Here is a 57,671-nt window from a genome sequence, read left to right as displayed (position 1 = left end):
AATTATTCCATAGCCGCGGGTCTTATCTTTTCGAACAAATTCTATTTCAAGTTCGGCTCTGTTCCTGAGTTTATCATACTGCTTACTCTGGAGATTCATCATGCCAATCTGAAATTCGTCGACAACCAATTTTGCCGATTCGGGCGTAAAATAATCTGAAAGCGGCATCTTCAAATGCTCTTCAACAGTATAGCCAAGGAAATTATAAACAGAAGGTGAAATATAATCAAAGGTGAAATCGGGATTCATGGTCCACAGTATATCGTCCGTAGTTTCGACAATAAATTGATATTTTGACTTGCTTTCTTTGAGTTCTTCTTCAGCTTGTTTACGGGCGGTGATATCGACAGAAGTCACAAGGCACAGTTCTTCATTATTGGCGATAATGCCGCTAAGATGTGCGTAGATAGGCGACTTTCCGTCAGCCAATAATAAAATTTCGCAAGCTTGCTTTGTTTTACTCAGAAATATTTCTTTCAGGAACTGATTGAAAACCGGCTTTGATTCTTCTGAAATAAAACGGCTAAAAAAGGAGTCGATTAAAAGTGGCCGTTCCTCGCCAAGCATGAGAGCACCGCTAAGGTTCAAACCAATTATTTTACTTTTTTCTGACAGGGTAAAATAGCCTGTTGGCGCAAAATCATACAAGTCAATTGCATCCTGAGCTACCAGTTGAGCCTGCAACAGCTCAATATTTTGAATTTCAAGTTCTATCTGCTTCACCTCCAATTCATGAGTGAGCTTCAAAACTTCTGCGGCAGTGTAATGCGAGAGTTCGCTCGCCGGCTTCATTTTTAGTGCCTCTTCAGCTTTTTGGCGAAGGGTTTGGGCTTCCGGTTGTTCGTCTTTTTTCATCGAAATTATTTCTGAATCAGAAGCTAAAGATATACTTTTTCGGATAAATCTGCAATCAAAACAAATATTCTGAGACAAAAAATAATTTGCAGGTAGTTACTGTATAACAGTGGAAAAGCTTAATCTTTCACAAAGCGTGTTGAATAATTTCTTTCTCCGTCAAAAACATTTACGATATACAAACCCTGCGACAATGATGAAACAGTTATTTCCGCCACAGCAGAAAAAATGTTGTTCTTAATGAGCAGGCGACCGGTGTTATCATAAATAGAAACACGACAGGCTGCATTGGTTGCATTGCCCGGAACTCTGACATGCAGAACATCCTGTACAGGATTCGGATACAGCGATATTTCTTTCGAATCATCAGTTTTTGCTACCGCTCCGCTGTTGTTATCACCCCACTGCATGCCATGTCCGAAACTGGCTACCCATATTTTTCCTGCACTGTTTGGGTCAAAGAATACCCTTTCGGGCGAACCGAAATCATAGCTGCCTACCTGAGTAAACACAGGTGTGGCAGCAGGTGCATTGGAGCTGAACCAAAGCCCGCTACCGGCAGTTGTCACATACAGTTCATTGCTATTGGCGGGATTGAATGTGCAGGAACTGACATCGACGCCCTGTAATATCCTTGTCCAGCTTAATCCGGCATTTGTAGTTTTGTACAATCCGCCCAAATCGTTTGGTGCACCACCCCATCCGCTGTACACACCGCAATACCATGTATTCTGGGGATCGGCGTAATCAGTAACAACATCATGACACCAGTAATACATACCAGGATCTGATTTGTCAGTCCAGGATGTCGCAACCGGATCATACACAAACACACCGGAACTTGCAGTAAATGCACCTGCAGGATTCCGTCGTCCTGAAAAAGAGCAGAGTAATTTCCCATCGGGTAACACCGTTATAGCAGCGGGATGACCTTCGGTGCGCGGAGGCGGCAACAAATGTGTCCAAGTTGAAGAAGCACCGGCACTGAGGTTGTTTGTTACCCAAATGCCTCCCAAACCCTGGGTATTGTTTACCACGGCAGCATACATTCGTTCACTGTTACCGGGATCAGTTGCGAGCCAGTAAACGGGATGCAAGAAATCGTGTAACAACGCCCATGTTGCGCCCGTATCGGAAGAAAAAATGATTTTGCCGCTTACACCTGATGCGTCAATGATATTGTCCTGAAGGCGGTAGCTTTTATAAAGGTCATGAACAGACGAAGTGGCCGCATACAATATCGTGCCGGCATTGTTCTTTTTCAGGCAGTACATGGTGTTTGTAAGCGGACCCGTGTAATCAAAACCCCAACTCTGACCGCCGTCCTTACTGCGCATCCCGTAAATATCCGTATACGCTGCAAAAATGTTGTTTTGACCCGTCCAATCGATGTACCAGCAAGCCGTATTTTCCATTCCCACACTATGATAATACTGGTACTTTGGCGTGGCGGCTCCTGCCGGATGCTGATCAGCGGTTGCAACATATGCCTGTGTCCAGGTTGTACCGCCATCGTGTGTAATCGTTGGGTTGCTGTAATCAGTAAGTATCACTGTGTTTTTATCGGCAGCTGACACGGCTATCCCGAACAGACATTCAGACCAGCTCCATTGATGGTCGCCACCCGAACCGCACCAACCGGTAATAATATTCTGATTATTGGCTGTGTTAAAGACGTGATTCCATTGCTGACCACCATCTGTTGTTTTCATTACGTTTGGCGAAGCTGCAGAAGTACTGCCGCCAAGGTAGGCTGTACTGATGTCATTTTCGGCCATAGCAACAAACATCAGATAATCAGAACCAAGAGTTATGTTCGTCATGCGCGAAGTCCAAGTTCCGGAGTTATTATCCATTGAATAAACGCCTGCGAGAAAGCCCCAGTAATCACTTCCGGGCAATCCGGCATAAACATTTCCTACATCGGAAGTAACGCAGAAAAAGCGAAGTGTTCCGCCCTGTTTTGCTGCTGCGAATGAACCTATCCGTTCATTGGCCGGAAGTCCGGTTGTGGCAAGCACACTAAAAGTTGTTCCCCCATTGAGCGATTCAATAATACCATCGTTGGTTCCGATATAGATATTTAGCCCGTCGAAAAACACACCGCTAACCAACACGCCCGCACCGGAACTCACGCAATTGTGAATGTTTGTAAACGTTGCGCCACCATCTGCCGAAAAATACACGATGCCATAATAAGACATAATAACGCGCAACGGATTATTGTAGTCTGCCCAGATACTGAAGGTTTCCGAGCTGCCATCAGGATTTCCGCTAAGGGTATTCCAGGTAATGCCACCATCAGTACTTTTCACCGGAAGTACCTGATTGTTCGAATAATTAATACAATAGCGTATGCTGGGATTATTCGTGAAACGAACCGCGCTGTTGTGGGATGATTGCAGTTCACGAAAATCAACAATGCTGTATGACATCCCGTTATCAGTGGTATGAAACAGGTCGCTCATGTCGCATGCGACATAAAAATCATTTGCATCCGAAGGATTGACAGAAGGCGCAAACAAGGCGCCACCGCCTCCGATGCCTGTTGTATGCCAAAGTTGAGGCACTTGTCCGGAAACAACGGCTACCGCCATTACCAAATTAAAGAAAACAATAAATTTTCTCATGATGGGCAGAATTTTAGGAAATAATAATCGAAAAATAACCTTATGCTTACTTCACACTCACAACTTCAATATCAAAGATAAGCGGTGAATAGGGTGCAATAATACCATTGTAAGTTTCGCCATAACCCAGTTTAGACGGGATTATAAAAGTGGCTTTGCCACCGGCATTCATGTATGCGAGGCCTATCTCCCAGCCCGGTATCACTTCGCCCGCGCCCATATGTACTTCTATGGGTCCGCCCGATGGAATGGAGGAATCAAATACTTTTCCATTCATCAATGTGCCGGTATAATTAACTTTTACAATTTTGCCTGAAGTAACTTTAGCTCCGCTTCCTTTTTTTGTTTCAATGTAGTAAAGACCATATTTATCGGGCTTCACCGAAATATTATTTTTCTTCAAATAATCATCAATTTCACTTTTTTCGTTGGCGCTCATTGAAGTACCATATTTATCTTTTGAAGTAACGCTCAGCAATTCCAGTTCAAAAATGAGCGGAGTACAGGGTGGAATATAGTCTTTGATTCCTTTGTCGCCGTATGCGAGTTTTGAAGGAACAATTAATTTTACTTTGCCTCCTGCTTTCATCTTCAGCAGTGCTTCCTCAATAGCAGGGATTTCAAAATTCTGCCCAAGCTCGAAAAATATTGGTTTTCCGCTTTCGTCGCGCGATGAAAAAACTTTATCACCATTAAGCTTTGTTGCTGCATAATGTACCTCAACAATTTTTCCTTTTTCGGGCGCCATACCGCTGCCAGTCTTGATATTAATGAAGTACAAACCCGATTCAGACGGAGCTGTTTTGATATTATTTTTTGTAATATATTGCGTTAAATCGGCTTCTTCCACTTTTCTCAATTCTGCTGTAGCGGCTTCTTCTTTCTGTTTCTGGATGGCCATTTCCTTTTCAAATTCGGCTTTTGGCTGTACATTCAGAAGTTTAACATCGAAATATATCATCGCACCGGAGTCAATATTATTAAGATTGCCAAAGCGTTTCAGGCTGTCGCCGGGAACAATAAACGTTGCGCTATCGCCTACTCCCATCATCGCCAGACCCTCAAAAATATCACCTTTAAATGTTGCCGAATCAAGCGGAAAGCGGAATGCTTCCGGCAAGCTGCGCGAATCAAACAAAATACTATCCTTAACCCGGTACACCATATTTACGGTAATAATATCGCCGATAGAAGGTTTTTGGGCATCTTTGTTCCTGACATGAAATTTATAATATAAGCCATCGTCGGTTTGCTTGAAACCCGGATATTTGGAATTGCAGGACACAAATAATCCTGCCATTATAATAAAAAGTGCGCTGAGTCTGAGTTTTGATATCATATTTAGGCAATTAGTAATAAGTAACGTATTAAATATTGAACAATTTTTTATGACTAACGTATGTCCAGCAATTCAACATCATAAATAAGTGTGGCCCGTTTGGGGATATTCTCGTCATCGCCTGCCAGGCCATAGGCTAAGTGCGACGGGATAATCAGCATGGCCTTATCTCCTTTATGCATGAGTTTCAATCCTTCTTCCAATCCATTTTCTGCTTCCGATTTTCCCAGAACAAACTCTTTCAAACCATTTTTATCCGAGTTATATACTTCCACGCCGTTGACCAACTTAACGCCATATTTAATGCGAACAATCTGCTTGTCAACGGGTGACTCTGTGCTGTTTTTTGCAGGCGCGTATATCATATATCTCAAACCGGTAGACGTTTTTATCATGTTCCACTGATGCCGTGAAATAAAATCATCAATCTGCCTGTCCTCTTTTTCAACCATAGATTTATTCACATTCAGCATCTGATCTTTCACCTTTTGCGGATCCGGATCTTTCTGTTTTGGTTTCACGGTATTGTTTCCGCAAGAGGCGCATAAAAACATGCACATTGAGAAAACAAACAGCACAGAAAGATTTCTTTGTAAGAATCTAAACTTCATGATGAGCGGGCATAAGTTCTTTACTATAGGAGGCAAGCAGGGAAACGAATTTTTTAACGGCTTCGCCGAGCGGAAGATAAACATTAGCTCCGGAAGCATTTTTATGACCGCCGCCGTTGAAATGCAGTCGGGCAAAGTCATTCACATTAAATGTTCCTTTTGACCGGAATGAAATTTTAACAAAGTCATCTCTTTCGGTAATGAGTGCCGCTAACTTCACATTTTTAATGGAAAGCGCATAATTAACGACACCTTCGGTATCACCTATTTTATGATTGAAACGTTCAAGATCAGCTTTCGATAAAACAATATAAGAAGTTGAATAATTGCTTATTACAGTAAGTTTTTCGTTCAGGCAAAAGCCTAATAGTTTGATGCGGCTTTCAGACCATGTATCATAAACCAGCCGGTGAATATGCTCGGCATCTATTCCGAGCCGCATGAGGTTCGCGACCACAGAAAACGTATGCTCATAATTGCAGGCATAGCTGAATGAGCCGGTATCGGTAACAATTCCAACAAACAGTGCTTCGGCAATATTTTTATCGAGCAGATTTTCATCACCCATATTCACTATAAAATCATACACGAGTTCCGATGTAGAAGAAGTGGCAGCATTCGACAATTCAAAATCACAAAAATGAACCACATCGAGGTGATGATCAATGAGAATTTTGATGCCTTTGGCCTGTTCCAGCGTCTTAGTCATTGCCTGAACGCGGTCGGGCGCATTAAAATCAAGACAAAATACAAGGTCGGCATCGAGCAAAAAGCGCTCTGCATTTTTCACGTCATTATCAAAAATAAGAATGTCGCCGGCGGCAGGCATCCATTTGAGAAATTCAGGGAAATCATCAGGAACCACAGTGCGTGCATCATGACCTTTGTGTTTCAGATAATGAGTCATCGCCAGGGATGAGCCAATGGCATCGCCGTCGGGATTTGAATGCGTAACAACCGCAATTCGGCAGGGCATTTTAAGAAGTTCTGATAAACGGGAAAAATCTGTAGGTTCCAAGCTAGAAGTATTATGAGTCCAAAATTATTAAAATAATAATAAAAAAGCCTTATTCATTTCCAATATTATTACTTTTACTTGTTTTAAAACTATAAATGCCATGACGGGTAGCAAAACTTTTACCATAATAAAACCTGTAGCGTTCGCAAAGAATAACGCGGGCAGGATACTTGCACGAATTACCGATGCCGGATTCCGGCTGTCGGCTTTAAAAACAACGATGCTCACAAAGGAGCAGGCACAACGATTTTATATAGTCCACAAGGATCGTCCATTTTACGATAATCTGGTTGCGTTTATGACATCAGGTCCTATTGTGGTAGCGATTATTGAAAAACAAAATGCAGTTGAAGATTACCGCAAACTGATAGGTAAGACCAATCCGGCTGAAGCAGCCGAAGGCACCATACGTCATGATTTTGGCACCAGTATGACTGCAAACGCCGTTCATGGTTCAGACAGTGATGAAAATGCCGAGATTGAATGTAATTTCTTTTTCCCGGCAGGCGAACGTTACTAAGAGCCGGCACCGACTCTTTAAATTCTATACGATTGTATTACTCACCAATACTGGGCAGGATAGTGTTATGCTCTTCTAATTCCTGAATACGAAGGTAGAGATCTCGAAATCGAAATTTTATCGTGTATAGCGTGCATTTTTTGTATTTTTACTTCTGCGAATACAAATTAGTGCTGACATTTATGAAAAAACGCTTCCTCACTTTCCTACTTTTCATTGGAATTTTAAGTGCGCATAGCCAAAACCAATGGATTACACTTTCAAAAAACGACCGTTCACAAAATCATGAAAACAGTGTGACGCGCATTGTTAAAAACCATGACAAAAAAGGCGTGAATGTTGAATACCGCTTCAGCGGAATGTTAGAAGCCGAAAAAAATGCAAGCGGCACGGTGTTCGATATTTTGCATGTACAGGGATTTAATAAAATGAAAAGTGTTGGAAAGCCTGCACTTCCTGAACATTGCGACCTTGTGCTTATCCCGAAAGGAAGTACGGCAAAAATCCATATCCGTCGGGCGAATGCAACAACATTCAATGACCTTCTTGTTTATCCCGCTTTAAAACCAGCCACTGACCGCGAAGGCGATCCTGAACCTGCGTTTGAAATAGACAGTACTTTTTACAACAGCAACACTATATGGCCCGATGCGCCGGTAAAAATCCTGACAACATTAAATTACAGAGGCTATGAACTTGCCGTCATTGCTGTGTATCCGGTTCAATACAATCCAAAATCGCGCACTGCGAATCTGTTTTCTGTAATTGATTATGATGTTGAATTCATCGGAAATGGAAGTTTTCCTGCAACAGCAGAAGAAATGGAACCTTACCTAGGAATGGTGAAGGGCAGTATTCTGAATGGCGAATCATTGCGAAATTTTCCTGCTAAAGGAACAAGCAAAAATTTAAAAAGCATTTCGGGTCCGTCGGTTGACTATATAATAATTACGCATGATAATTATCTGGCTGCCGCCGATTCATTGGCCAAATGGAAAGCGCAATTAGGTTATACCGTTGAGATTGTTTCGCGCGCATCGTGGACAAGTTCACAGGTAAAATCTGAAATTCAGCAGCGCTATGCAAACTGGAATCCAAAACCGGGATACTTCGTGATTATTGGCGATCATGATTTAGTTCCCGGCGAAATTCATCAGGATCCGACAAATGGTGAGGATTTTGCTACAGATTTGTATTACGCTTGCATGGGCGGAACCGGCGATTATGTGGCCGATATGGCTTTTGGCCGAATTTCGGTTTCAAGCGCTTTGCAGGCAAATATGGTAGTTCAAAAAATTATTCAGTATGAAAAAAATCCGCCATTGCAAAGCGGGTTTTATTCTCATGGCACCAATTGCGCACAATTTCAGGACGACGATGCCAACAGTTATGAAGACCGCCGTTTTGCGCTTACGGCTGAAGAAGTAAGGAATTATATGGTAAACCAGCAATCATTCAGTATTGACAGGGTTTATGCAACTGATAACAGCGTTACACCGTTGTACTGGAATAATGACTTATTTGCAGCAGGCGAGCCGGTTCCCTCCTATCTGCGTAAGCCAACATTTGCATGGACGGGCAGCAGAACCGATATTACATCGGCTATCAATTCAGCCGACGGCAGGCTGTTTCTGCTTCACCGCGATCATGGTTACGTTGGTGGCAGCGGCTGGGCAACGCCCGAATATGTATTGAGTGATATCAATAACCTGACAAACGGAGCGAATCTTCCGGTCGTATTCAGCATTAACTGCCATACCGGCGAATATCAGCTTCCAGAATGTTTTTCGGAGAAATTTCTGCGCAAAGCCAATGGTGGTGCCGTGGGTGTATTTGGCGCTGCTTACTACAGCTACAGCGGTCCTAACGACGGTCTTACACTTGGCTTTTTTGACGCCATCTGGCCCAACCCCGGCATTATCCCAAACTTTACAGGATATGGCGACAATCCGGTTGGCAGCATCACGGCTCATCCTGCCATCTATACTATGGGAGATGTGCTGAATCAAGGGCTGCTCCGCATGGTTCAGACCTGGGGCGACGATTCATACACTCATGAGCTGTTTCACTATTTCGGCGATCCTGCCATGCAGATGTGGACAGGAGTACCGGTAACAATTACAGCATCTCATACTTCATTATTGCAATGCAGTGACAGCGTACTTCAGATTTTTTCCAGCACTTGTCCTGCCGGACTTGCAACCCTTGTTGTTGACGGAAATCTTGTTGCCGAAACAACACTGGCCGGCGGCACCGGCACCTTGCACTTCGCACCACTGGCCGGCACTGAGGTTATCCTGACGATTTCAAAACACAATTACAGACCGTACATTGCAAGAATACCTATGGATTTAAATTGTGTCAGCGCAGCTTTTACAAAATCGTATAACAACAATTGCGTCGGCGAGAATATCGTTTTTACGAATGAAAGCGCAGGAACTATTGTTTCGTGGGACTGGAATTTCGGAGCGGGCGCAACACCTGCAACGGCCAGTACTGTAGGACCGCACAATGTAACCTATACCACTCCGGGCATGAAGTACATTACACTTGCAGCTACAGGAACGGTAATGACGTCCTATGTAACAGACAGTATTTTTATTGAAAGTCCTTGCACTTATGTGATGCAGCCAAACAGCGGAATGACCATCAATAACTGTGGCGGGCAACTATTTGATAACGGCGGCACTTCAGTATATTCGGTGAACAGCAACGATACAGCCACCATAACCGCGGCCGGAGCCACTTCACTCACTTTATATTTCAATGATTTTGACATTGAAGCCGGTGACAATGGTACCTGTAATTACGACCGCCTGGAAGTGTTTGACGGGCCGAATACATCTTCCGCTTCATTGGGCGTTTATTGCAATCTTGCAGGCCACACGCCACCGGCATCGCTTACCACCAGCGGCGGCAGCTTCACTGTAAAACTGTATTCCGATGGTTATGTAACCGGCAGGGGCTTTGTGATACAATGGGTATGCAGCGCACCAAACGCCGCTCCATCAGCCAACTTCAGTGCCGATGTTACCAATACCTGTAGCGGAAACGTTCAATTTACAGACCTTTCAAGCAATAACCCTACTTACCGTCGATGGGATTTCGGTGATGGCGACACTTCTAATCTTCAAAACCCATTGCATAATTATCAGGCCAACGGCATATTCTCTGTTACGCTGACTGCTTCGAATACTTACGGAAACAACACTATCGTAAAGCAATCATACATAAATGTGAACATGCCTGCTGCTCCTGCAGCGAATGATGCTTATATATGCAATTCAGGCTCTGCAACACTTTCGGCAAACGGACAGGATACTATTCAATGGTTCAGCATGCCGTCGGGCGGCACAGTGCTGCATTCAGGACCTGTATTTACCAGCCCGGTGCTCTCTGCAAATACGACTTATTATGTAGGTTCTAAAGTTCAGACAAATTATTTCACACAACCCCACGACAGCGCACTAGGTGCAGGCGCTTATTATACAGGCACAAGCAATCATTATCTTATTTTCAATGCACTTCAGGATATTAAAATTGTTTCTGTAAAAATTTATGCATACAACTCCGGCAACCGAACAATCAGACTTATGAATAGTGCGGGAACCGTATTGCTTGATACAATTGCGAACCTGCAAGCCGGCACAAACCGAGTTTATCTCAACTGGAATGTTGCCACCGGCAATGCATACCGCCTCGGCGCGCAGGGCACCAATAATTATCTTTATCGTAACAGTGCAGGTGCAGTCTATCCGTATACTATTCCGGGATATATTTCAATTACCGGAAATTCTTACACCAATACGGGCTATTACTATTACTTCTATGACTGGGAAATTGAGGGAGACATCTGTTACAGTCCGCGGCTGCCCGTTAACGTGTATGTTTCAGGTGCAGCGCCCGTAGCGGGTTTTACGGTTTCAATGCCTGCACAAACCGCTGTATTTACAAATACCACAACCAACGGTGTTACCTATTCATGGAATTTTGGAGATGGCGGCACATCCAATGCTGAAAACCCCGTTCACACATACACAGCAGACGGAACTTATTACGTGACACTTGCAGTTAACAACGGATGTGGCAGCGATATTTTCACCGACACCTTGTATGTTTACGGCACCGGCATCAATGAAAACAATTTCACAACAACATTGTCTGTTTTTCCGAATCCTGCAAATAATTTACTGAATATCGGATTCATGAATTCAGGTAATAGTACCGTTAACATCGGGCTTTATGACGCAACCGGAAGAATGATTCGCTATTTAGAATGCGGCAAACAAGGCTATTTTCATGAAACCATTGATTTGGGAGGCATTGCAGAAGGAATTTATTTATTGAGGCTGCACGACGGCAATCAAGCAATCATCAAAAAAGTGATTGTAACTTGGTAATCATATTCATGTGAATCAAGTGCTAGGTTTTCTCTGTGTAACTCAGTGTCAGTTTTATATTTCACAGAGGTGCACAGAGAAGGCACAGAGTTATATTTTCAAGTCTTGATTGTAATTATTAATTGTTAATTATTCATTGTTCATTGTGCAGCATTCCAAGCTCTGTCATGCACTCAACAATAGTCTGAAAGGTACGTTCAATATCCTGATCAAGCCCCACTGAAAAGCGTATCATACCGGGCGACATGCCCATGGATTTCTGTGTATCTTCGGGCACTTCAGAGGAAGTGCTTTTTCCGGAGTTGCTGAACAGGGTTTTGAAATAGCCCAGGCTGACTGCCAGATAACCCACACCGCGTTTTTCCATGAGTTCCATCAAAGCGTAAGCATTCTCCACCGTCTTCACATCAATGGTCATCATACCGCCATAGCCGTATGCTTTGTTCATCATTGCCGTGTGAACATTATGCCCGGCATGTTTTGTAAGCCCGGGATAGCCAATTGCAACATTGAGTTTGTCCAGTCTTTCAGCAAGGTACTGAGCATTGTAACTGTGTTGTTTCATTCGGATATGCAGCGTGTGCAGATTCTTGAGGATTGACGATGAGCGCAGCGGATCGAGCACCGGACCAATCAGCATGGCAGTGCCATTGTTTACATCGCACAATGAATTTATAAACTCCTGTGATCCGCAGACAGCGCCCGCTACACAGTCATTCTTGCCGTTAATGAATTTAGTGAGACTATGAACTACAACGTGGGCGCCCAGTTTGGCGGGTGAAATTATCATTGGCGTAAACGTATTGTCGACCACCAATTGAATATTGTGAGCGTTTGCAATTTTAGCCAATGCAGGAATGTCAGACACCTGAAGCATTGGATTGGTAACGGTTTCGGTATAGATAATTTTTGTTTCCTTCTTCACAGCACGTTGCACCTGCCCGATATCGGTAATATCAACAAATGTTACCGATATATTGAACTTGGGAAGGTAGTTCTTCAGAAAAGCAAATGTACCGCCATAAACGGTAGTGCTTGAGACAATATGGTCGCCGGCAGAGCATAACTGCAAAATGGCCGTCGTTATGGCACCCATTCCCGATGATGTTACCCAGGCGGCTTCGGTACCTTCCATTGCGGCAAGCGCATCGGCAAGGTATTTATTGCTGGGATTCCAGTGACGCGAATATAAATAGCAACCTTGTGTCTGACCGTCGAACGTATCGGCCATCGTTTTTGCCTGAAGAAATGTATACGTGGCAGAGTCGGTAATTGACGGATTTACGTCGCCAAACTCGCCGAACTGCAGCAAATCCTGCACACGTACCGCAGGATCAGCGGATTTTTCGTGTTCTAATTTTTCCTTCGTCATGGTAATTGTTTTTTGGTGAATCAAATGTATCATATAGCGCAATAATGACCAAGAAAATTATAAATGTGTGCGAAATTTCCATAAATATTCTTAAATTTGAAACTGAATATGCCTCATTTTTCGAAATGTGTAACAAAAAACCTGATTTTCATGCCAACTGACTTACATATTGATGGTCTTGATCGTAAAATCCTCGGATTACTCACTGCCAACGCGCGATTGCCTTTTATGGAGATAGCCCGAAAATGCAAAGTTTCAGGCGCTGCCATTCACCAACGGGTGAAGTCGATGTGGGATGCCGGCATTTTCAACGGTTCACAATATATACTTGAGCCGAAAGCACTCGGATACGAAACATGTGCATTTATTGGCATACAGGTACATTTGCTGACCACAAAATCGCATCAGGAAGTTTTCAGTAAAATCAGCCGCATCCCTGAAATAGTAGAATGCCACCACATCTCAGGAAAATATTCGCTGTTGATTAAAGTGTATGCAAAAGACAATGAGCATCTGAAAAATCTTATTATTGAAAAGATTCAAAGCATCCCGGAAGTAACATTTACCGAGACGTTCATCTCACTACAGGAAGGATTTATCAGACAAATACCCGTTGAGTAATATGAATATTTTGAAAATGAAATTACTGAGAAATACAGTTATTATATCATTGTTGCTTAGCCTGATCATTATTGGCACATCACTTCATGCGCAGACATTCAACAGGCCGTTACCGCCGGGTGTATTTCCGTACGAATTTGTCCGGAACGACAGCAGCGCCTTCGGATATTACTTGCTGGCACCCTATAAACTCAATGCACAAAATACGCCGGGGTATATCCACGGTTTTCCGCTTTTGCTTGACGAAAACGGGTACGTGCTCTGGTATCGTACCGTTGATTCGGGTAACGCTTCCAATCTGGCATTCCACGATCAGCAGCAGCTCTATACCTTTATTACAACCTATTCCCAGACATTCTCGGAATGTGTGGTCATGAATTCAGTGTTTGAGCCTATTGATACCTTTACTGTTACAAATGGGGTGCTTCCCGATGCGCATGAGTTTACCATTCTGGCTAACGGAAATTATGCACTTGCAGGAAGAAAAGACAGCGTGATGGATTTGAGTGCTTATACTTTTGCAGGAATACAGGGCAGTGCCATCACCCATGTTCGGGGATTTGTTTTGCAGGAATTTAATGCACAGCATCAATTGGTATTTCAGTGGAACAGTAACGATCATATTTTCCCCACCGAAAGTTTTCCGGCATTTTATGGTTATAATGCTGCCGACTTTGATTATTGTCACGGCAATGCCATATCCGACGACGATGACGGCAACCTGTTGATATCGTTCAGGCATTTGAATGCTGTGTATAAAATTAATCATACTACTGGAGCCATTATTTGGCGCTTAGGCGGAAAATCAAGTGATTTCACGTTTCCGAACGATTATAGATTCAGCGGGCAACATGATATCCAAAAAATCGCAAACGGTAATTATACTGTTTTTGATAACGGCAATAGTCATACGCCCAAGCGTTCCCGCGGCATTGAATATCATCTTGACACTGCTGTCATGACAGCAACAAGAGTATGGACCTATCTGAATACTCCTGTGGTTTATTCATCGGCTATGGGCAGCCACCAAACCACCGCCGACCGTAATCATCTGCTGAGTTATGGTCTGGTATTCAGACCTGACCCAAGCATACAACTGGTTGATGATGTCGGAAATCTCCTTACCGAAATCAACCTTGCAGATTCTGTGCAAACCTACCGAGCACGCCTTGCAATGCCCGCTCAGCCAATACCAAGACCGGCAGTAAGCTGTTCCACCAATCTTACGGATGTTTTTCTCAGTGCTCCGGGTGGGTATCAGAAATATGTCTGGTCAACGGGTGATACGACTGCAACAATACAAATAACTCAAACCGGCGTATATCAGGTATGGGTAAACTATGGTTGCGGCATGGTGGGTTCCCTCCCATTTTTTGTTGATGATATAACGAATGTATGCGGTGCTGCAGCAATTCCCGAGAATCCATTTCCTGCGATTAATGAAAAATATCATTTTTTTGACCTTCTTGGCAGACAAGTACTTCCGAAGAGAGACGGTATTTATTTGCAGCAAGACTACAGTGGGAAGACAAAATTGAGATATATTCGAAGTGTTGAATTCAGTAGGTAACAATTTATGAATTTCAATCGACAGCAAGCATTTAACTTCCAATTACCAATACAGTAATATTATGAATGAATTACCCAATGAGAAAAAAGAATCAATCGACAGCATCCGTTTTATTATCAGGCATTACCGCATTTTTTTAATTACAGTGCTGGGATCGGCTATTATGGCAGCTGTGGTAACATTTTTTATTCCTAAAGAATATCTTGCGTATGCGATTGTGTTTCCGGCTGCAAGCAATTCGCTGGAGACCACCGTTGACAGCCCGATGTTCGGTTATGATGTTGAAGCCGACCGGTTGATTCAGGTATTGCAGTCCAAAGAAATGTTTGACAGTATCGTGAAAAAATACAACCTTATAAATTATTATGAACTTGATATCACCGATGAAAGCTGGCCCGACAAACTACGCGAGTATTACAGCAAGGATGTGATTTACAAGCGCAATATTTCTATGTCGGTCGAGATTTCGGCACAGACTAAAGACCCGGAGTTATCAGCAAATATTGTAAACAGCATACTTGGAAATGTAAACAGCATCCGCGAAAAATTGATGAAGAAGAACCTGATTGCGGCGAAAGATTTTTATCAGAAGGAGTATAATCAGAAAAATGCGCTTGTGGATTCACTGGTTGCCAGGATTTCGGCTATGCGTGATGAAGTAAAAGATCCCGAAATCAGCATCATTTCAAACCAAACCCTGAATATGAATATCAACAGCCTGAAAACATATAAGAACAGTACTGTATTGGAACAGGCAATCAACCGTTATTACTTTGAACTGAACCAGCTTAATGAAATTGGCAAAAAATATGAAAAGGCCGCTTCGGCAGCATCAAGGCCGGTTACAGAGGTTTACGTTCTTGACAAAGCAACGGTATCACATAAAAAAGTGTACCCATCTTATACCATGAATATTATTATTACTGCTTGTATTGCCTTCATACTGACATGGATTGTTCTTTTTCTTGCAGAGAGAACCGCTTCGCACAAAAAAGAATTGTAAACATGAATATCATTGCAGCATCCATAAAAAAGTATTGGCTCTATATTGTTATCTGTCTGCTGGTTGGCTGCATCAACCTTTGCTATTTGCTTGGTTACAAAGTACCTGCATTTTTCACGCTCGAAATTCTGGCGGGCGTGCTGTTGCTGTACCTGCTTTTCTTTAAGAAAAAACTCCTTTTTTACGCCCTTATCTTTCTTATTCCGGTATCCGTACCCATTGGTATTGGTGGCGGCAGCAACCTTTCGTTTCCATCAGAGTTTATTGTATTTCTGCTCGGAATTTTTATTATGGGAAGGGCTTTTACCGGTACTTCAATCAGTCGTGATTTGTTATTTCACCCTATCACCATCATTCTATGTGCCGACTTATGCTGGATGCTGATTTGCAGTTTTTACAGCACCATTCCTTTGTATTCCTACAAGCGGGCTTTTATACGACTCATTTACCTTGCCGTATTTTATTTTTTCGCAGCAGAACTTTTTAAAAATAAAAAGAACATTCCGCTGGCATTTATTATTTATGGAATTGGTATGATTATCCCGGTAATATCAAGTATTGCATTCCATGCACGCTATAATTTTATTCCGGCCGCTGCTTATAAAATGACCGTTCCATTTTTTAACGACCATACGATTTATGGTGCAGTACTGGCTTTTCTCGCTCCGGTGCTTGTTATAATTGCCGCATACCAAACGCGCAATGGCAAAGGAAAAACACTGAAAATATTGCTTTGGTCTCTTACCGCTGTCATCATTGTGGGGCTTATACTTTCGTTTTCAAGGGCGGCATGGCTGAGCATTTTGATAACGCTGATTTTTGCAGCATTAATCTGGTTCAGAACAAAGTTCTCAACATTTTTAATCGGAACGAGTTTGCTTGCATTGATTATATTTCTGAATTTTGATTCACTCACAGAAATGGCCCGACGCAATGATTCTAAGAGTAATGCGCGCGACCTGAGTGAGCACGTGGAGTCCGTTTCAAATATACAGACAGATGCTTCCAACATGGAACGCATCAACCGCTGGAAATGCGCACTTCGAATGTTTGCCGACAGACCGATAGTCGGTTTCGGTCCCGGAACCTATCAGTACAATTACGGCTTATATCAGGTGCGTTCTGAAATGACACGCATCAGCACAGTGACCGGTAATCGGGGGCATGCGCATTCCGAATATCTCACATACCTGTCTGAAATGGGATTTTTTGGCTTTATTATTTTTCTGGCGCAGCTGTTCTTCGCAGTGTATACCGGAATGAAAATTATTTATAAAAGCCGCGACCGCTATACTCAAGCACTGGCGACCGGCTTGCTGCTTGCGCTTTTCACAATTTATATACACAGTATCTTCAACGCTTTTCTGGATATTGACAAAATGGCGATGCTTGCCTTTGGAGCACTCGCAGGTCTTGTTATACTTGATATTTCGTATAAAAAGGAGCTTTCAGCAACTACCGTTGATTATGACATCAGCCCAAATAATGAAAGGTTATGAACAAACAGCGGGATAATAAAACCGGCAAGAAACGGGCATTCGCGGCATTGCTTTTTGCACTAAGGATGTTTGCTCCCGCTGTTTCCGGCTTCATTATTTCGATTCTTGTTGTACATTATTTCTCAAAAGAGTTGTGGGGCAGCGTTGCTAATATCAGCCTATGGGTTTTCCTGTTCACCGGAATCGCTTCCTGGGGTTCAAAAGATTATTTATTACGACAATTCAGCCTGGAGCCATCAAGGATTACACACGTTTATTCGGACTCTTTGCTTACGCGCGCAATATTGCTTCCATTGCTTTCGGCTATGCTCTATTTTCTGACAGGCAGAGATATAATGCTCTGGTTATACTGCACAGCGTGGCTTGCAGCGCGCTTCGTCTATACATCTTTTGAACCCATCGTTATATTTGACAAGAAATTCGGAATGATGGCAATGACGGAACTGACCGGTGCGTGTATTGTTGCAGCCTATCTGTTGCTTACGCCCACAGCTCCTGTAACAGAGGATATCATTATTGTTCTGATGCTTGCCGATATTCTTAAAGCAGTTTTTGTATCGCTGTTTTTCTATAGAAGTCTTTCATTCTCACATTCCGTAATCAATACCAAACACATCATTGCGGCGCTTCCCTTCTTCCTTATCGGGATGGCCGGTCTGCTGCATTCACGCCTTGAACAACTCATCGTGAACACCTTTCTTTCCGACACCGAGAAAGCCTATTGTCAGGTATATATGAACCTGCTTCTGGCATCTATGGCTGTTCCCTCTTTGCTCATAACACCTGTTACAAAGAGCCTGTATCGCGCAAGCGCCGGCACATTCAAAAAAATTAGAATATGGCTGCTGCGTTTCGGAATTTTTGCCGCACCATTATCAGGAATAGCTGTGTGGTGCATCGTAAAATTTGTTTATCAATTCAACAGCGGCTTGAGCATACTCGTTGCCGGGATTTTATTTTGCATTCCTGTGTACTTTTATTTTCCGGCAATGTACGAGGCATATAAAAATGGCAGACAAACCCTGATCATGATTGTGATAGCTTCTTGTCTGGTTGCAGGAAGTATTTCCGGATTCCTCATTATTCGTGAATGGGGCATTACGGGCGCCATATATAATGCAGCATTTACACAATGGTTGATGCTGCTGATATTACTCATCAATTCAAAGCGTTCTGTCGTCAGTGATGATGATGTAAACGTTTATGAATTTCACCCGACAGAGCCGGATCTATGAGCAGAACAAACGGCATACTGTATTTTAATCCGCGGGCTACGAACTCAAAACCGCGTATTCCGAACAGCCTGCTGTCGCTGCTTTCAGTTGTATCCATCATACCTCAGGATATGTTTGTTGACGGGAATCTGGAACAAGATCCGTGGAATAAAATTGAACAAATATTGCAGAAAGGCGAAACCCGTTATTTCTGTTGTACCGTAATGCCCGGTCCTCAGCTAAAACAGGCAGTGCCCCTTTGCCGTCGCATTCGTAAATTATTTCCTGAAATTGTGATTATCTGGGGTGGTTATTTCCCGTCGAATCATTCGCAGGTAACCATAGAATCAGGCATTGTGGATTATATAGCCATCGGACCTGCTGAAGAAAGCTTTCCTGCATTGATTGGCGCACTTGAAAGCGGTGGCAATACAGAAAATATTTCAGGGCTTGTCTTCAAAAAGAATGCCCATATTTGCCGGACTGAACCTGCTCATATTCCCGATCCTGATACCTTGCCAACTCTACCCTATCAATGGCTCAACGGTATTTACGATTTGAAAGCCTACCTTCCAAAAACATGGCTCGGTTCTAAAACCTTGGGCTATCATTCCAGTTATGGCTGTCCGTTCTCATGTTCGTTTTGCGGCGTGGTACCGGTTTTCCAATCAGTTTGGAAAGGAAAAAGCGCATCGAAGATTGCACAAGAATTGCTTGATCTTAAAAAAGCATATGGCATTGATGCCGTTGAATTTCATGATAACAATTTCTTCGTTTCCGAAAATCGCGCCGTTGAATTTGCCCGTTTGATAATAGGACAGGAAATTTCATGGTGGGCGGAAGGCAGACCCGATACGTTGAATAATTATTCAGATGAAAGTCTGAGGTTGCTGTCAGAATCGGGATGTAAAATGATATTCATGGGCGCCGAAAGCGGCAATAGCAAAGCCTTACAGCAGATGCACAAAGGAGGCAGTGTTTCCGGAACAGGCATCTTTAATATTGCAGAACGTCTTTTAAACGCAGGCATCATTCCCGAATTTTCATTTGTACTGGGTTTGCCTGCTGATTCATCGAAAGCAGTATCGTCAGGCATTTCAGCCGATATCAGTTTTATCAGAAAGCTGAAACACACATTTCGCAACACTGAAATAATAATCTATGCATACAGTCCGGTGCCTGCTGATGAATCCGATTTGTATTCGCAAGCACAAAAGAGTGGATTTGTTTTTCCACAGTCACTGGATGAATGGATCAGCGACGATTTCAAAGGTATTGACATGCGCAAAAATCCGAATACGCCCTGGCTAACCAAATCAATGGTGTGTAAAATACTTGGGTTTGAAACGGTTTTCCAGTGCTATTATCCTTCAGATACGGATATCAGACTGCATAATGGAATGCGCGTATTAATGCGGATTGCTTCATATTTAAGGTACAGGACGCATTTTTATTATTGGCCATACGAATTAATGTTGTTATTAAAATTGCAGAGATACCGCCATCCTGATAAAGAAGGTTTTTAATGATGAAAAATTATCTCAGAAAAATATCCGCCAAGTTTCTGTATCCGATTTTTCGCCGTTATCAGCGGAGGGAGCGCCGCTGGAAACATGGTGATATCGTGGTAAAGATATTTCCGGGAGTGTTTCATCCGGGCCTGTTTTTCAGCACCCGTTTCATGATGGAATATCTGTCTACGTTAGAACTTCATCACAAAAGAATTCACGAACTGGGCGCAGGAAGCGGCTTCCTGTCCGTATACTGCGCAAAAGCTGGTGCAGATGTTACGGCATCTGATATCAATCCTTCAGCGGTAAAGAACATAACAGAAAATGCTGCAATTAATCATGTGGATATTACCGTATTGCAATCCGACCTGTATATGAACATTCCATTACAGCAGTTTGACATTATCATCATCAATCCGCCGTATTATATAAAAAAGCCAGCGAATATGGATGAGCGAGCATGGTTCTGCGGAGAAGATGCTGAATATTTCCGCGGACTTTTTAGCAGTATACGCCCCTATCTCAATGATGATACTCAGGTGTTGATGGTTCTTTCAGAAGATTGCCGGACAGATATCATTTCTGAAATTGGGAGCGCCAACGGATTTTCATTAAATTTACAAAAAACTAAAAAGCTTATAACTGAAAGGAATTACATTTTCAGGGTAAGTAATAAACAAACAAATGCTTGATGGAAAGCGCTAATGCCAATATATTTGGGCATGCAAGCAATGAGCCCATGGAAGTTGCACTGCTTAAAACACTCGCATATTTCGATGTGTTCCGCTATCCGCTGCGCGAAGATGAGCTCCACATCAATTGCCCTTCACCGTTGGTTACACGCGAAGAAATGCAGCATTCGCTTGACAGGCTCACCAAAAGCGGTTCGGTAAATTGTGTTGACGGGTATTATTTTTTAGGAAATGAGAATGAAAAAGTAAGCCGTCGCATTCGGGGCAATATCAAAGCCGAAAAATATCTCCGTAAAGCACGGTTTTATTCTAATCTTATCTCCAAATTTCCTTTTGTGGAAGCGGTTTTCATCTCCGGTTCGCTGTCAAAAGGATTTATAGATACCGACGGTGACATTGATTATTTTATTATTACCCGCCCCGGGAAACTTTGGCTGGCGCGCACTATACTTATTGCTTTTAAGAAAACGGTTCTGTTCAATTCGAGGAAATACTTCTGTGTGAATTATTTTGTGGATTCAGATAATCTGAGTATTCCGGAACACAACATTTTTACCGCTACAGAACTTGCCTACGCACTGCCAATGTATAACAGCAGCCTGTGCAAATCGTTTTTTGCTGCAAATGAATGGTGCCGTCATTATTATCCGAACAAACCGCTTCCTGCAACGGAATATATACAAAAACAACGCAGGAGTCTTCTGAAGCGCCTTGCTGAGCCCTTGTTCGGAAAAAGGTTTGGCCAAAAGGCGGAAGTGTGGTGCTATCGTATCACACAGAAACACTGGGAAAAGAAATACAAAAATAAGGACACAGATTTCTTTGAAATAAATATTCGTTCAGCACACTACATTTCAAAATATCACCCACAGGGATTTCAAATGAAAGTCCTGGAAAAATACAATGAAAAGCTTAGGGAACTGGGCATTGCAAATTAGGTATCATCATGGCAAAAGTGTTGTTCACACATTCGTATTTCCTGAAATTCGACCCGAAGCAATGGGGATTACAACAGCCTTATGCACCTCTTGGAACGCTTTATGCCGCTTCATTGCTGCGCAAGAATGGTTTTGATGTCGCAGTACATGATGTGATGTTTTGCGATTCTCCGGATGAACTGAAACCGGCATTAGAACGTGAAAAACCGCGCTATCTGGTAATCTACGACGACGGTTTCAACTACCTGACAAAAATGTGCCTCACCAATATGCGCGAAGCTGCCTTCAAAATGGCACGTTTGGCAAGCGATGCCGGATGCATTGTTATTGTCTGCAGCTCCGATTCAACCGATCATTACGAAAAATATATCGCGCACAAGGCTCATTATATTATCAGCGGCGAAGGCGAGATTACGCTGCTCGAACTCATGAATGCGCTGGAACGAGGCGCTGCGAATGTAAAGGATATTTCCGGTTTGATATTCGAAGAGCAAAATGAAGTGATTCATACCACAAAAAGAGACGTAATTTCCGAGCTCGATCAACTGCCGTTTCCTGCATACGAACTGGTTAACATGAATGCATATCGCAGCATGTGGATGCATCGTTACGGTAGTTTTACCATTAACATGGCAACGACCCGGGGCTGTCCATACCGCTGCAACTGGTGTGCAAAGCCGATTTACGGATACCGCTATCATTCACGCTCACCCCAAAATGTAACAGAAGAACTGAAACAATTATACGCTCGTTACAGCTTTAATAAGGTCTGGTTTTGTGATGATATTTTCGGTCTGACACCCGGATGGATTCAAAAGTTCGCTGTAGAAGTATTTTCTGCGGGGCTGCGCTTCCGATATACCATTCAGTCGCGTGCCGACTTACTTAAAGATGAGGAAACAGTTGCGGCTCTGGCAAGATCGGGATGCGAAACAGTATGGCTGGGCGCCGAAAGCGGCTCGCAGAAAATACTCGATGCCATGGACAAAAATCTTCAGCTCGGAGATATTTATACGGCTTGCCGCCTCCTTAAAAAATACGGCATACGCCCCGCATTCTTTCTGCAATTCGGCTATCCCGGAGAAACTTTGCACGATATCAGTCTCACGATAAAGATGCTGAATGAGCTTTTGCCCGAAGATATCGGCATTTCCATTTCCTATCCGCTGCCGGGAACCGTTTTTCATGAAAAAGTTAAGAACGACCTGAAAGAAAAAGCCAACTGGACCGACTCCGATGAGCTCAAACTCATGTTTCGTAATACCTACTCCGCAGATTTTTATAGGGCGCTGCATCGCTACGTGCATAAGAACTTCAGAAAAAAACAGGGTTTCGCCGCGTTGAAGAAATTGTTACGATTTCCTTTTGCTCCGGATTACATCACACTCAAACGCTGCGCTTCCATTGCCTATTATATTCCGGCATCCATCATCGCTAAAATGAACATGAATGCCCAAAGAACAAAATAGCCGGAGCACTTTTGACAGCATGGCTGCGGATTATGACAGCAGTTTCACCTGCACTGCCGTCGGAAGACTTCAGCGTGCACAGGTTTGGAAGCAGGTTGAAAAAATATTGCATAATCCTGATTCCCTTGAAATTCTTGAACTGAATTGTGGTACCGGCGAAGATGCAATGCATTTCACATCACTTGGTCATAAAGTAATAGCAACCGATATTTCAGAGAACATGATTGCTGTCGCTTCAGCCAAAGTAACGAAGGAACATCTTTCGCAAGCCCCGGTATTCATGACTTGCTCATTTAATGATGCGCTTACATTGTTCCCCGACAAAAAGTTTGATATTATATTTTCAAACTTCGGAGGATTGAACTGTATTTCCGCTACCGATATTGAAAAATTAAATCGTGATCTCCATACTCTTCTCAAACCCGGCGGTCGATGTGTAATGGTAGTTATGGGAACACAATGCTGCTGGGAACGTTTGTATTTTATTCTTAAAGGAAACCGGAAGCAGGCTTTCAGAAGGCAGAAGCATACCGGTGTGATGGTCCCAACCGGCAGCGGAATAACTGAAACATGGTATCATTCGCCAAAGGTGATGAAACGGCTTTTCAACGATAATTTCACTCTTCTGTTTATGCGGCCCATCGGACTCTTTGTGCCGCCATCATACCTGAATCCGTATTTTCAAAAACACAGTTTCCAGCTTGGGCTGCTCCGTACATTGGATAAATTGTTTGGCGGTATTGCCTTGTTTTCTAACTTCGCCGATCATTATTTCATAGCATTTCAAAAACAGGAAACGATTCATAATGAGAGTGCAGAACAGTAAAACAGTATGAAAGAAACAGACATCATACTTACGCACGGATATTTTTTGCATGAAGATGCACAGGAACAGCGTATCATGATGCCCTACCCACCTCTGGGATTGTTATACATTTCCGCGCACCTTGAACAGCAAGGCTTACAAAACACTGTACTGGACAGCACTTTCGCCACTTTCGACGAATGGAAAGCACAAATAACGGCAGCATTTCCCCGAATGCTGTGTTTTTATTCGACATTGATGACACGGAAAAGAGTGTTGCAAATGGCATCGTTTCTGCGTACAAATGAACAATTTAGAAATACAATTATCATCGTCGGCGGGCCGGATGTCAGGCATTATACAAAGGAATACCTCAGTCATGGATTCGATTATCTTGTCACGGGCGAAGGCGAGCAAACGGTTTTTGAACTTGCAAAAGCCTTGTTGGATAATCATAATCAGCCGGCCTCCGGTATTGCCGGAACAGCGCATTTAACTGATGGTCGCGTAGTCACAAACCCCGACCGGCCTCTAATCTCCCACCTCGACAGTCTGCCGTTTCCTGCCCGGCATAAAATTGATTTGAACCGCTATCTGGATGCATGGAAATCGAAACACGGATACAGCTCCGTAAATGTCAGCACCATGCGCGGCTGCCCGTTTTCCTGCAACTGGTGCAGCAAATCTGTTTATGGAAATACAGTGCGTCGCAGAAGTGCTGCTTCGGTAATCAGCGAAATTGAATCGCTGAAACAGCAATATTCATTCGACAGAATCTGGTTTGTGGACGACGTATTTACCATAGATAAAGCATGGATGCAGGAATTCGCGGCGCTTTGCGCGGAAAAACAATTGCAGCTGCAATACGAAATTATCACGCGTGCCGACAGGCTTGATGAAGAAATCATGCAATGGCTGAAGCAGAGCGGTTGTATCCGCATTTGGATCGGTGCCGAAAGCGGTTCTGCAGCAGTGCTTGAGTTCATGAACCGCAGGACAACACCCGAAAGTGTTACTGCTATGATGAAACTTGCCGGGAAATACGGCATCGGTACCGGAACCTTTATCATGCTGGGCTATCCGGGCGAAACGAAACGCGACATTGCACAAACCATAAAATACCTGAAAGAGAGCGCTCCCGATCTCTTTACGCTTACCATCGCCTACCCTATCAAAGGAACGAAATTCTTTAATGACGTTGCCGACAAAATGTTCCCTCAACCCGAATGGGCAACACATTCCGACCGCGACATTGATTTCAAACGGACGTACTCAATGAAATACTACCGTTACGCAGTGCGGAAAGTTCATAATGCGGTAATGGCGCAGCGTTCAGCACCGGGTATTTCGAAATTGAAATTCTTTGTAAAATCTTTCATCGCGTCCATTCAGATGCTGTTTCAATAAAATTCCTCGCTACGCTCGGAATGACAAAGTATCCGGTTTTTAGATAAGCCTTTCAAACAGCTCAGCATACGCGTTAACGCATTGACGGATATCAAAAAACACTTCCTGTGTTGCAGGCTGCGGTTCGTTTAGTGATGCAGTGGTTTGAGCAAAGAATTCATTCATGGTGTTTGCATAGCGCCAGTTCGGATGCTCCAGCACTGATCCGACACGGCGCGATACCACACGCATACCCATGTTCAGCGCCTCGGCACACACCATCCCGAAACCCTCTATTTCTGATGGATGCATCAACACACGACTTCTACCCATCAATTCCAGCACTTCAGGACGTTGCAGTTTTCCGGCAAACGTAATATTATCCTGTAAGCCATATTGCTCTGTAAGCTCAATTAAGCGAGGCTTTTCAGGACCATCGCCGGCAATAACCGCTTTTATTCCCGGATTATTTCTTTTCAGCTCAGACAGAACGTCAACTAATATCTCATAATGCTTTAGACGGATGAGAGAGCCCACCCCCAGCAGGTCGATGTCCCTTTCGGCGTTCGTTCTGACAGGCAATTCATCGGGGTCGACACCCAGGGGAATAACAGTGCTGTGCGCAAGCGAAGTATGACTTGTCAGTGTTTCAAGACTGAAATATGAAGGCGCCACAACCATTGTTCGGCTTAAATTAAGACCGCGCAAATAGCGGTTCGCCGGAAGCACATCCTGCCCCAGAATGCTGCTCACATGCGGAATTTCGTATTCGGCTGATTTAGCAATACCGGCCAGACATGCTTCGTTCAGCCAGAACGAATGTACCAACGAAGGCATTTTCTCCTGAGCAAGTTCATCAAAAAGCTTGTCTGCATGCAGCCAGGTGAGCACACGGTTTATGCCGCCACGATTGCGACCGCCACACGGAAACACCGGAACATCTTGCCAGCGGTACGGCTCTTTCGTAAACGGATATTGCAAGGTTATAACCACAGGTTCATATTCCGTATGATAGCGCGACAGCGCTTTAACATAAACCTGCAATCCCGGAATACAGCTGGTATCTTGTTCATTGGCAGGAAAGCCGGGCGTAATAATTATAATTCGTTTACCTGATTTCATATAGTTTCCATCCGTCAGAATACTCGCTCAGCACAAGTAATTGATGTTCTTTCTGAAGCTTCTCCCAGTTCTTTACCGGGTTGCGGTCTTTCCACTGCCGTTTGAATGCATCGCAATTATACAGTACCAGAGCGCCTTTCTCAAAATCGTCGTATTCCTTCACCCACATATTCCTTATCGGATTCGCGACATGATAGGAACGCAGAGCAGGATCAATTGAAAAGGTATAGATGGCGGTGTTTCCCGAATGATTGGTCACAAGGTCGGAAGCAATGGTCTGCTCCAGTTTGTTAAGCCTGTAGAAGCTGCGGAAGGAATACGTGAATACCACCGCATCAGCCATGATTATAAGAATAATAAAAGCCGGAAGCATAAATCGCCATGCCGACAGTTTTGTATAAACCCTTATAAACGCGGGAAGACAAAGGAAGGCAATCATCGGGAAACTGAGCATCAGGAAGCGCGGATTCTGAAATGCAAGTCCCATCAGCAACAACGAATACATCACCACAGACATAAGCGCAAGCTTTGCGTGCCATTGATCGGTATCACGCCTGCGGATAAAGAACACCAGCACCCAGCCGGGCAGCAGAAAGGCAGGATGCAGTATGGCCGAGAAGGCATAGAGAACATTTGCAAGATAATATTGTACCGAACCATCAGCGGAGCTGAACGAGGATGCAAGAAAATTATTGATTGACCAGTACGTAATGAGCGGATGAGTAATCAGTCCGGTGATGTTTTCGCTCTTAACCTGCAGCAGCAGAAATGAGCAACCCACCAGCACAAGCAATGCCCCGGCAAGACTTAAGAAGCGGAACTTACGGAACAGCGCAACAGTGGCATACACAGCCCAGGGCGCAATTATCAAAGCGGCAGGATATCGTGTAAAAAATGCGAGTACCGTAAACAACGCGCCCATCATCAAATGCAGGGCTTTTGCTGTGAACGTAATGCGGTACAGATAATACACCGCGCCGAAGGTGAACATCACGGCAGTAATATCGCTCATTACAAAAATGGCTCCTCGTAAAAACCATGAGGCCGGAAGGATGGTCACCAAAATAAATACCTCAATTTCTGTTATTCTTGTGGGATGCCACATCAGCAGTATTCCGCGAAAAAAGAACAGTGAGATAATGAACGCGCACAGCGATATGAGTTGCAGCACAAGTGCCGTGTTGCCTGTAATATATGAAACAAGACCGCCCAACATCGGGTATATAACAGGCCAGAAAAAACTTGTAGGTTCGGCGCTGCCGTGCAATGCTGTTCGAATCCATTCGGCAAAGCGCAGGTATTCGTGGCTGTCCTGACCATACAATCCGTTAAAGCCGAAACAAACGCGTATGATAACAAAGACGCCGAGCGGAATCAAAATAAAAAGGTACAGTCGTAAATGTTTCATCGATGCGGCATATCTTTCAAAGATACTCTTTTCAGGATTAACTGCGAATACGGCTTCGTTGCAATTCAGTCATTACTTCGTGAACATGAAGATGCTGATGCTGTTCCATTTTGTACTAATTACTTACTACTAAATACTAATTACTGTTTCAATCGCCTTCCTTCACCGGCAGATAGAATTCTATTTTACCGCATTTGGGACAGAAATACGTATCGTATGATTGGCGGTTCGTTACTATCTCAAAGAAGTTTTGTAGCGGCCCGCCTTCATGAAACTTATAATTTCCGTTAAAGATAAGCGGCGTGTGGCATCTGAGGCAGTCGGCCTTAAGCTTACCGTCGTCTGGATCAAACAGAGAGTTATTCATCTTCAGCAGGTACTGGCAGTTGGGACAGAACTGATAATTTGAATCCAGTGTTATGCCACAATTGGGACAGCTCTCTGCATATTCCTTCTCCTCTATCACGCGCTCCTCGGGCAAGCTGTAACCACAGTTCCAGCACACATCAAAATTATCGTCCATGGATGTTTTACAATTCGGGCAGGTTTTCATGTGTAAGTTCATTAGGGTGATTCTATGGGCTTCCTTATAACGAACCATGACGCTCGTATGCAATCAAACGTGCGTCGGGTTTTATTATTAATCAGTTGTTACATTAATATAAATTCTTTCCCAGAAATTAGGAGCATACACAATGATATCATCACTTGTGTAGGGAATATTATCTGCACCCGCATAAATCTGGATTAGATTTTCATTGTCGAAACCTATAGTAGAAGTAATTGTTATGGTTTCTCCGTTTCCGGGAGACTTCAGCGTCCATTCGCTGAAATTATTGCTCCATACAAAAGGGACAGGCATATCCTGATTTTCGTTGAGTGAAGACGGCATCGGCACAGAAGGACCGCTTGAATAAAGCGTCGTCGCATCAATCATTCCAAAATAAAAAGTCATGGGCTGTTTGAAAAATTGAAGAGTGTCGTTGATTTTCCCAATAAGCGGATACATATCAACATTAAGCGTAGTGCCATGTTGTATGGAATCGCCGGAGTACTGACCTAAAAACTGCGACAAATTAACGCTGCTGTATTGAACAGGCAATTCAATTACCTGTACGATATTATGCAATCCAATCTGTAAGAATTTAAAAATTGCATCATCTTTAAAGCATCCTCCTGACCCATCTTCATTGACATTGACAAACGGGCCGCATAATGTGGGAGACACTGTTATTTCGGCATTGCCGGAGAAATCAGCAAAGTGAGTATTATCGCCCGAACCGGGCAGTATCAATGTCATGGCAACAGCATGATTGTCGGAAGCAATGGTATTTCCAAAAATTCTTATCATATCAAGATCACCCTTAAAACCGGTGGGTGTCAGGCTAGTGATATAATCGCCAAATTGAGTATACCGGAGATCATCTGCCATGGTCATGCTTTTACCTTTTTGTCCTTTTGAAGATGTAAATTTTACTTTATGTACGAGGTTACCGTACTTATCCTTTTTACAACCGGCCAAAACCAAAAAAGTCAAAAAAATAATTGCAACTGTTCTCATAGTATTTTGTATTTATTGGTTCAATCAAGTTGGAAGTAACCCTTGTCTGATAATGAACAGCACTTGTTCATTTCCTCACCTTATAATAAGAATCAGCGCATTTCTTAACGGAATCTGTCTTTTTGCCGCTAATATGTGCGCCGGTAAATATATATGATTTGGTTCAATTGGGAATTACAATTAACAAATGGCAGGTAAAGGTTAAGGCTGAAAGTTGAACGTTTTTTCCCTTTTTGCTTTGTGCATTTAGCTTTTAGCCTTCACCCCCATTTGAAGTCATGCAGGTCAAGTCGAGACAATGTTATCATTAATCCTTAAGGCATCTTACTGATAATCCAACGTTCTTATCAGAAGGCACATATGTCACATCACTTCTGTTAAAATCGAGACGCAGACTCATGGCATTCATCGGGTATTTCGGATCCGTGGCAGAGCTCCACCAGGAGCCCATTTTTGTTTTGAAGTTCAGGATTCCGTTCATGCTGCGGTAACCATGAGGCAAGGCCGTAAATCCGCTTGCGTTGGTAGCGCCTGTGTTGGGCGCTTTCCAGTGTCCGGTCCCGGCTTCTTTTAAATTGCCTCCTACTACACTTCGTCCTCCGGCGGCGTCGGTTAACACATTCCATTCTGCTTCGGAAGGTAAGTGCCAGCCGTTGGGGCAGCCGGTTGTTGCCGCCTTGTAAGTATATACACGACCGTAGATTTCACAATCAATACACCAGCTGCCGGACATATCGTAATTCAGGTTTTCGGCCATCCACGTCTGGGTGCCAATGGTTATTGTCTTGTATTTTTTACCATCCCGTGCATCGGTTAGGGTATCCGTACTTTGGGCTTTGGAAAGCAGCCCGGAAATAATAATTATACAGGCTAACAGCGCAGATTTTACGTTCATGAGTTGTTGGTTATTGAGTTTATACGTTGAAATATCTCTTCTCAAAAATATCGTCATTGATTGAATCAATAGAGGTTATGATGTTGAACTGTAACGTTTGAATACTGCGAATCTTCCCGGTGTTTATGCTTGTTCTCAAGAAGCTAAACCGGCATGATGGTTATTTTTTGTTATCGTTTAATTTGTGATAGTAAATATATGAAACGGCCAGAATTCCGAATACAAGCAATGGGAAAAATGTTTGTCCATTTATTCCGTCAACGGCCCCGTGACTTATGGAGGCAAAAATAAAGTCAAAAGCAAAACCGGCATATGCCCATTCTTTTATTCGTTTCGGAATCTGAGGAATAAGTAATGCCAAAACGCCCAGCACCTTAAAAATAACCAATGCGGTTCCAAAGTAATCAGGATAACCCAAATGTCTGATTCCTTCTTTGGCAAGTTCTGTCTGTGAAGTTAATGCCGGCATTACTCCTTCGAATAACGCAATGATTGATGTTGCTGTCCAGAATAGTATTTTGTCTTTCTTCATTTCCTGTGTTTGTTTAATTGTTAATTGTCATTTATTGAGTTTCACCACAATGGCCGCTTAATTGTTCAACGCACTTACATTATCATTCAAATACTGTCTAACCTCATAGTATTGCCTGACAAATACCCCTTAGTTTAATATATCTCCACCTCAAATATAGGATAATATCATATTCACTGAAAAGGTTAATGCCAATATTCAATTCCAGCAAAGAGCTCATGTCTCACGAAGCCGCAAGCTGTATGGAATCAAAACGTTATAATTGTAATCGGTTCTACCAGGGTATGCGCTCGCCCTTGTGTACCAGCTGTCCATGAGGAAACTGGTCTCTTGCAATGGTAACAAGACTAACTGCTGTACTTGCTCCTTCTTCAACTTCCATAGGGGCAGCATCTGAACCCAGGTCGGTCTTTACCCAACCGGGATGAGCTGCGGCTACTGCAATACCTTTATCAGCCAATGTTTTTGATTGAATCTGTGTAAGCATGTTAAGCCCGGCTTTAGAAGTAGAATATCCCACAGTCATAAATCCCGAAATATACTGCCACATATTCTCTGCCGCGTTAATAGAACCCAACTGCGACGAATGATTAATTATTCTTGCATCGTCACTCAATGAGAGAAGAGGTACTAATGCTTCGGTAATAGCATAAGGCGCGATAAGGTTGATTTCGAGTGTACGGCGGACTTTTTCCGCGTTGGTTGGTTCACCGTCCCATTCTATAGCTATTCCTGCGTTATTTACCAGAACGTCCAGTTTACCGAATTTCTTTTCGATATATTTCACAAGATTAGAAATATCGGACGCACTGGTAACTTCGAGAGGCACTGTATAAGCATCGCAACCGGCTGCAATAAGCTCTTCAGCCGCCTTTGTACCTGCATTCTGGTCACGGGCTGCGAGAATAATTGTATATCCGCGTAAGCCTAACTGACGTGCTATTTCTTTACCAATTCCTTTGTTTGCTCCTGTAATCAGGGCTACTTTTCCATTTTTGTTTTCCATAAAATTACTCTATTAATTTATTAAGTTTTATTGTTAAAAATCTGTGTTGCCTATAACGATTAGATGACTTTTTCCTCCGTCTTCGTTTAGTGTAAATATTATTGAGTTATTATTTTTTTATTCACCACATTTTTATTTTCATCAATGATTTGAACTAAATAAATCTCTTTACTGGTTTCATATTTCATATTGTTGTAATAAATAACGTTGTTTTACAATGACTGCTATCGTTTCCCGCACAGGCGCATACCCTTTTCGGGTTGCACTTGTACGCTGTTAACGTTTCGGCTTTTATTCTATTTTTCAGATATCGCAATGTACTTTTTTAATTCAGTTTGTTTTTCTGCCTGTTTTATTAAAAAGTCTGCTACGTCAGCTCTATTAATTCCACCTATATTAATTCCTTTGAATAATTTGTTTTCAATACGGTATTTCTCTGTCAATCCCTTTTCTAATAGCCTTCCTGGTCTCACAACTGTCCAATTCAGATCTGAATTAGTGATAATTTCTTCCATTTTAGTTTTGTCAGCATAAACGTCTTTTAAAAAGTATTTTAAAAACATTTTTACAAGCCAGGGAACATAATTTTTACTTTCTCCGGCTCCAAATCCTGTAACAAAAATAAATGGGATATCTATTTTGTTCTCCCTGTGTATTTCCACAATTAATTTTGCGAAATCTGAAAAAATGGTAGTAGCTTTCATATTCTTGCCAGTTCCCAAAGTTATAATCAGAGCATCTGCGTTTTGGATAGAATTTAATAGGTCCACTTTATTTGTTGCATCACCAAGTATCACTTTTAACGATCTATTTTCCTCTATTTTAATTTCAGTTCGGGAAAGAGTCGTTATCGAATGATTCCTGTTTAATCCTCTTTTTACTGTTTCTAATCCTATTCCGGCCGAGGCTCCTATGATTGTTATATTCATTGTGTTTTTTTATTGATTTCGGTGTTGAGCTGACTGCTAACGTTTCCCGGGCTTGATTACCGTGCGGGTAATGCTAATCTTTTTCGGTGTTTATTTTGTTTCGTTTATGCTTGCGTTTATCACAAAGCAACAAATGCATGTTGTTGAACCCGTTCTATGAGTATGTTTTAAATATTTTTCAATAGATCCCAATAAATATGCTTACTTAAATTCAATCCGTCTTCAATATACTAAAGTATTTTCAAATTAATTCAATACTAAACTGAAGAACAATGTAGGAGCCTCTCCATTTCCATTACTTTGTTCCTTTTATTAAAAGCACTAACAATTTGTCCGAAGAGAAAGACCAAGACGAATGGCACAAAGCCAATTAATTGACTTGCATCATTTTTACTTAATGTAGAAAATATTCCCGCGATTCCAAAAAGTATTGTAATAGCTAGCAAAATAATAAACATAACATTAGGTCTAAACCAAACAGTGATTTCAGTTTTATTTTCATTATTTTCAACCCAACATTGTAGTAATGCAAAATTATCAAGTTGAGAGGATGTCCCATTTAATGTCTCATATAAATAAGTACCCTCAACCGATGGTTCAACGCTTAGTTCCATTTTTCTTTCTAAAATTTTGACAACGGAATCTAATGTATAGTCGCTTATAAGAATTATTTCTTTTCGTTTAAAAAGTTTCATGGGTTAATGTAATATTCTCCAGAAATAAGTCATTCTGAAATTTCCGGTAACGGCCTATTTCCTCCCTATCCCTAAAAATGTACGATTATGTATCTGACGGTATATCGCCTTAACAACCCTACACCCCTCATCTTATCCACCGTAAATATATACGATATTCAAATACCAAATAGAAATTTTAAATTATAAATTTTAAATTTTAAATTGAACAAAACTACCCTTCCTCCACTAAGCACAGGGATTCCTCATTACGCTTCGCTTCATTCGGAATGCAGTGAGGAATCTCATCGATGGTACTAAAACTCCCGAAGTATGTGTAAGTATTCCACAGAAAGGTGTGAATACTCCCGAAGCATGTGTAAGTATTCCACAGGTGGGTGTGAATGTTCCCTTAGCGTATGTAAATACTCCACAGGCATATGTAAATATTCCCTTGGCGTGTGTGAGTATTCCACTGGAGGGAGTGAATGCTCCCTTGGCATATGCGAATGTTCCACAGGTGGGTGTGAATGTTCCCTTAGCGTAGGTAAATATTCCCTTGGCGTGTCTAAGTGCTCCACAGGCAAGTGTTATCCCTCCCCGAGCAAGTGTGAAAGTTCCACACGTATTTACAAATGCTCCCTTGGCAGAAACGAAAACAGCTAATAGGGAATAGTTTTATTGCCTTTACCTTTCAACTGACTCACGACTCCTCCGCCAAAAGCGGACAGGCGACTTATGACCTTGCGTCGTCCTAAACTATGTTGACATTTTTTTTACCCCCCTTATAGGGGGGCAGGGGGGCTTTTTCTCACGACTCACCCGCCAAAGGCGGACAGGCGACTTATGACCTTGCGTCGTCCTACACTATGTTGACATTTTTTTACCCCCCTTATAGGGGGGCAGGGGGGCTTTTTCTCACGACTCCTCCGCCAAAAGCGGACAGGAGACTCACGACTTACGACTCTCGACTTCCGACTTCCATCCGTTGCGGCTCATGAATTGCACCTCCCTTCCCCATCTAAGGGGGAAGGGCCGGGGATGGGGGCTTTGACGACTCACGACTCTCTTAGTCAGCTTTATTCTTCCGTTTCCGTTCGAGTTCACTGAGGATAATCTTGCGGATGCGGATAGATTTGGGAGTTACTTCAACGTATTCGTCGTCGCGGATGTATTCCATGGCTTCTTCCAGCGAGAAACGTATGGGCGGTACCAGGTTTATCTTTTCGTCGGAACCCGAAGCACGTACGTTCGAGAGTTTCTTGGTCTTGATAACATTAATGGCAATATTATCCTGACGGGTGTTCTCTCCTATCACCTGACCTTCGTAAATAGGTTCGTTGGAGCCGATAAAGAACTTGCCTCTATCCTGCAGCTTCCATAACGCATAGGCCACGGAAACGCCTGTTTCCATAACTATCAGCGCGCCGTTGCGTGCATTTGTCATCTCGCCTTTCCAGGGTTCGAAGCCTTTAAAACGGTGGGCTATCACGGCCTCTCCTTCCGATACGTTCAATACGGCATTGGTAAGTCCGATGAGTCCGCGGGCAGGAATATTAAACACGAGTTCAATACGGTCGTTGCGGGTTTCAATAGATTCCACTTCGCCCTTGCGGCGACTCACCACTTCTATTACCTTACCCGAAAACGCTTCGGGAACGTGGATGGTCAGTGACTCTATAGGCTCGTTCTTCACACCGTTAATCATCTTGGTGATAACGGTAGGCTGTCCGAGCTGAAATTCATAACCTTCGCGGCGCATGGTCTCGACAAGAATGGAGAGATGCAGAATACCGCGTCCGAACACCAGCAAACGGTCGGGCGAGTCGGTCTCGTCAACGCGCAATGCCAGATTCTTTTCGGTTTCCTTATATAAGCGGTCGCGGATGTGGCGTGAAGTAACGTACAGTCCTTCTTTCCCGAAAAACGGGGAATTGTTGATGGTGAAAAGCATACTCATGGTAGGCTCATCCATGCTGATGGGTGCCATACCGTCGGGCGCTTCTATGTCGGCGATGGTATCGCCTATGTTGAATTCGTCGGGAAGCAGCACGGCACAAATCTCTCCGGCGCCCACTTCTTTCTTAATCTTTTCCTTGCCCAGTCCTTCAAACAGATACAGTTCTTTGATAACCGACTTCACAATCTGACCGTCGGCACGAACAATAGATACCTGCTGCCCCATCTTCAGGGCTCCGCGAGAGATACGCCCTATGGCGATACGTCCCACGTACGATGAATAATCGAGTGAGCTGATCTGCATCTGCAGGTTGCCCTGCTCTATCTTCTTGGGTTTGATGTGTGCAATAATGGTCTCAAGCAAATAGGTGATATCGGTTGTGGGTTTCTGCCAGTCGTCCGACATCCATCCCTGTTTGGAGGAGCCGTAAACCGTGGGGAAGTTAAGCTGGTCTTCGCTGGCCTCAAGGCTGAACATCAGGTCAAATACCGACTCATATACTTCTTCGGGGCTGCAGTTGGGTTTGTCAACCTTATTCACCACCACCACGGGTTTCAGCCCGAGTTCGAGTGCTTTCTGAAGTACAAACCGCGTTTGCGGCATGGGACCTTCAAAGGCATCAACCAGCAAAAGCACACCGTCTGCCATATTCAGCACACGTTCCACTTCACCGCCAAAGTCGGCGTGACCGGGGGTGTCGATGATATTTATCTTAACACCTTTATAGCGTACCGATACGTTTTTTGATAAGATGGTGATACCGCGCTCACGTTCCAGGTCGTTGGAGTCCAGAATGAGCTCACGCACTTCCTGATTATCTCTGAATAGTTTTACCTGATGTAAGATGCGGTCAACCAATGTTGTTTTGCCGTGATCAACGTGGGCAATAATGGCCACGTTCCTGACGTCCTGCTCTTCTTCGCTCATTATTTCTTCCTCTTTTTATCCCTGTTCCAGCTTTCGCTTGTGTCTTTTTTATATCCGCCGTAGCGGGGTGCTTCTTTTTTCGTTTTGTCGAATCCGCCGCCGCGTGGGGCGTCTTTCTTGGTTCTGTCGAATCCACCGCCGCGAGGTGCGTCTTTCTTTGCTCTGTCGTATCCGCCGCGGGGTGCATCTTTCTTGGTTCTGTCGTATCCGCCGCTGCGCGGACGGCTGTCGTCGCCTCTGTTAGCCGATGAGCGAGGGCGTGGTGCGTCGTCAATATCGCCTTTGCCTTCGGCAGGTTCAACCTTTATCGGGCGGCCTTCAAATTCCATGCGGTTCATGGCAGGAATAATCTCGTCGACGAAACGTGTCTCAATCTCGAAGAATGAGAAGTTACGTTTCAGGTCTATATCGCCCAGCGCTACTTTCTTACCGGGTGAACAGCGGTTCACAAGGTCAATAAGCTGTGGCGGGTAAAAACCGTCCATTTTGCCGAGACTGATGAACATACGGGTATAGCCGCCTTCCGCTTCGCGCCTTCTGCCGCGTTTGCCGTCGGCTTCACCACCGGGACCGTCGCTGATGGGCGATTTAATCTCGTTGGCATTGCGGTAATACTCCAGGAAGCGGTTGAATGATAATGAAACGAAGCGTTTGATCACTTCTTCCTTATCGAGCCATTCCAGCTTACGGTAGATTACCGGCAGGTAGCTGTCTATGTCTGTCTGGTCCAGTTCGACCTTTTCCATACGGTCAATCAGGTGAAACAGCTGTTTCTCGCATATCTCGCGACCGGTAGGCACCACGGCACTTTTAAACTCTTTCTTTAATTTCTTTTCAATCTGTTTGATGAGATGGCGTTCACGCAGGTTCACCAGTGCAATGGAGATACCTGTTTTGCCTGCCCGTCCGGTACGACCGCTGCGGTGTGTATATACTTCATGATCGTCGGGAAGGGTGTAGTTGATAACGTGTGTGAGGTCGTCCACATCGAGTCCGCGTGCAGCCACGTCGGTAGCCACCAGCATTTTGATGTTCTTGGAACGAAACTTCGACATTACCAGATCGCGCTGTCCCTGCGAGAGGTCGCCGTGAAGCGCTTCTGCATTGTAGCCGTCCTGAATCAGTTTATCGGCAATTTCCTGTGTTTCGCGGCGTGTGCGGCAAAATACCAGTCCGAAGATGCCCGGGTTATTATCGGCAATACGTTTCAGCACCAGATATTTATCCTTGGCGTGAACGGTGTAGTAGATGTGTTTAACATTCTCGGCGCCCGAGTTGCGGGTACCAATGGTGACCTCTAAGGGGTCTTTCATGTATTTCTTGGAGATGCTTGCAATTTGCGGAGGCATGGTAGCCGAGAACAGCAGTGTGTTTCTGTTTTCGGGCACTTCGGCCAGAATGGTGTTGATGCTGTCGAGAAAGCCCATGTTGAGCATTTCGTCGGCTTCGTCGAGCACCACGCGCTTGATAGCTGAAAGTTTTGCCACACCGCGTTCAATAAGGTCGTTCATACGGCCGGGTGTTGCAACAATAATCTGTACGCCGCTTCTCAGGGCTTTTACCTGAGTATCAATGCTTGAGCCTCCATAAACGGGAAGCACTTTGATGTCGTTGCTGTACAATGCGTAATCGTTCAGATCGCCGGCAATTTGCAGGCAGAGTTCGCGGGTTGGGCAAAGTATGAGCGCCGTAGGCAGTTTTGAGCCCGGAATGGCTTCCTGCACCAGCGGAAGTCCGAATGCTGCTGTTTTACCTGTTCCTGTCTGTGCTAATGCAATGATGTCGCGCGACTGGCCCAGCATCAACGGGATTACCTTTTCCTGAACCGGCATGGGGTTCTCAAAACCAAGTTCCCTGACCGCCTTCAAAATGGAAGGGGAAATTCCTAATTCTTCAAATGTTATCATAATGTAGATTGCTTGTGAAATTCGGGGGTGCGGATAAATTGTTCCCCCACAGACATTGACGATGTTGGAAGGATTGACAAGCGCCCTGCTTGCCCGGAAAGTTCACTATTGTTTTATTTAATCGGGTGCAAAGGTACACATTATTATAATACAAACAGAACAAAGTAGTGAAGAACTAAGAGTGAAGAACTAAGAGTGAAGAACTAACAATTAATCTTTGCGTCTTCGCGTCTTTGCGTGACTTTTATAATTAGTCAATTCGCCAATGAGACAATTAGTCAATTCGGCAATTCGGCAATTAGCTAATTTGAAAATTGTTAATTGTTAATTATTAATTCTTAACTGTTAATTGCTTCCGCAATCTGAATGGCATTAGACGCCGCTCCTTTACGAAGGTTGTCGGCAACTACCCATATATTCATGGTGCAGGGCTGTGAATGGTCGCGGCGGATGCGTCCCACAAACACTTCATCTTTTCCGGCTGCCATCAGCGGCATGGGATAGGTATTGGTTTCAGGATTATCCATAACAATGATTCCGGGAGCGTCGCGCAGCAGCTGCACGGCTTCCTTCAGGTCAAACTCCTTATGAAATTCAATATTCACACATTCGGAATGCCCCATTAATACCGGCACACGAACAACCGTTGCAGTAATATTGATGGTTTGGTCGCCCAGTATTTTGCGCGTTTCGTTCACCAGCTTCACTTCTTCGGTGGTATAACCGTCGTCCAGAAAATCGCCTCCGTGAGGAATACAGTTCAGATCAATCGGGTAATGATACGCCATGGGACCGCTGATGCCCGCGCGTTCGTTCTGTATCTGGTCCATGGCTTTTTGTCCGGTACCCGAAACGGCCTGATAGGTGGAAATCACCAGCCGTTTTATTCCGTACTTTTTGTGAAGCGGGTTCAATGCCACCACCATCTGAATGGTTGAGCAGTTGGGATTGGCAATAATTTTATCGTCGGCAGTCAGCAATCCTCCATTTACTTCCGGCACCACGAGTTTTATGGAATCGTCCATGCGCCATGCCGAAGAATTGTCGATTACCACCGTTCCGTTTGCAGCAAACAGCGGTGCATAATGTTTCGACGCGCTTCCGCCTGCCGAAAAAAATGCGAAGCGGGGCTTTGCGCTGATAGCATCGGCAACAGAAACCATGGTGACGGGTTTGCCTTTAAATTCAATCACCTTCCCAACCGAGCGGTCTGATGCTGCAAGAATAAGTTCCGTTACCGGGAAGTTACGTTCTTCAAGAACTTTAATCATCATGCGGCCTACCAAACCGGTGGCTCCAATTACTGCAACTTTCATATTCGTATCTTCTAAACTGACTATTATTACGGATTATGGCTTAACAATGATTTGTGCAACATCGCCGCTGTGAATCTCAACCAGCACCTGCTTGTTGCTGATGGTACGGTGAAGCGTAGCCTGGTCGAAGTGCCAGATGGTAATCAGCTCCAACCCGGTCTGATGCGTAACATTGAATTGCTTTTTGAGGGCATCGATGAAGAGCGGGAGTTTTTGGTCGTTGGTATCAATGCACACGGTAAAACTCAGGGCGGTGTTGTGCATCATATTCACCCGCACGTTGAACTTCGAAAACACATCGAAAATATCGCGGAGGTTTTCTTCAATGATAAACGAAAAATCGACACTCGAAATATTGAGCATCACCTGCGACTGTTTAAGAATAAATGTAGGAATAAGCAGCTTGGACGAGCTTTCTCTGATGACAGTTCCGCTTTTGGCAGGCGCGAGAAAAGATTTCACCTCAAGGTGAATATTCTTATTCTGCAAGGGTTTTATCGTTTTCGGATGAATCACGTTTGCGCCGTAATACGCCAGTTCAATGGCATCGGTATACGAGAGCGATTCAAATTTCACGGTATCGCTGAAGTAGCGCGGGTCGGCATTCATGATGCCTTCCACATCTTTCCATATCGTAACTTTGGAGGCATCGAGGCAGTAGGCAATAATAGCTGCCGAATAATCGGAGCCGTCGAGTCCGAGCGTGATGTTATGTCCGTTGCGGCTGGTAGCAATAAAACCCTGTGTTACGTGAATGGCTGTGTTGCCGTCAGTGTTGCTGAATGCCTTATTAATCATCGGGAGCGATTTCTCCCAGTCCACGCGGCCTTCGCGGAAGCAATCGTTGGTATGCAGCGTTGTGCGGATATCAACCCAGCGGCAGGCGATGCCAGTTTTGTTCAGATACAGGCTCATGATGCGTGATGCAATCAGTTCGCCCCACACCACCACCTGATCGTAAAAGAAATCGAAATCATCACCTGTGCTGCCCAGACAGCGTTTCCTGACTTCGGCAAACATAGTATCGATATCGTCGAAGCCGGGGTCGCTATTCGTTATTCCAAGTTCCGAAATAATATTTTTGTGATAATCCACAAACTGGGTGAGGACTTCTTCTACATCTTTGTAATGATGAAATGCCGAAGCGATAAGCTTTTCGAGCAGTCGGGTGGTTTTTCCCATAGCCGAGAACACCAGCACCAGATCTTTATCCCGGTCGGCCCGTATAATTTCCGTTACCCGTTTTACCGAAGGGGCATCCTGCGTACTCAGCCCACCGAATTTAAAAACTTCCATTTCTGTAAGGTAAATGGGGACAGTGCCCACAACCCTCAACCCGGGAAGCGGTCAGCTCCTGTTCATTTTTTGTTATTTTTTGTTGCATTTGCATTATACTTCTGCAATTATTAAAAAGCACTCAATAATTTTTACGGTTTATCATGCTTAAAGTACTTTTTCTAAAACAAAAATAATCCAATAACAATAACTAATTCATCAATAAAATACGTGTTTGCACTTCAAAAGTACTAAAAAACGCGGAAACCCAATAATTGGATATTTAATCGCATTTTATTTCTAGTTTGAAAAATTGCCCGCGTGCAAAGTCGGGCTTTTTTATTTACCGTTCTTAAATATTTAAACGCAATTAGATATCTTTGTAATGGATTAATATACAATTGTCAAAATCTTTTAGATGACAACTCCCGAATGCCTCGAAAAAGTCAATACCCGTTATAAAAAAGCAAGAATTTCTACTGAGCTTATTATAAACTCCCCCGCGGAATATCTTCTGAATTGTTGTATATTTCAGCGTGTTGAACCAAGTCTGGCTTTGATATTTGGCAGTGTTGTTCCTGCTCTTTGAATAAGAAACAAATCAGCACGGTCGAAATTATATAGAATAAGAATTCCTAAAACACCGGTTATATGAAGAAAATATTCCTTTTGGCAGCACTGATGAGCGCTTATTGTTGTGCAAATGCACAATATAATGTATCCATCAATTTTGAAGATACTGCGACGCTCAAATATGTCAGAATTGATACGGCAAATCACACGAATATCTGGCAGATCGGGAAACCTTCAAAGATCGTTTTTGACAGTGCTTACTCGGCGACGGATGCAATTTTAACGGATACTGCCCTGCCCTATCCTGTAAACAACCATTCATCATTTACAATTACGATAAAGTCGTACGATTGGTTCTGGGGTTCTCCTTCCTGGCATGGTTTTTATAGCAAATACGACACAGACCCGGGCCATGACGGCGGATATATTGATGTTTCATACGATGGGGGTGCCAACTGGCAGAATATAGTATTTGATACGATTTTGAACACCTGCCCTACGTATCCGTTTAGTGATTCGCTCCCCACTTTTTATAACATGTATACTGCCACAGACACTTTAAAAAATGGCGTACCTGCTTTTTCGGGCAGTTCCATCGGATAGAAGTTTTCCGAGATCAGTTGGATTTTCTGTTTAGGTGTTAAGAGCTGGCCACCGGATTCAGTAATGTTCAGGTTTAATTTTGTCAGTGATTCCGTTCAGACAAATAAAGATGGCTGGATGATAGATAATATAACTTTCGAAAGCTATTTCTGTAGTTCTGTCGACTATGGATCTTCGGCCAGTACATCTGCCAGCAGGATATACCCCAACCCGGCCAGCTCGGAGGTCACGGTGGAAGCACCTGTGATATCTGGCAACCCGGCAACGTTGGATATCATGAATATCCAAGGGCAATTGATCCAGCAACAAACCCTGCTGCACGAAAAAACAAACATTGACATAAGAGGACTGGCAAAAGGTGTTTACATCTTAATGCTGCACAGTAATGACAATACAGAAGTGATGCAGATGGTGAAAGAATGAAAATAATTATTAATTGTTAATTTATTAACTCCCCCGTTGGCAAATTAGTTAATGAAACCTATTGGCTTGGGTATCTAAAAAGTGACATCACAAATACTATTCTGATGGCTCTGCAGTTGAATCAGAGTAAGATCTAATTAAAGCTATTAATGGTCTATTAAGTAGTAAAACGAATTTGTATATTGGCGAATATTTTGTTTCCATATTGGTCAATATGCAAAATATTTAATTCAAGCAATTTCGCGTTTTCTCAAATTAATAAAACAGTCAAATTGTCCTAATCCTTAATGCAGCGTGCAGAAAACCCACCATGTTTAACGCGGCTGTCCTTACTAGCATTAGCAGTACTTTATATGGCTTTCACGTTTTTATGTACACGCCTTCGTGGCTTAAAAATACCTAAAAATAATTAAAATGAGCGGACAGCCCGAACAGAATATGCATTTGATTTATCAGCATTACTTGTTTGGTTTCCGCTACTGAATGACTGCGCCCAAGCCCCATTCGCACTCCCTTCGCTGGAACTCCAGTAGTCGTTAGCGAAACCGGTACCTATGGCACCTCTGTTCTCATAAAGTTTATTCAGTTCATCTTTGCTCGGCAGGTACCAGTCTGTGTATATATCGACCACCAAATCATAGCAACTCTGAGCGGCATAGCTTCCTGCGCCTTGGGAGGAAAAAATAGTGTTTGTATTTGCATTACCAGTGCCTATAGCTGTTGCAGTTGCACCGGTAGTTGTATAACTTCCATTATACCATGTAAAACTGTTATTCTGGTCGGTTGTTGCAACTATAATTCCATGCTCAACAACCGCATCGTAACCAATATCTCCTGCCTGTAACATGTAAGCGATTACGCCCCCTTGATAAGTCTGACCTATTGCCAGTGTCCCACCGCTGCCTGTAGTTGTAAATGAAAGAATGTTTCCATATCCTGTGCCGGCACTGCTGGTGGCATACGCCCTGAAATAGTATGTTGTATGTGGTGATAATCCAGCAAGATTACTTTGATAATAACCGTTGCCGGTACCATCGGAGGTTTTCGAGTCTGATATTGTTGGCGATACACCAGTACTCCAACACACACCACGGACGGTCACAGTTGAGCCCTGATCTGTCGAAATATCTCCGCCACAGATAGCAGAAACCGTTGTAATACTTGTTGCGGCAACTGTTGTCAAGACAGGCAGCTGCGCCGGCTGTTCCTGATCATTTGAATCATTGTTACTGTCCTTTTTACACCCATTGTTGAGCATAAGTGCTAAACACATTAGTACTAACGGTAAAATCATAATTCCGCTTTTCTTTTTCATAAAAGTTTTATTTTTAGTGATTACTTTTAGATTAATATAACTTTTCTATATTGCTAAATCTCAATTGTACCTGTTGGTAACGAACAATTATTTTCGTGCCTGAAATAGGCAAATTCACATTAGCACTTGTCTGGATTACTTACTTCTCAATTCCAAAGGAGAAAATTTCAGCATCCACCCAAAGCGCACGAATGCTCATTGTATACTGCTTTTAAGAACTACAACAAATTTCAAAAAAAGTTATTTAATCTTTTACACAACGAACAGAGATTCCAGCATTCTCGCTACCTGTAATGTCAGCATTAAACAAACTATTATTGTTAACCCCTGTATAATAATAAACAGCATTGTTTGGTCCACCTGAAGAAAAGCACCACCATCCCGTTGCAGTTTCAAGAAGTTCGTAGGTTCCATCAGAGTCGCGAAAACCGCCCGGTAACGCCGAGAAACCAGTTTCATTTGTTGCACCAGTATTAGGGTTTTGCCAATGAGCGGTACCTGCTTCTTTAAGTTTGCCTCCCGCCAAACTGCTACCACCAAGAAATGATGTAAGCGTAGCCCACTCCAAATCTGTTGCTGCGTGCCACCCAAGAGGTGCAATGTTTGAAGTGTCGTTTACGGCATACCAGTTATAAATTTTACCATAAGTTAAACTATTTAAAGGCGTATTCATATAATCACAATAAGCGCCAGAAGTGTCAATTTGCCAAGCTGATGGATCCGTAACCAATGGTATATCATTGCCGTTCCGATAATGAGTAACCTTTAAATTCTCCGTCATCCAAATTTGCGAACCTATTGTTACCGTATTGTAAATATTTCCATCGATATCAGTAACAAGTTCATTCGTTGTGAAGGTCATATCATTGCTGTAAGCCGTTCCAAATGAATTTTCAGCTTTAATTCTGTAGTGGTAGGTGGTAAGAGTTGATAAGCCTGATATATCAGCTCTTACAACTGTATTAATATTTCCAGTTAACGGGCTTGGTGAGGCATTTATACTTAGGCCGTAACTGTTTGTAAGACCATATTCAACACTGACATCTGTTGAGGCCACGTTTGCATTTACCAAGCCATTAATTCTTGCGGAGACAGCAGTCACTGCCGATGGTTGGGAAGACGAGACAATTGGAGGCGACCCTAAGGTTGTGAACATCATATCATCGCCATATGCGATTCCAACACTATTTATTGCGTATGCTCTCACATGATACGTGGTACCAAGATTAAGTCCTGTAATAGAACTGGAAAAATTTCCTGTACCGTTACCATCCTGAGTCATGTGGACGCCATACATCGGATTAGGATAGATATCCCAGCAAACACCACGCATAGTGACAAATGAACCGCCATCGCTATAAATTGTTCCCCCGCTAATAGCAGTGCTGCCGCCAATTGAAGTCGCCTGAGTTGTTGACAATGACGCCGAATCAACGGTCGAAAAACTAATTTCATTACCATAAGCAATACCTGTGCTGTTTGTCGCATAGGCTCTGACATAGTATGTTGTTAGCGGCGTTAACCCTGAAAGATTAGCAATAAATGCCCCGACTCCAGCGCCACATGCAATAATGCTATTCGCCGCAGTAGGATTAGGATACAGACTGTAACAGATTCCTCTTGCAGTAACGATACAGCCGCCATCCGAAACAACCGTACCGCCGGATATAGCGGTATAATTCAGAATATTTGTTGCCGAAGCGGATGTAATTGTCGGAAGAGAAATGGAAAAATCAATATTAATCGTTTTACTGCATGTGGGAACATCAATCATCGTCCCGTAACAGTTATTTGAATATCCTGTAAAACGAAGATTATCGCCAGATGCATAAGCCATATCAATTGTGGCTTTAGTACTCTTTAGAGGAGCGGCTTTGGTCAATCGCTTTTCGTTTCCCAGATATTTTATCTGGGTTGCACAAGCAATGCGGCTTGTACTTAATAGCTTAGACGAGTATGCGTATCCGTCACCGAAAATCCGGATAAAATACATGCCCTCTTGCAGACCTGTGATAATATAATTTTGAAGACCTGTTGAAAGTAAATCTTCAGTGCAGAGTACTTGTTGCCCCGAAACGTTATATATACATATTTTTGCCAATCCGATTATTGGAGAATAAAATGAAATCTCAGCATTTGATTGCATCGGATTCGGACAGACCTTAACTAAATCAACGGGAACTTGAATATCATCGATTCCGTTACTTGAAACAATTAATCTCAGGATATCATTTCCACCGATAGTCTGTGAATGACCTTGCGTAAGATTCTCGGTCTTCACGCTGTCCAGTGAAGTAGCCGAACCAATTGCTTCAAATGTTATCAAATAATTCTGAGCATGGCCATTCATCGATAAAAACAAGAATAAAAATATTTCAGTGGCAGCTAGTAAAAATGAGGATAAAATTGTTTTATGTGTCATGGAGTAATTGTTAATTAGAACCGGCAAGATTGATTCAAAAAGAACGATGTGAATATTACTAATCGGGTATTGTAAAAACCTGAAGGATTAAGGTTTCCAGTATTCGTAGAAATAAATTATCCTGATATCATTGCAAAAACGTAAAACGGCAAGAAAGACATTCCACCGTTTTACGAATTATAATTATTACTTCTGAATAATCAGCTTTTGTTTTGATGAGCCTTTCTCTGACCGTATTTCAACAATATAAATACCATTATTTAAGTCGCCGGTGCTGAAATTCTGTCGGTTATTCTGCAGAGGCTCTGAGCGGACAATGCCACCAATAACATTATAAATATTTAATTTCACATCATTCGTTTTAGTGTCAATGTTCAGGGTAACAACGTCTATTGCGGGATTGGGATACATGCTGAAACGAGGTGTATTGTTATTTTCATTAACAGAGCCTACCAGATTATCAAAGCTCAGATTATCGAAATAGACTACCGAATTACCATTAGGTCCGTCTAATTGGTTGTTTGGAAAAAACGCAGCAAGAATCATCATAGCGCTGTCGGCGGTTGAATAAGTGCCCAAAGGCACAGAAAAAGATGTCCATGATGGAGCTGCCGGCAACAGGATGTTTTTATCCAGCACCTGCAAACCACCATCGTACAGTAATATTTTTATCCACGCGGTATCACTGTTTAACGAGATGAGTTTGTAATATCCGAACAGACTGTCCGGATGCCCGGTTACCGGAAAAGCGGGAACCATAGGATAGGACATTGTTTTCGATGCAATCAAACCCCAACCGCCAGCCATTTGTCCAAGCGCAGTATTATTCTCAATTCGCACAGAAAAACTGCCGGCGGATACAGGAAAATGATCGTTCGATTTTGTACATGAATAAAAAGGTCCGGTACAAGAGGGATTCATCGTGGCCCATTCATTTGGCTGTTCATAGCTTCCGGTCGTGGTCCAGTCCTCAAATCCCGCATTCGGAATTTGTGCTTTTGCAGTGCATATAACTGCAACAATAGTCATCATAAAAAGTCCAAATTTTCTCATTTGTTTTTTGTCCGTGATTATCGTGCTGACGCTGCACTGTTAGTTAGTCATATTTATAAACAATATTATATAAAAACAGGAAACAATAATTATTTTATTGAAAATCAAACCAATTTTTATTCAAAAATAATAAAATTTTCATAACATTATAACAACTTTATGTTAATATTATTAATTTTATAACACTATTTAGTAATTAATGACCAAAAACAATATAGGCTATCAATTTTCGTCCGAAATGAATAGGTGACCCGCATCATACTATCGTTCAAAATAACGTAAATTCCATTTTAGTGAAATTTCCTTAGAACCGTATTATGAGGATTACAATAATAACGGATTATGTATAGAAACTAACGGTGGGCAATAAAAAAACGCAGATGATTTTGAAATCCACCTGCGTTTTTATAAAAACATTGTAATCACGGTAATTTAGCGAAATTTTTAACCCTCTTGAAATCAGTTTCAGAATCTTGATTTGTTTAAACCAGCTTTTCAAAAACCTTCTAAAACATCGAGCGGTAAATGGGGATCGAACCCACGACCCTCAGCTTGGGAAGCTGATGCTCTACCATCTGAGCTACTACCGCGATAAGTGTTTCAGAGCACTGAAGCTTGATTTGCATATAAAAGCGTATAACAAAACCTGTATTCTAAAACAGTGCAATCAATGAACGAAGGCTGCAAAGGTAATTAAAAAAAATAATTCTTATGGGTATGTTGCAGCCTTAAAAATCAGCTAAAAGTGCTTGCTTCATACTGCCGTATTCTTCGTCGGTAATCAGGCCGTCTTTGTGCATACGGTCAATTTTACCGAGTTTGATAATTTTCAGTTCCATCTCGCTCAGCTTTTTGTTGAATTCCGCATCGCGGAAAGCGCGCTTTTCAGGATCATTCAGTATGGTTTCATATTCCGTAGCCCTTGCTTCCGCCTCACTCAGGCGCTGCATCAGCGATTGCTCTTCGCGTTCACGTTCTTCTTTCATCCGTGCCTGCGCTTCCGTAAGTTCATTGATGTGGCGCTCGCGTTCGTTCAGGCGCTGTATCAGCGATTGCTCATCCTGTCCACGTTCTTCCTTAATCCTGGATTCAGATTCCTTAAGTTCGATAATTTGACGGTCGCGTTCGTTCAGCTGTGTTTCGAAGTTGGATTTGGCTTCGTCCAACTCATTCTGCAGCTGACGGATGCTTTCCTGATGCGTGGTTTTCAATGCGTCAAGCTCATTTGTATCAACATTCGATGAAGAATTCCCGTCATTGAGGGCGCGTTCCAGTTCCTGAATGCGTGCCTCCATCTGATTCACCATTTCCGATGCCTTGGTGTTGGCTTTGATTTTATCGCTTATCAGATTTGTTTCGTTGGTGCGCAGTTCAAGAATAATTTTATCGTATTCCTCACATTTTTTATTGAACTTTCCGTCGGCTCCGTCTACGGCAGCCTGCATATCTTTGATCCTCGTCTCTTTCATCTCTACGGTGCGATTCAGTTTTTCTATCATATCCGCATTCTGCTGCATCACTTTTTCCACCGATGAGATTTCGAGTTTCATATTCTCATTTTCCTGTTCAAGAGAGGCTGTATTTTTGATTTTCTTTTTCAGCTTTCCTTTTGAAGAAGCCGTCACTACGATGAGTATTATCAGTACAATTACAATGAGCCCCGCTCCTGCCGCACCATACATTCCGAACAGAATCATCTTTTCATTCAAGTCATTATTCATTTTCAGCTCGACATACTCGCTTTCGCGGATGTCCAGTTTATTCGACATGGTATTGTATGCCTGGCTGCGCACCACCAGGGTGTCTATTAGTTGATTGTCCAGTTTGAGCAGTTCGTCCGACTGCAGCAGCACAGTGTCGATAACTGCTTTTTGCTTCATATCGCCGGTATTCCTCAGGTCGAGATAATGGAACAGCATGGCGTTGCGTTCATTGATGAGTGAGCTGTCCGGAATGCTTTGTGCAAACAGCATCGGCGCAAATAATATGGCAAGCAGAAACAGGCAGGATTTTTTCAACATAGTTTAGATTTTTAGAGGGTTCAGCGGAAATTTTTGATTGATAGAGCTCATTTGCAATCGCACCGCTAAGTTACAACGTTTTGTTGTTTCCCGAGCCGCTTCGCATAATTTATCCGTACTTTTGCAGTCAAATTTCAGAAAAACTGGCTACATCATATACATATAAAGGTATCTGGTTGCTCACCTATCCAATCATACTTGGATTGTTGGCAGAGAACATGATCAATTTCATTGATACTGTTTTTCTCGGGCGCGTTGGCGAAGTGGCCCTGGGCGGTTCGGCCATTGGCGGGTTGTTTTACGTGATGCTGTTCATTCTCGGCTTCGGTTTCAGCCTGGGAACTCAGATTCTGATTTCACGTCGCAACGGTGAGGGCAACTATACCGAGGTCGGACGGATTTTTCGCCACAGCATGATTTTTCTGGTGGTTTTTGCAGCCGTTCTGGCTATTGTCGTAAGAACAGCTGGGCACAGCATGCTCAGGGGTGTTATAGCTTCGCCGAATATTTACGATGCCGCCATGACCTTTCTTGATTACCGTATCTTCGGACTGGTATTTGTTTTCGCGGCGTGCAGCTACAGGGCATTTTTCGTGGGCATCATGAAAACCCGCATTCTTACGTATAATGCGCTGATAATGGCCGGCGTGAACATTCTGCTCGATTACATACTGATATTCGGTCACTGGGGTTTCCCGAAAATGGGAATTGCGGGAGCCGGCATAGCCTCGGCCACGGCTGAAGCCGTAAGCTTGTTACATTTTTATTTGGTGGCACGCTTCACCCGCGATCAACAGCGTTACGGCATCTTCAAAAAAGGCATTTTTGACTTCAGCCTGATACGCAGCATTTTCGGAGTATCGTTTTTCACCATGCTTCAGCATTTCATCGCGCTTGGCGGATGGTGGGTGTTCTTTATGATTATCGAGAAAACGGGCGAACATCCGCTTGCCATATCCAATATTGTGCGCAGTATTTACATGATATTCCTTATTCCCATCTGGGCATTCAGTTCGGCGACCAATACTGTGGTGAGCAACCTGATTGGCGAAAACCGTAAAAGCGAAGTAATGTCGGCCATACGCCGTATTGCCTTGCTGTGTCTGGCCGTGGTGGCAGCCATGGTTGTACCCGCCTTAGGGTTAACCCGACAAATCATCTCACTTTATACCAATAACAATCAGTTGATTATTGACAGTCAGCCGGTACTGTTTGTGGTGTTGGGCGTACTTATCATCTTTTCTTTTGCCATGACTACTTTCAGCGGCGTAACCGGCACCGGCAATACCCGCACCGCGCTGTTGATAGAGTGTCTGGCCATTTCCATATATCTCACCGCAGTATATCTCATCAGCGTTTACACTACCCACAGCATCGCCGTAATCTGGTGCTCTGAATACATTTATATTATTATGCTGGCAATCTTTTCCTTCCTCTATATGCGAAATGGAAAATGGAAGGAAAGAAGCATATAATTAAGTCGTAGTGGACAATTCTTGACAGCTGCCTGAACTATTTCAACATTATACTGTTATAAAGTTTCAGCCTTTGTAATCTTCGTCTGTAAAAAAATCCTAAATTCGTCGCGTCAAATAAAAACTCATTTGTTATGAAGAGATTTACTCTCACGTTAGCCATCATTTGTTCGGTTATAGCCGCGAACAGTTATGCACAGGTTTTCACACCTTCCAATTCAAAACTTTCGGCCATTGCAAAAGTGACCGATAAAGGCGGATGGATAACATTTAATGATAATTTCAAAACGGCTCCTGCCGATGTTTTCTCAAGTCAAAAAGCTGCTTTCGGCCTGGGAAGCGGCGATGAGATGAAATTAGTTAAGAGTTCAACAGATAAGATTGGATATACTCATTATAAGTATCAGCAGTTGTATAAAGGCATTCCTGTTGCAGGTGCCGATTATATCATTCACGGAAGCAACGGAAAAGCACTGACCGGAAACGGTAATATTGTTTCAGGTCTTACGTGCGGCAGCACACCGCAGCTGCAGGCAAAAACTGCGATAGATATAGCCTTAAAGCTGATGAATGCCGAACGCTATATGTGGGAAAATCCACAAAATGAAGAAATGCTGCGCACCACTACAGGTAATCAAAATGCTACCTATTATCCTGAAGCAAAACTGGTGATTTTCGACAAGCATTTTTCAGGAGTTGCCTCTAAATACCGTCTCGCCTGGAAGGTGAACGTATATGCTGAAAAACCTCTTGGCAAACGCGATATTTATATTGATGCCCTGAGCGGTGAAGTAATCCATACAATTAATGATATCAAAACGACCGATGTGCCGGGATCAGCGCATACAAAATACAGCGGAACTCAGCCCATCACCACAGATTCAACGGCACCCGGTCAGTACAGACTTCGCGAGACATCGCGCAGCGGCATTGAAACTTATGACATGAACACCGGAACTGTTTACGGCTCGGCTGTTGATTTTACCGATACCGATAATGACTGGAATAATATCAACGCACAGAAAGACGAAGTAGCAACCGATGCGCACTGGGGTGCAGAAATGACGTACGATTATTATTTCACCCAATTTGGACGGAACAGTTATGATGATGCCGGTGCAAAACTGATGAGCTATGTTCATTATGATGTTGGCTATGATAACGCATTCTGGGATGGTTTCCGCATGACATACGGTGATGGCAGTACTTACAAGCCGTTTACGGCTCTTGATATCTGCGGTCATGAAATTACTCACGCTGTCAGCGACGGAACCGCAGGTTTTGTTTATCAGGATGAATCGGGTGCCCTGAGCGAAGGTTTCAGCGATATTTTTGGCACTTCGGTTGAGTTTTTCGCACTGGGAAGTGCCGGCGACTGGAAAATGGGCGAAGATATTGACCCCGCAGGCATCGGACTGCGCAGCATCAACGATCCGAAATCAACACAGAACCCGACTACGTATCACGGGCAATACTGGGCAACCGGAGTTTTTGACAACGGAGGTGTTCATACCAACTGCAGCCTTGCATCATACTGGTTCTACCTGCTCAGTCAGGGTGGCAGCGGTTCCAACGACCTCGGTCTGCAATTTTCAGTGCAGCCTGTTGGACTCGATACAGCCGAAGCTATTGCCTATCGCGGACTCACTATTTATCTTACCAGTAACTCAACCTATGCCGATGCCCGCATGGCAACACTGCAGGCAGCCATCGACCTTTACGGAAGTTGTTCCAGGCCTTATATTCAGGCATCGAATGCATGGTATGCCGTGGGTGTTGGTCAGGCCGTTACCGATTATGATTTATCTATGTATAAAATTACCGAACCTGTTACCGGTTGCGGACTCACCACAACTCCCGTAAGTATCAGTGCCATCTACAACGGTTGCAATCTGAGTATCCCTTCCGGCGATACCCTTTATATGAACTATGTATTAGACGGCGGAGCAGTTGTTACGGATACACTGGTTTTATCAGCCGACATCAATCCCGGCGATACACTGAATTATACCTTTGCACAAGCTGCAGATGCCTCTGCACTGGGCATGCATGACCTTACCTGTTTCATTACGTTCAATCTAGATACAATTTCTTATAACGACACCATTCAGGGTTATCAGTTTGAGAACAGGTTATTCCAGAACAGTGATGTCGCCTTGAGCGCCATCGTGGAGCCGTTTTCGGAATGCCACCTCACCGACGCTGAAACAGTAAAAGTAAAGGTAGCATTTCATGGCTGCGATTACCTTATTCCGGGAAGCAGCATCAGGCTTGGCTATTCAGTTGACGGCGGAACGGCAGTTTATGATACGCTGACAACAGTTGCCAACCTTCTCCCCGATTCTACGGTAGAGTTTACTTTTGCACCCACGGCCGACCTCTCGGCAGTCGGAACACATTACATCAAAGCATGGACTGCCTTTGATATTGACAGCAACCAAATGAATGATACTCTTTTTGGGTATGCAGTTAAAAATCCTTTATCGATAACCGATACCATCATTACATTTGATGAGGCAAACCCGTCAAAAAATTACGTTGTGAATCTGGGTATATACGCACATGCGTTCACTTCGCATACAGCATATCATACAGGACCGCTCGGCTTCCAGATGACCGGCGGAAATGCCATGGCATATTATGACCTGCTGGAATTCCCCAACGGTAACAACACCTGGCAAATCAATGATTTTCTTTCGGCAAAGATTACGTTTTGTGTAGATGCTACCGCATGGACACATTGCAATATGAAATTCGACCTCAAGCAGACCTTCGGCGAAGCGGCATACACCAATCTGATAGGTCCGGGAGATTATAGAATTGCAAGTAATCTCAGAGTGCTTGTAAATAATTCCATACAAGTTGGCGGAACATACAATCCGGCTACAGCCGCATCCGACCCTTATGCCACCTATTTCGTGAATCTCGATGCATTTGCCGGAACTCGCTTTACCGTTGCCTTTGAGACACGCAATATTGCTAAAGACACCTTAGGATTTAAAATGGATAATGCCTACCTCGACAATATCCGCTTCCGCGAAGCTGATTTCAGCGAAGTTGGCGAAAGCGCCAAACTCGACAATTACGTTGCACTGTACCCGAATCCCTCAACCGGCAAACTGTTTATTGATTACTTCGCGAACAGGAATCAGGATGTAACTGTAAACATAATGGACATCACCGGAAGGATTATTCAGAGCAATATAGAATCAGCCAATACCGGTTTGAACCGTTTCAACTGCGACCTCAGTAACAATACCGCAGGTATCTATTTCATCAGCCTCAGAACCACGGACGGAGTGTTCAACAGCAAGGTGGTGAAGGAGTAGTGAAAAATGAATAGTGAATAGTGAAAAATGAAAAAACATTTTTCATTTTTCATTTTTAATTCTTAACTGTTTTCCAGGTTTCGTCAAAGAAGGCTTTGAAACTAATGGGAGGCTGAAGGTTAAAATCGCCCCATTTTATGGTATGCGTTTGTTTGCCATCGAAGTATTCGATATAATAAGTCATGTTCCCCGGATGATTGAATTCAGGATTCGGAAATTGAAGCGCCGCGGCTTTACTGAATAAATCGGCGACCGTCTTTTTATCAAGTTTCTTTGAAAGACTCACCGGTGCAGAACCTGCAGAAGCCGCATTGGTGCTGAAAACCTCGCCATTGCCTTTAAGCGTATAAGAATCGTATTTACCGATAAATCCGCCGCCCCTGCCCAATGTTATACTGTGATTGGTATAGCGCACCGTTTTGCAGCCGAAGGTCAGCAGCAGGATTATACACAGAGAGATTCGCGGAATCTTCATGATAAAAGATATTGGTTACATTTTTTCAGGCACGCTTATGCCCAGCAAACTCATGGCCGATGCAATCACTTTTCCGGTGTGTGCCGTAAGCAGCAGCCGCATCCGTTGAAGTGCATTGTTTTCTTCTTTCAGCACCGGAATTTTCTGATAAAACTGATTGTACTCCTTTGCCAGTTCAAACGTATAGTTCGCGATGAGCGCGGGACTCATCATCTCGCCTGCCTGTTTTACAACCGCAGGAAACTCGTATAACAATTTTATCAGTTCACGTTCATCGGGTAAAATAGTTACCGATTCATCGACATTCAGCAGCGTTATATCCATTTCGGAACGGCGCAGCATCGAGCGAATGCGTGCATGCGTGTACTGAATGAAAGGTCCGGTGTTGCCGTTAAAATCAATGGATTCCTTAGGATTGAACATCATATTCTTTTCGGGATCCACTTTCAGAATAAAATATTTGAGTGCACCCAGACCAATAAGCGAAAATAATTCAGCGGCTTCCGCCTCACTGAAACCAGCTGTTTTTCCAAGTGTTTCGGTTGTTTCGCGCGCAGTGGCAATCATATCGTCAACCAAATCATCGGCATCCACCACAGTTCCTTCGCGCGATTTCATTTTGCCTTCAGGCAGCTCCACCATGCCGTATGAGAGGTGATGAATACCATCGGCCCAGACGAATCCTGCCGTCTTCATCACTTTTTTCAACACATCAAAATGATAATTCTGTTCATTGCCCACCACATAAATCATGCGTGACGGCTGAAACTCGTCGAAACGTAATCTGGCAGTGCCCAGATCCTGCGTCATATACACCGAAGTGCCGTCGCTCCTGAGCAGCAGCTTCTCATCAAGCCCTTCTTCCGTAAGGTCAATCCATACAGATTTATCTTCTTTTTGATGAAACACCTTATTGGCAAGACCTTCAGCCACTATTTCTTTTCCCAGCAAATACGTTTGCGATTCGTAATACGTTTTATCGAAAGCGATGCCGAGCTTTTTGTATGTTTCATCAAAACCTTTATACACCCATCCGTTCATGGTTTGCCAGAGTTTGCGCACTTCTTCGTCGCCTGCCTCCCACTGCTGAAGCATTTGCTGAGCCTGCTGCATCAGCGGCGCATTTTTTGCCGCATCATCCTGAGCGGCGCCACCGGCAACCATTTCAGCAATTTCCGCCTTGAGATGTTTGTCAAACTCAACATAATATTTCCCCACCAGCTTATCGCCTTTCAATCCCGATGACTGCGGTGTTTCACCGTTTCCCCATTTCTGCCATGCGAGCATGGACTTGCAGATGTGTATGCCCCGGTCGTTCACCAGATTCACCTTCACCACATTTTTCCCGTTTGCTTTCAGGATGCGGCTGATGGAATCGCCCAGCAGGTTGTTGCGGATATGCCCCAGATGCAATGGTTTGTTGGTGTTGGGCGATGAAAACTCTATCATCAGTTTTTCGCCTTTGCCCGTAGTATCAATCCCAAAATTTTCTTTTGTAATTTCTTCGCTCAGATAATCCAGCCAGTACTGTTCCTTAAGCAGTATATTCAGGAAACCCTTGACCACACCAAAACTCTTCACTTCAGCCATATGCGCGGCAAGATAACCTCCAATTTCGTGTGCAGTAACGTCAGGCGCTTTACGCGATAATCTGGTAATCGGGAAAATAACAACGGTAAGGTCGCCGCTTTCGCGGAAATCGGGATTTGTTTTCTGGATGGAAACTTTTTCCGGGTCAAGTTCCACATTATATAATTCAAGAACTGCCGCAGCAGTATGTTTTGCAATTTCGCCTTCTATACGGTTCATTCCATTTCTTATTTGGCACAAAGTTAAAACAATTAGTCATAAGTTGAGGCGAAGCCGAAATCCGTCTCCTGACGGATCATGAGTCGTGAGTCAAGAGTCGTGAGTCGTAAGTCAAAAATGAGATAAGTGGTAAGACAAAAACAGAAGTCAGAAGTCAGAAGAAAAAAATCGACCATCTCTGAATAGCGTTGACCGATTTTACCAAGTTTAATTGATGATTGATAATTGAAATTATCCCGTCAGGGATATAATATTTCTAGAACCAGAGATAAAGTATAAACCGGCGGCGCACGGATGATTCTAATTAATTGTGATGATGACAGCATGCGCCGCAAAAAAGTCGTGAGTCAAGAGTCGTGAGTCAAGAGTCGAAAATCACAAGCAGTAGTGTAGCGGAAGTCCGCCGTGAAATATTCCGCCAGCCGATTTCGGCAACGCCTCATCTTTTCATCTTTTCATTTTTTCATCTTTTCATTTTTTCATCTTTTCATCTTTTCATCTTTTCATTTTCTCATTTTTTCATCTTTTCATTTTTTCATCTTTTCATCTTTTCATCTTTTCATCTTTTCCAACTTCCACCTTCCGGCCGGGCCACAACCTGATTCAGCCAAAAGGTTAACAATGAGCAGCAGCTATTTTTTGTCTTTAAAGAGGTAATTTAACCTTAGGTTTTATGTTGAAAATCTGTCGAAGTTGAAATTGGTTACCGAATGTTACTCTTTTATTATTTTTATTGTCTGTCGTTCGCTGATTGCATTTGTTAACACCAAAAAATATATTCCGCTTGTCAAAATACTAATATCCACTTCATCGAACCTGCTTGTCTGAAAAAGCTGTAATTGTCCGGTGCAGCTAAACACTTCAAGTGTTTTTGTTTGTCCGAATTGTTGTGGAATTTGAAGGTTGACTTTTCCAGACGTAGGATTTGGCAGCACTTCAATTAAATTATTGTGATTTGTTTCATCAACTCCAATTGCTATGCAAGATTGAGTAATTGTTCCTCCGCTTGAAATTTGCACCATGGTATTGTCAATCAAACAACGTGAGGAGACATTAAATGATTTTGCTGAAGAAAACGTTAAGGCGGTATCCTCAGTTATCAAATTACTGCTCTGATTACATCCGCTATTACCATTGGCATCAGTCTTAATTAAATATCACTGTTGTCCGGTAAAAGTTTGAAAGAAGCCGAAGCATAAGCCCGGCTT

At 43.3% G+C, this 57,671-nt stretch carries 44 protein-coding genes and 1 tRNA gene (1 of these 45 running past the window's edge); 18 read left to right on the top strand and 27 right to left on the bottom strand.

Annotated features, from left to right (window positions below; all coding sequences use genetic code 11):
- From WCM76_09320 to WCM76_09300, 5 genes are all read right to left on the bottom strand, one after another.
- Nucleotides 1-855, bottom strand: the beginning of a protein-coding gene (locus WCM76_09320; GenBank protein MEI6765828.1) for a PAS domain S-box protein. 1,728 nt of this gene lie to the left of the window's left edge; the window shows 855 of its 2,583 coding nt (coding positions 1-855); the start codon lies at nt 853-855; the stop codon falls past the left edge of the window.
- A 119-nt stretch (nt 856-974) separates the two neighbouring features.
- Nucleotides 975-3,485, bottom strand: coding sequence for a T9SS type A sorting domain-containing protein (locus WCM76_09315; GenBank protein MEI6765827.1), 2,511 nt, complete (start codon nt 3,483-3,485; stop codon nt 975-977).
- A gap of 46 nt (nt 3,486-3,531) precedes the next feature.
- Nucleotides 3,532-4,824: an FKBP-type peptidyl-prolyl cis-trans isomerase gene (locus WCM76_09310; GenBank protein MEI6765826.1), complete on the bottom strand. Its 1,293-nt coding sequence runs from the start codon at nt 4,822-4,824 to the stop codon at nt 3,532-3,534.
- Nucleotides 4,825-4,877: 53 nt separating this feature from the next.
- On the bottom strand, nt 4,878-5,345 hold the full coding sequence (locus tag WCM76_09305; GenBank protein ID MEI6765825.1) for an FKBP-type peptidyl-prolyl cis-trans isomerase: 468 nt from the start codon (nt 5,343-5,345) through the stop codon (nt 4,878-4,880).
- A gap of 79 nt (nt 5,346-5,424) precedes the next feature.
- On the bottom strand, nt 5,425-6,453 hold the full coding sequence (locus WCM76_09300; GenBank protein ID MEI6765824.1) for a bifunctional oligoribonuclease/PAP phosphatase NrnA: 1,029 nt from the start codon (nt 6,451-6,453) through the stop codon (nt 5,425-5,427).
- Nucleotides 6,454-6,553: 100 nt separating this feature from the next.
- Here WCM76_09300 and ndk point away from each other — a divergent pair, with 100 nt between their 5' ends.
- Together ndk and WCM76_09290 are read left to right on the top strand one after the other, a co-directional pair.
- Nucleotides 6,554-6,973 (top strand): nucleoside-diphosphate kinase, encoded by a 420-nt coding sequence (gene ndk, locus WCM76_09295; GenBank protein ID MEI6765823.1) that lies wholly within the window; start codon nt 6,554-6,556, stop codon nt 6,971-6,973.
- Nucleotides 6,974-7,155: 182 nt separating this feature from the next.
- On the top strand, nt 7,156-11,373 hold the full coding sequence (locus WCM76_09290; protein MEI6765822.1) for a C25 family cysteine peptidase: 4,218 nt from the start codon (nt 7,156-7,158) through the stop codon (nt 11,371-11,373).
- A 133-nt stretch (nt 11,374-11,506) separates the two neighbouring features.
- On the opposite strand, the gene WCM76_09285 is transcribed toward WCM76_09290, so the two are convergent.
- Nucleotides 11,507-12,745 carry an aminotransferase class I/II-fold pyridoxal phosphate-dependent enzyme gene (locus WCM76_09285; GenBank protein ID MEI6765821.1) on the bottom strand — a complete coding sequence of 413 codons (1,239 nt, stop codon included), beginning with the start codon at nt 12,743-12,745 and terminating at the stop codon, nt 11,507-11,509.
- Nucleotides 12,746-12,895: 150 nt separating this feature from the next.
- Between WCM76_09285 and WCM76_09280 the strand changes: the two genes are divergently transcribed.
- The 11 genes from WCM76_09280 to WCM76_09230 all read left to right on the top strand — a co-directional run bounded on the left by WCM76_09280 (nt 12,896) and on the right by WCM76_09230 (nt 25,474).
- Nucleotides 12,896-13,366 carry an Lrp/AsnC ligand binding domain-containing protein gene (locus WCM76_09280; GenBank protein ID MEI6765820.1) on the top strand — a complete coding sequence of 157 codons (471 nt, stop codon included), beginning with the start codon at nt 12,896-12,898 and terminating at the stop codon, nt 13,364-13,366.
- 16 nt (nt 13,367-13,382) lie between these two features.
- On the top strand, nt 13,383-14,936 hold the full coding sequence (locus WCM76_09275; protein ID MEI6765819.1) for an aryl-sulfate sulfotransferase: 1,554 nt from the start codon (nt 13,383-13,385) through the stop codon (nt 14,934-14,936).
- A gap of 61 nt (nt 14,937-14,997) precedes the next feature.
- On the top strand, nt 14,998-15,939 hold the full coding sequence (locus tag WCM76_09270; protein MEI6765818.1) for a Wzz/FepE/Etk N-terminal domain-containing protein: 942 nt from the start codon (nt 14,998-15,000) through the stop codon (nt 15,937-15,939).
- 2 nt (nt 15,940-15,941) lie between these two features.
- Nucleotides 15,942-17,438, top strand: coding sequence for an O-antigen ligase (locus tag WCM76_09265; protein MEI6765817.1), 1,497 nt, complete (start codon nt 15,942-15,944; stop codon nt 17,436-17,438).
- On the top strand, nt 17,435-18,673 hold the full coding sequence (locus WCM76_09260; protein MEI6765816.1) for a hypothetical protein: 1,239 nt from the start codon (nt 17,435-17,437) through the stop codon (nt 18,671-18,673). Before WCM76_09265 ends, WCM76_09260 begins: the two co-directional genes overlap by 4 nt.
- Entirely contained in the window at nt 18,670-20,178 is a 1,509-nt protein-coding gene (locus WCM76_09255; protein MEI6765815.1) for a radical SAM protein, read from the top strand. Before WCM76_09260 ends, WCM76_09255 begins: the two co-directional genes overlap by 4 nt.
- Nucleotides 20,178-20,855 carry a methyltransferase gene (locus WCM76_09250; GenBank protein ID MEI6765814.1) on the top strand — a complete coding sequence of 226 codons (678 nt, stop codon included), beginning with the start codon at nt 20,178-20,180 and terminating at the stop codon, nt 20,853-20,855. Before WCM76_09255 ends, WCM76_09250 begins: the two co-directional genes overlap by 1 nt.
- Nucleotides 20,855-21,793 (top strand): nucleotidyltransferase domain-containing protein, encoded by a 939-nt coding sequence (locus WCM76_09245; GenBank protein MEI6765813.1) that lies wholly within the window; start codon nt 20,855-20,857, stop codon nt 21,791-21,793. The genes WCM76_09250 and WCM76_09245 overlap by 1 nt, the downstream gene beginning before the upstream one ends.
- Nucleotides 21,794-21,801: 8 nt before the next feature.
- Nucleotides 21,802-23,262, top strand: coding sequence for a radical SAM protein (locus WCM76_09240; GenBank protein ID MEI6765812.1), 1,461 nt, complete (start codon nt 21,802-21,804; stop codon nt 23,260-23,262).
- Nucleotides 23,243-24,088, top strand: a complete 846-nt coding sequence (locus WCM76_09235) for a class I SAM-dependent methyltransferase (protein ID MEI6765811.1) — start codon at nt 23,243-23,245, stop codon at nt 24,086-24,088. The genes WCM76_09240 and WCM76_09235 overlap by 20 nt, the downstream gene beginning before the upstream one ends.
- A gap of 6 nt (nt 24,089-24,094) precedes the next feature.
- Nucleotides 24,095-25,474, top strand: coding sequence for a radical SAM protein (locus tag WCM76_09230; GenBank protein ID MEI6765810.1), 1,380 nt, complete (start codon nt 24,095-24,097; stop codon nt 25,472-25,474).
- A gap of 39 nt (nt 25,475-25,513) precedes the next feature.
- Here the strand turns inward: WCM76_09230 and WCM76_09225 are convergent, their stop codons facing one another.
- The 9 genes from WCM76_09225 to WCM76_09185 all read right to left on the bottom strand — a co-directional run bounded on the left by WCM76_09225 (nt 25,514) and on the right by WCM76_09185 (nt 33,601).
- The gene (locus tag WCM76_09225; protein ID MEI6765809.1) at nt 25,514-26,575 is read right to left on the bottom strand and encodes a glycosyltransferase family 4 protein; all 1,062 of its coding nucleotides are present in this window, start codon (nt 26,573-26,575) and stop codon (nt 25,514-25,516) included.
- Complete coding sequence (locus WCM76_09220; protein MEI6765808.1) at nt 26,562-27,983, bottom strand: hypothetical protein; 1,422 nt, start codon at nt 27,981-27,983, stop codon at nt 26,562-26,564. Before WCM76_09220 ends, WCM76_09225 begins: the two co-directional genes overlap by 14 nt.
- 148 nt (nt 27,984-28,131) lie before the next feature.
- On the bottom strand, nt 28,132-28,536 hold the full coding sequence (locus WCM76_09215) for a zinc ribbon domain-containing protein (protein ID MEI6765807.1): 405 nt from the start codon (nt 28,534-28,536) through the stop codon (nt 28,132-28,134).
- Nucleotides 28,537-28,623: 87 nt separating this feature from the next.
- Complete coding sequence (locus WCM76_09210) at nt 28,624-29,544, bottom strand: hypothetical protein (GenBank protein ID MEI6765806.1); 921 nt, start codon at nt 29,542-29,544, stop codon at nt 28,624-28,626.
- 307 nt (nt 29,545-29,851) lie between these two features.
- The gene (locus WCM76_09205) at nt 29,852-30,439 is read right to left on the bottom strand and encodes a fibrobacter succinogenes major paralogous domain-containing protein (protein MEI6765805.1); all 588 of its coding nucleotides are present in this window, start codon (nt 30,437-30,439) and stop codon (nt 29,852-29,854) included.
- Nucleotides 30,440-30,599: 160 nt separating this feature from the next.
- Complete coding sequence (locus tag WCM76_09200; GenBank protein MEI6765804.1) at nt 30,600-30,971, bottom strand: DoxX family protein; 372 nt, start codon at nt 30,969-30,971, stop codon at nt 30,600-30,602.
- Between the two features lie 274 nt (nt 30,972-31,245).
- Complete coding sequence (locus WCM76_09195; protein ID MEI6765803.1) at nt 31,246-31,977, bottom strand: SDR family oxidoreductase; 732 nt, start codon at nt 31,975-31,977, stop codon at nt 31,246-31,248.
- A 296-nt stretch (nt 31,978-32,273) separates the two neighbouring features.
- Nucleotides 32,274-32,906 (bottom strand): NAD(P)H-binding protein, encoded by a 633-nt coding sequence (locus tag WCM76_09190; GenBank protein MEI6765802.1) that lies wholly within the window; start codon nt 32,904-32,906, stop codon nt 32,274-32,276.
- 257 nt (nt 32,907-33,163) lie between these two features.
- Complete coding sequence (locus WCM76_09185; GenBank protein MEI6765801.1) at nt 33,164-33,601, bottom strand: hypothetical protein; 438 nt, start codon at nt 33,599-33,601, stop codon at nt 33,164-33,166.
- Nucleotides 33,602-33,875: 274 nt separating this feature from the next.
- Between WCM76_09185 and WCM76_09180 the strand changes: the two genes are divergently transcribed.
- Complete coding sequence (locus tag WCM76_09180) at nt 33,876-34,127, top strand: hypothetical protein (protein ID MEI6765800.1); 252 nt, start codon at nt 33,876-33,878, stop codon at nt 34,125-34,127.
- A 522-nt stretch (nt 34,128-34,649) separates the two neighbouring features.
- On the opposite strand, the gene typA is transcribed toward WCM76_09180, so the two are convergent.
- From typA to WCM76_09160, 4 genes are all read right to left on the bottom strand, one after another.
- Nucleotides 34,650-36,467 carry a translational GTPase TypA gene (typA, locus tag WCM76_09175; protein MEI6765799.1) on the bottom strand — a complete coding sequence of 606 codons (1,818 nt, stop codon included), beginning with the start codon at nt 36,465-36,467 and terminating at the stop codon, nt 34,650-34,652.
- Nucleotides 36,467-38,374, bottom strand: a complete 1,908-nt coding sequence (locus WCM76_09170) for a DEAD/DEAH box helicase (protein MEI6765798.1) — start codon at nt 38,372-38,374, stop codon at nt 36,467-36,469. The genes typA and WCM76_09170 overlap by 1 nt, the downstream gene beginning before the upstream one ends.
- A gap of 338 nt (nt 38,375-38,712) precedes the next feature.
- Complete coding sequence (locus WCM76_09165) at nt 38,713-39,690, bottom strand: aspartate-semialdehyde dehydrogenase (GenBank protein ID MEI6765797.1); 978 nt, start codon at nt 39,688-39,690, stop codon at nt 38,713-38,715.
- Between the two features lie 33 nt (nt 39,691-39,723).
- Nucleotides 39,724-40,986, bottom strand: coding sequence for an aspartate kinase (locus WCM76_09160; GenBank protein MEI6765796.1), 1,263 nt, complete (start codon nt 40,984-40,986; stop codon nt 39,724-39,726).
- Nucleotides 40,987-41,616: 630 nt separating this feature from the next.
- On the opposite strand from WCM76_09160, the gene WCM76_09155 reads away from it, so the two are divergent.
- Together WCM76_09155 and WCM76_09150 are read left to right on the top strand one after the other, a co-directional pair.
- Nucleotides 41,617-42,141 (top strand): hypothetical protein, encoded by a 525-nt coding sequence (locus WCM76_09155; protein MEI6765795.1) that lies wholly within the window; start codon nt 41,617-41,619, stop codon nt 42,139-42,141.
- 117 nt (nt 42,142-42,258) lie between these two features.
- Nucleotides 42,259-42,564, top strand: coding sequence for a T9SS type A sorting domain-containing protein (locus WCM76_09150; protein MEI6765794.1), 306 nt, complete (start codon nt 42,259-42,261; stop codon nt 42,562-42,564).
- Between the two features lie 409 nt (nt 42,565-42,973).
- On the opposite strand, the gene WCM76_09145 is transcribed toward WCM76_09150, so the two are convergent.
- The 5 genes from WCM76_09145 to WCM76_09125 form a co-directional block, all read right to left on the bottom strand.
- Nucleotides 42,974-43,879, bottom strand: coding sequence for a DUF1566 domain-containing protein (locus WCM76_09145; GenBank protein ID MEI6765793.1), 906 nt, complete (start codon nt 43,877-43,879; stop codon nt 42,974-42,976).
- 244 nt (nt 43,880-44,123) lie between these two features.
- Complete coding sequence (locus tag WCM76_09140) at nt 44,124-46,301, bottom strand: FISUMP domain-containing protein (protein ID MEI6765792.1); 2,178 nt, start codon at nt 46,299-46,301, stop codon at nt 44,124-44,126.
- Nucleotides 46,302-46,487: 186 nt separating this feature from the next.
- Complete coding sequence (locus tag WCM76_09135; protein MEI6765791.1) at nt 46,488-47,354, bottom strand: T9SS type A sorting domain-containing protein; 867 nt, start codon at nt 47,352-47,354, stop codon at nt 46,488-46,490.
- A 517-nt stretch (nt 47,355-47,871) separates the two neighbouring features.
- Nucleotides 47,872-47,944: transfer RNA gene (locus WCM76_09130), tRNA-Gly, on the bottom strand.
- A gap of 138 nt (nt 47,945-48,082) precedes the next feature.
- Nucleotides 48,083-49,375 (bottom strand): hypothetical protein, encoded by a 1,293-nt coding sequence (locus WCM76_09125; GenBank protein ID MEI6765790.1) that lies wholly within the window; start codon nt 49,373-49,375, stop codon nt 48,083-48,085.
- Nucleotides 49,376-49,551: 176 nt separating this feature from the next.
- Between WCM76_09125 and WCM76_09120 the strand changes: the two genes are divergently transcribed.
- Both WCM76_09120 and WCM76_09115 read left to right on the top strand, forming a co-directional pair.
- Nucleotides 49,552-50,850 (top strand): MATE family efflux transporter, encoded by a 1,299-nt coding sequence (locus WCM76_09120; protein ID MEI6765789.1) that lies wholly within the window; start codon nt 49,552-49,554, stop codon nt 50,848-50,850.
- A 134-nt stretch (nt 50,851-50,984) separates the two neighbouring features.
- Nucleotides 50,985-54,179, top strand: a complete 3,195-nt coding sequence (locus WCM76_09115) for a M4 family metallopeptidase (protein MEI6765788.1) — start codon at nt 50,985-50,987, stop codon at nt 54,177-54,179.
- Between the two features lie 55 nt (nt 54,180-54,234).
- On the opposite strand, the gene WCM76_09110 is transcribed toward WCM76_09115, so the two are convergent.
- The 3 genes from WCM76_09110 to WCM76_09100 form a co-directional block, all read right to left on the bottom strand.
- Nucleotides 54,235-54,654, bottom strand: a complete 420-nt coding sequence (locus WCM76_09110) for a hypothetical protein (GenBank protein ID MEI6765787.1) — start codon at nt 54,652-54,654, stop codon at nt 54,235-54,237.
- A gap of 15 nt (nt 54,655-54,669) precedes the next feature.
- Nucleotides 54,670-56,463, bottom strand: a complete 1,794-nt coding sequence (argS, locus tag WCM76_09105; protein MEI6765786.1) for an arginine--tRNA ligase — start codon at nt 56,461-56,463, stop codon at nt 54,670-54,672.
- A gap of 713 nt (nt 56,464-57,176) precedes the next feature.
- Entirely contained in the window at nt 57,177-57,566 is a 390-nt protein-coding gene (locus WCM76_09100) for a T9SS type A sorting domain-containing protein (protein MEI6765785.1), read from the bottom strand.
- Nucleotides 57,567-57,671: the final 105 nt, after the last annotated feature.

It is taken from the genome of Bacteroidota bacterium (genome assembly GCA_037133915.1).
Lineage (GTDB): Bacteria > Bacteroidota > Bacteroidia > Bacteroidales > CAIWKO01 > JBAXND01.
The sequence above is the reverse complement of the archived record's forward strand: the minus strand, read 5'-3'. Positions and strand labels throughout refer to the sequence as shown.

Excerpts from the sequence above, each read along its gene's own strand:
- WCM76_09315 (MEI6765827.1), bottom strand. The coding sequence starts at position 3,485 with ATGAGAAAATTTATTGTTTTCTTTAATTTGGTAATGGCGGTAGCCGTT.
- WCM76_09310 (MEI6765826.1), bottom strand. The coding sequence starts at position 4,824 with ATGATATCAAAACTCAGACTCAGCGCACTTTTTATTATAATGGCAGGA.
- ndk (MEI6765823.1), top strand. The coding sequence starts at position 6,554 with ATGACGGGTAGCAAAACTTTTACCATAATAAAACCTGTAGCGTTCGCA.
- WCM76_09290 (MEI6765822.1), top strand. The coding sequence starts at position 7,156 with ATGAAAAAACGCTTCCTCACTTTCCTACTTTTCATTGGAATTTTAAGT.
- WCM76_09285 (MEI6765821.1), bottom strand. The coding sequence starts at position 12,745 with ATGACGAAGGAAAAATTAGAACACGAAAAATCCGCTGATCCTGCGGTA.
- WCM76_09280 (MEI6765820.1), top strand. The coding sequence starts at position 12,896 with ATGCCAACTGACTTACATATTGATGGTCTTGATCGTAAAATCCTCGGA.
- WCM76_09275 (MEI6765819.1), top strand. The coding sequence starts at position 13,383 with ATGAAATTACTGAGAAATACAGTTATTATATCATTGTTGCTTAGCCTG.
- WCM76_09270 (MEI6765818.1), top strand. The coding sequence starts at position 14,998 with ATGAATGAATTACCCAATGAGAAAAAAGAATCAATCGACAGCATCCGT.
- WCM76_09265 (MEI6765817.1), top strand. The coding sequence starts at position 15,942 with ATGAATATCATTGCAGCATCCATAAAAAAGTATTGGCTCTATATTGTT.
- WCM76_09260 (MEI6765816.1), top strand. The coding sequence starts at position 17,435 with ATGAACAAACAGCGGGATAATAAAACCGGCAAGAAACGGGCATTCGCG.
- WCM76_09255 (MEI6765815.1), top strand. The coding sequence starts at position 18,670 with ATGAGCAGAACAAACGGCATACTGTATTTTAATCCGCGGGCTACGAAC.
- WCM76_09250 (MEI6765814.1), top strand. The coding sequence starts at position 20,178 with ATGATGAAAAATTATCTCAGAAAAATATCCGCCAAGTTTCTGTATCCG.
- WCM76_09245 (MEI6765813.1), top strand. The coding sequence starts at position 20,855 with ATGGAAAGCGCTAATGCCAATATATTTGGGCATGCAAGCAATGAGCCC.
- WCM76_09240 (MEI6765812.1), top strand. The coding sequence starts at position 21,802 with ATGGCAAAAGTGTTGTTCACACATTCGTATTTCCTGAAATTCGACCCG.
- WCM76_09235 (MEI6765811.1), top strand. The coding sequence starts at position 23,243 with ATGCCCAAAGAACAAAATAGCCGGAGCACTTTTGACAGCATGGCTGCG.
- WCM76_09230 (MEI6765810.1), top strand. The coding sequence starts at position 24,095 with ATGAAAGAAACAGACATCATACTTACGCACGGATATTTTTTGCATGAA.
- WCM76_09225 (MEI6765809.1), bottom strand. The coding sequence starts at position 26,575 with ATGAAATCAGGTAAACGAATTATAATTATTACGCCCGGCTTTCCTGCC.
- WCM76_09220 (MEI6765808.1), bottom strand. The coding sequence starts at position 27,983 with ATGAAACATTTACGACTGTACCTTTTTATTTTGATTCCGCTCGGCGTC.
- WCM76_09215 (MEI6765807.1), bottom strand. The coding sequence starts at position 28,536 with ATGAAAACCTGCCCGAATTGTAAAACATCCATGGACGATAATTTTGAT.
- WCM76_09210 (MEI6765806.1), bottom strand. The coding sequence starts at position 29,544 with ATGAGAACAGTTGCAATTATTTTTTTGACTTTTTTGGTTTTGGCCGGT.
- WCM76_09205 (MEI6765805.1), bottom strand. The coding sequence starts at position 30,439 with ATGAACGTAAAATCTGCGCTGTTAGCCTGTATAATTATTATTTCCGGG.
- WCM76_09200 (MEI6765804.1), bottom strand. The coding sequence starts at position 30,971 with ATGAAGAAAGACAAAATACTATTCTGGACAGCAACATCAATCATTGCG.
- WCM76_09195 (MEI6765803.1), bottom strand. The coding sequence starts at position 31,977 with ATGGAAAACAAAAATGGAAAAGTAGCCCTGATTACAGGAGCAAACAAA.
- WCM76_09190 (MEI6765802.1), bottom strand. The coding sequence starts at position 32,906 with ATGAATATAACAATCATAGGAGCCTCGGCCGGAATAGGATTAGAAACA.
- WCM76_09185 (MEI6765801.1), bottom strand. The coding sequence starts at position 33,601 with ATGAAACTTTTTAAACGAAAAGAAATAATTCTTATAAGCGACTATACA.
- typA (MEI6765799.1), bottom strand. The coding sequence starts at position 36,467 with ATGAGCGAAGAAGAGCAGGACGTCAGGAACGTGGCCATTATTGCCCAC.
- WCM76_09170 (MEI6765798.1), bottom strand. The coding sequence starts at position 38,374 with ATGATAACATTTGAAGAATTAGGAATTTCCCCTTCCATTTTGAAGGCG.
- WCM76_09165 (MEI6765797.1), bottom strand. The coding sequence starts at position 39,690 with ATGAAAGTTGCAGTAATTGGAGCCACCGGTTTGGTAGGCCGCATGATG.
- WCM76_09160 (MEI6765796.1), bottom strand. The coding sequence starts at position 40,986 with ATGGAAGTTTTTAAATTCGGTGGGCTGAGTACGCAGGATGCCCCTTCG.
- WCM76_09155 (MEI6765795.1), top strand. The coding sequence starts at position 41,617 with ATGAAGAAAATATTCCTTTTGGCAGCACTGATGAGCGCTTATTGTTGT.
- WCM76_09150 (MEI6765794.1), top strand. The coding sequence starts at position 42,259 with ATGATAGATAATATAACTTTCGAAAGCTATTTCTGTAGTTCTGTCGAC.
- WCM76_09145 (MEI6765793.1), bottom strand. The coding sequence starts at position 43,879 with ATGAAAAAGAAAAGCGGAATTATGATTTTACCGTTAGTACTAATGTGT.
- WCM76_09140 (MEI6765792.1), bottom strand. The coding sequence starts at position 46,301 with ATGACACATAAAACAATTTTATCCTCATTTTTACTAGCTGCCACTGAA.
- WCM76_09135 (MEI6765791.1), bottom strand. The coding sequence starts at position 47,354 with ATGAGAAAATTTGGACTTTTTATGATGACTATTGTTGCAGTTATATGC.
- WCM76_09125 (MEI6765790.1), bottom strand. The coding sequence starts at position 49,375 with ATGTTGAAAAAATCCTGCCTGTTTCTGCTTGCCATATTATTTGCGCCG.
- WCM76_09115 (MEI6765788.1), top strand. The coding sequence starts at position 50,985 with ATGAAGAGATTTACTCTCACGTTAGCCATCATTTGTTCGGTTATAGCC.
- WCM76_09110 (MEI6765787.1), bottom strand. The coding sequence starts at position 54,654 with ATGAAGATTCCGCGAATCTCTCTGTGTATAATCCTGCTGCTGACCTTC.
- argS (MEI6765786.1), bottom strand. The coding sequence starts at position 56,463 with ATGAACCGTATAGAAGGCGAAATTGCAAAACATACTGCTGCGGCAGTT.